General features: G+C 69.8%; 52 protein-coding genes and 2 pseudogenes (2 of these 54 only partly in view). 31 read left to right on the forward strand and 23 right to left on the reverse strand.

Features of this window, described 5'->3' with window-relative positions; genetic code table 11:
• The 4 genes from ACFYRY_RS16500 to ACFYRY_RS16515 all read right to left on the reverse strand — a co-directional run.
• Nucleotides 1-166: the start of an ABC transporter ATP-binding protein gene (locus tag ACFYRY_RS16500; RefSeq protein ID WP_389145173.1), read on the reverse strand. The gene continues 524 nt to the left of window position 1, outside the view; the window shows 166 of its 690 coding nt (coding positions 1-166); its start codon is at nucleotides 164-166; its stop codon lies off the left edge, out of view.
• Entirely contained in the window at nucleotides 163-687 is a 525-nt protein-coding gene (locus tag ACFYRY_RS16505; RefSeq protein WP_389145176.1) for a PadR family transcriptional regulator, read from the reverse strand. Before ACFYRY_RS16505 ends, ACFYRY_RS16500 begins: the two co-directional genes overlap by 4 nt.
• A 94-nt stretch (nucleotides 688-781) precedes the next feature.
• Complete coding sequence (locus ACFYRY_RS16510; protein WP_389145179.1) at nucleotides 782-1036, reverse strand: hypothetical protein; 255 nt, start codon at nucleotides 1034-1036, stop codon at nucleotides 782-784.
• Nucleotides 1033-1968, reverse strand: coding sequence for an SPFH domain-containing protein (locus ACFYRY_RS16515; protein ID WP_389145182.1), 936 nt, complete (start codon nucleotides 1966-1968; stop codon nucleotides 1033-1035). The genes ACFYRY_RS16510 and ACFYRY_RS16515 overlap by 4 nt, the downstream gene beginning before the upstream one ends.
• A 227-nt stretch (nucleotides 1969-2195) precedes the next feature.
• Here ACFYRY_RS16515 and ACFYRY_RS16520 point away from each other — a divergent pair, with 227 nt between their 5' ends.
• Entirely contained in the window at nucleotides 2196-4577 is a 2382-nt protein-coding gene (locus tag ACFYRY_RS16520) for a transglycosylase domain-containing protein (RefSeq protein ID WP_389145185.1), read from the forward strand.
• A gap of 177 nt (nucleotides 4578-4754) precedes the next feature.
• Here ACFYRY_RS16520 and ACFYRY_RS16525 read toward each other — a convergent pair whose 3' ends face one another.
• The 3 genes from ACFYRY_RS16525 to ACFYRY_RS16535 all read right to left on the reverse strand — a co-directional run bounded on the left by ACFYRY_RS16525 (nucleotide 4755) and on the right by ACFYRY_RS16535 (nucleotide 9332).
• The gene (locus tag ACFYRY_RS16525) at nucleotides 4755-6872 is read right to left on the reverse strand and encodes a SpoIIE family protein phosphatase (RefSeq protein WP_389145188.1); all 2118 of its coding nucleotides are present in this window, start codon (nucleotides 6870-6872) and stop codon (nucleotides 4755-4757) included.
• A gap of 295 nt (nucleotides 6873-7167) precedes the next feature.
• Nucleotides 7168-7863, reverse strand: a complete 696-nt coding sequence (locus tag ACFYRY_RS16530; RefSeq protein WP_389145191.1) for a DUF402 domain-containing protein — start codon at nucleotides 7861-7863, stop codon at nucleotides 7168-7170.
• An 83-nt stretch (nucleotides 7864-7946) separates the two neighbouring features.
• Nucleotides 7947-9332 (reverse strand): class II fumarate hydratase, encoded by a 1386-nt coding sequence (locus ACFYRY_RS16535; protein WP_389145193.1) that lies wholly within the window; start codon nucleotides 9330-9332, stop codon nucleotides 7947-7949.
• A 148-nt stretch (nucleotides 9333-9480) separates the two neighbouring features.
• Here ACFYRY_RS16535 and ACFYRY_RS16540 point away from each other — a divergent pair, with 148 nt between their 5' ends.
• Complete coding sequence (locus ACFYRY_RS16540; protein WP_389145195.1) at nucleotides 9481-9996, forward strand: SigE family RNA polymerase sigma factor; 516 nt, start codon at nucleotides 9481-9483, stop codon at nucleotides 9994-9996.
• Nucleotides 9997-10058: 62 nt separating this feature from the next.
• On the forward strand, nucleotides 10059-10490 hold the full coding sequence (locus tag ACFYRY_RS16545; RefSeq protein ID WP_389145197.1) for a hypothetical protein: 432 nt from the start codon (nucleotides 10059-10061) through the stop codon (nucleotides 10488-10490).
• A 73-nt stretch (nucleotides 10491-10563) separates the two neighbouring features.
• Here the strand turns inward: ACFYRY_RS16545 and ACFYRY_RS16550 are convergent, their stop codons facing one another.
• The gene (locus tag ACFYRY_RS16550) at nucleotides 10564-12228 is read right to left on the reverse strand and encodes a fumarate hydratase (protein WP_389145200.1); all 1665 of its coding nucleotides are present in this window, start codon (nucleotides 12226-12228) and stop codon (nucleotides 10564-10566) included.
• 166 nt (nucleotides 12229-12394) lie between these two features.
• On the opposite strand from ACFYRY_RS16550, the gene ACFYRY_RS16555 reads away from it, so the two are divergent.
• A complete protein-coding gene (locus ACFYRY_RS16555; protein ID WP_389145203.1) occupies nucleotides 12395-13102 on the forward strand; it encodes a DUF1707 domain-containing protein in 708 nt (235 codons plus the stop codon).
• Between the two features lie 185 nt (nucleotides 13103-13287).
• Nucleotides 13288-13665: a WhiB family transcriptional regulator gene (locus tag ACFYRY_RS16560; RefSeq protein WP_389145206.1), complete on the forward strand. Its 378-nt coding sequence runs from the start codon at nucleotides 13288-13290 to the stop codon at nucleotides 13663-13665.
• A gap of 152 nt (nucleotides 13666-13817) precedes the next feature.
• Here ACFYRY_RS16560 and glpX read toward each other — a convergent pair whose 3' ends face one another.
• Complete coding sequence (gene glpX, locus ACFYRY_RS16565; protein WP_389145209.1) at nucleotides 13818-14852, reverse strand: class II fructose-bisphosphatase; 1035 nt, start codon at nucleotides 14850-14852, stop codon at nucleotides 13818-13820.
• 125 nt (nucleotides 14853-14977) lie between these two features.
• On the opposite strand from glpX, the gene ACFYRY_RS16570 reads away from it, so the two are divergent.
• The gene (locus tag ACFYRY_RS16570; RefSeq protein ID WP_389145212.1) at nucleotides 14978-15499 is read left to right on the forward strand and encodes a DUF4245 domain-containing protein; all 522 of its coding nucleotides are present in this window, start codon (nucleotides 14978-14980) and stop codon (nucleotides 15497-15499) included.
• A 65-nt stretch (nucleotides 15500-15564) separates the two neighbouring features.
• On the opposite strand, the gene ACFYRY_RS16575 is transcribed toward ACFYRY_RS16570, so the two are convergent.
• From ACFYRY_RS16575 to xseA, 3 genes are all read right to left on the reverse strand, one after another.
• Nucleotides 15565-16155 carry a malonic semialdehyde reductase gene (locus ACFYRY_RS16575; protein WP_389145215.1) on the reverse strand — a complete coding sequence of 197 codons (591 nt, stop codon included), beginning with the start codon at nucleotides 16153-16155 and terminating at the stop codon, nucleotides 15565-15567.
• Nucleotides 16156-16297: 142 nt separating this feature from the next.
• Entirely contained in the window at nucleotides 16298-16552 is a 255-nt protein-coding gene (locus ACFYRY_RS16580; RefSeq protein ID WP_389145218.1) for an exodeoxyribonuclease VII small subunit, read from the reverse strand.
• Nucleotides 16553-16561: 9 nt separating this feature from the next.
• On the reverse strand, nucleotides 16562-17782 hold the full coding sequence (gene xseA, locus ACFYRY_RS16585) for an exodeoxyribonuclease VII large subunit (RefSeq protein WP_389145221.1): 1221 nt from the start codon (nucleotides 17780-17782) through the stop codon (nucleotides 16562-16564).
• Between the two features lie 105 nt (nucleotides 17783-17887).
• Here xseA and ACFYRY_RS16590 point away from each other — a divergent pair, with 105 nt between their 5' ends.
• Complete coding sequence (locus tag ACFYRY_RS16590) at nucleotides 17888-18913, forward strand: 4-hydroxy-3-methylbut-2-enyl diphosphate reductase (RefSeq protein WP_389145223.1); 1026 nt, start codon at nucleotides 17888-17890, stop codon at nucleotides 18911-18913.
• Between the two features lie 29 nt (nucleotides 18914-18942).
• Nucleotides 18943-19698 (forward strand): polyphosphate--glucose phosphotransferase, encoded by a 756-nt coding sequence (ppgK, locus tag ACFYRY_RS16595; RefSeq protein ID WP_389145225.1) that lies wholly within the window; start codon nucleotides 18943-18945, stop codon nucleotides 19696-19698.
• Between the two features lie 43 nt (nucleotides 19699-19741).
• On the opposite strand, the gene ACFYRY_RS16600 is transcribed toward ppgK, so the two are convergent.
• Nucleotides 19742-20341 carry a DUF6542 domain-containing protein gene (locus ACFYRY_RS16600; RefSeq protein ID WP_389145228.1) on the reverse strand — a complete coding sequence of 200 codons (600 nt, stop codon included), beginning with the start codon at nucleotides 20339-20341 and terminating at the stop codon, nucleotides 19742-19744.
• 191 nt (nucleotides 20342-20532) lie between these two features.
• On the opposite strand from ACFYRY_RS16600, the gene ychF reads away from it, so the two are divergent.
• The 3 genes and pseudogenes from ychF (at nucleotide 20533) to ACFYRY_RS16615 (ending at nucleotide 22961) form a co-directional block, all read left to right on the forward strand.
• Nucleotides 20533-21621, forward strand: coding sequence for a redox-regulated ATPase YchF (ychF, locus tag ACFYRY_RS16605; protein ID WP_389145231.1), 1089 nt, complete (start codon nucleotides 20533-20535; stop codon nucleotides 21619-21621).
• Nucleotides 21622-21814: 193 nt separating this feature from the next.
• Nucleotides 21815-22036, forward strand: a pseudogene (locus ACFYRY_RS16610) (IS481 family transposase); the annotation flags it as partial.
• A gap of 535 nt (nucleotides 22037-22571) precedes the next feature.
• On the forward strand, nucleotides 22572-22961 hold the full coding sequence (locus tag ACFYRY_RS16615; protein WP_389145234.1) for a hypothetical protein: 390 nt from the start codon (nucleotides 22572-22574) through the stop codon (nucleotides 22959-22961).
• On the opposite strand, the gene ACFYRY_RS16620 is transcribed toward ACFYRY_RS16615, so the two are convergent.
• Entirely contained in the window at nucleotides 22962-23396 is a 435-nt protein-coding gene (locus ACFYRY_RS16620; protein ID WP_389145236.1) for a hypothetical protein, read from the reverse strand.
• A gap of 596 nt (nucleotides 23397-23992) precedes the next feature.
• On the opposite strand from ACFYRY_RS16620, the gene ACFYRY_RS16625 reads away from it, so the two are divergent.
• From ACFYRY_RS16625 to ACFYRY_RS16635, 3 genes are all read left to right on the forward strand, one after another.
• Entirely contained in the window at nucleotides 23993-24880 is an 888-nt protein-coding gene (locus tag ACFYRY_RS16625) for a helix-turn-helix transcriptional regulator (RefSeq protein WP_389145239.1), read from the forward strand.
• 270 nt (nucleotides 24881-25150) lie between these two features.
• On the forward strand, nucleotides 25151-26131 hold the full coding sequence (locus ACFYRY_RS16630; protein WP_389145242.1) for an aldo/keto reductase: 981 nt from the start codon (nucleotides 25151-25153) through the stop codon (nucleotides 26129-26131).
• Nucleotides 26132-26159: 28 nt separating this feature from the next.
• Nucleotides 26160-27236 (forward strand): SMP-30/gluconolactonase/LRE family protein, encoded by a 1077-nt coding sequence (locus ACFYRY_RS16635; protein WP_389145245.1) that lies wholly within the window; start codon nucleotides 26160-26162, stop codon nucleotides 27234-27236.
• Between the two features lie 93 nt (nucleotides 27237-27329).
• On the opposite strand, the gene ACFYRY_RS16640 is transcribed toward ACFYRY_RS16635, so the two are convergent.
• Nucleotides 27330-28412, reverse strand: a complete 1083-nt coding sequence (locus ACFYRY_RS16640; protein WP_389145248.1) for a DUF5937 family protein — start codon at nucleotides 28410-28412, stop codon at nucleotides 27330-27332.
• A 179-nt stretch (nucleotides 28413-28591) separates the two neighbouring features.
• Between ACFYRY_RS16640 and ACFYRY_RS16645 the strand changes: the two genes are divergently transcribed.
• From ACFYRY_RS16645 to ACFYRY_RS16695, 11 genes are all read left to right on the forward strand, one after another.
• Nucleotides 28592-29353 (forward strand): amino acid ABC transporter permease, encoded by a 762-nt coding sequence (locus tag ACFYRY_RS16645; protein WP_389145251.1) that lies wholly within the window; start codon nucleotides 28592-28594, stop codon nucleotides 29351-29353.
• A 3-nt stretch (nucleotides 29354-29356) separates the two neighbouring features.
• Nucleotides 29357-30142, forward strand: a complete 786-nt coding sequence (locus ACFYRY_RS16650; protein ID WP_389145253.1) for an amino acid ABC transporter ATP-binding protein — start codon at nucleotides 29357-29359, stop codon at nucleotides 30140-30142.
• A 61-nt stretch (nucleotides 30143-30203) separates the two neighbouring features.
• Nucleotides 30204-31082 (forward strand): substrate-binding periplasmic protein, encoded by an 879-nt coding sequence (locus ACFYRY_RS16655; protein WP_389145256.1) that lies wholly within the window; start codon nucleotides 30204-30206, stop codon nucleotides 31080-31082.
• Nucleotides 31082-33052: a CocE/NonD family hydrolase gene (locus tag ACFYRY_RS16660; RefSeq protein ID WP_389145259.1), complete on the forward strand. Its 1971-nt coding sequence runs from the start codon at nucleotides 31082-31084 to the stop codon at nucleotides 33050-33052. The genes ACFYRY_RS16655 and ACFYRY_RS16660 overlap by 1 nt, the downstream gene beginning before the upstream one ends.
• A complete protein-coding gene (locus ACFYRY_RS16665; RefSeq protein WP_389145262.1) occupies nucleotides 33045-34406 on the forward strand; it encodes a CapA family protein in 1362 nt (453 codons plus the stop codon). The genes ACFYRY_RS16660 and ACFYRY_RS16665 overlap by 8 nt, the downstream gene beginning before the upstream one ends.
• Nucleotides 34407-34547: 141 nt before the next feature.
• The gene (locus ACFYRY_RS16670; RefSeq protein WP_389145264.1) at nucleotides 34548-35774 is read left to right on the forward strand and encodes a DUF4190 domain-containing protein; all 1227 of its coding nucleotides are present in this window, start codon (nucleotides 34548-34550) and stop codon (nucleotides 35772-35774) included.
• A 147-nt stretch (nucleotides 35775-35921) separates the two neighbouring features.
• On the forward strand, nucleotides 35922-36674 hold the full coding sequence (locus tag ACFYRY_RS16675; protein ID WP_389145267.1) for a GntR family transcriptional regulator: 753 nt from the start codon (nucleotides 35922-35924) through the stop codon (nucleotides 36672-36674).
• Between the two features lie 407 nt (nucleotides 36675-37081).
• A complete protein-coding gene (locus ACFYRY_RS16680) occupies nucleotides 37082-37273 on the forward strand; it encodes an SPOR domain-containing protein (protein WP_389145270.1) in 192 nt (63 codons plus the stop codon).
• 45 nt (nucleotides 37274-37318) lie between these two features.
• The gene (locus tag ACFYRY_RS16685) at nucleotides 37319-37729 is read left to right on the forward strand and encodes a (deoxy)nucleoside triphosphate pyrophosphohydrolase (RefSeq protein WP_389145272.1); all 411 of its coding nucleotides are present in this window, start codon (nucleotides 37319-37321) and stop codon (nucleotides 37727-37729) included.
• A 120-nt stretch (nucleotides 37730-37849) separates the two neighbouring features.
• Nucleotides 37850-38257 (forward strand): ATP-binding protein, encoded by a 408-nt coding sequence (locus ACFYRY_RS16690; protein WP_389145275.1) that lies wholly within the window; start codon nucleotides 37850-37852, stop codon nucleotides 38255-38257.
• Between the two features lie 251 nt (nucleotides 38258-38508).
• Nucleotides 38509-41133, forward strand: a complete 2625-nt coding sequence (locus ACFYRY_RS16695) for a SpoIIE family protein phosphatase (protein WP_389145278.1) — start codon at nucleotides 38509-38511, stop codon at nucleotides 41131-41133.
• Nucleotides 41134-41543: 410 nt separating this feature from the next.
• Here the strand turns inward: ACFYRY_RS16695 and ACFYRY_RS16700 are convergent, their stop codons facing one another.
• A complete protein-coding gene (locus ACFYRY_RS16700; protein ID WP_389145280.1) occupies nucleotides 41544-42506 on the reverse strand; it encodes a zinc-binding dehydrogenase in 963 nt (320 codons plus the stop codon).
• A 166-nt stretch (nucleotides 42507-42672) separates the two neighbouring features.
• Here ACFYRY_RS16700 and ACFYRY_RS16705 point away from each other — a divergent pair, with 166 nt between their 5' ends.
• The gene (locus tag ACFYRY_RS16705) at nucleotides 42673-43317 is read left to right on the forward strand and encodes a TetR/AcrR family transcriptional regulator (RefSeq protein WP_389145283.1); all 645 of its coding nucleotides are present in this window, start codon (nucleotides 42673-42675) and stop codon (nucleotides 43315-43317) included.
• Nucleotides 43318-43653: 336 nt separating this feature from the next.
• Here the strand turns inward: ACFYRY_RS16705 and ACFYRY_RS16710 are convergent.
• A pseudogene (locus ACFYRY_RS16710) lies at nucleotides 43654-43836 on the reverse strand (DUF397 domain-containing protein); the annotation flags it as partial.
• A gap of 8 nt (nucleotides 43837-43844) precedes the next feature.
• A complete protein-coding gene (locus tag ACFYRY_RS16715; RefSeq protein ID WP_389145286.1) occupies nucleotides 43845-44663 on the reverse strand; it encodes a helix-turn-helix domain-containing protein in 819 nt (272 codons plus the stop codon).
• A gap of 61 nt (nucleotides 44664-44724) precedes the next feature.
• Between ACFYRY_RS16715 and ACFYRY_RS16720 the strand changes: the two genes are divergently transcribed.
• The gene (locus tag ACFYRY_RS16720) at nucleotides 44725-45138 is read left to right on the forward strand and encodes an ATP-binding protein (RefSeq protein ID WP_389145289.1); all 414 of its coding nucleotides are present in this window, start codon (nucleotides 44725-44727) and stop codon (nucleotides 45136-45138) included.
• A 246-nt stretch (nucleotides 45139-45384) separates the two neighbouring features.
• On the forward strand, nucleotides 45385-46581 hold the full coding sequence (locus ACFYRY_RS16725; RefSeq protein WP_389145291.1) for a M20 family metallopeptidase: 1197 nt from the start codon (nucleotides 45385-45387) through the stop codon (nucleotides 46579-46581).
• Between the two features lie 18 nt (nucleotides 46582-46599).
• Here the strand turns inward: ACFYRY_RS16725 and ACFYRY_RS16730 are convergent, their stop codons facing one another.
• Nucleotides 46600-48186 (reverse strand): hypothetical protein, encoded by a 1587-nt coding sequence (locus ACFYRY_RS16730; RefSeq protein WP_389145294.1) that lies wholly within the window; start codon nucleotides 48184-48186, stop codon nucleotides 46600-46602.
• 89 nt (nucleotides 48187-48275) lie between these two features.
• Between ACFYRY_RS16730 and ACFYRY_RS16735 the strand changes: the two genes are divergently transcribed.
• The gene (locus ACFYRY_RS16735; RefSeq protein WP_389145297.1) at nucleotides 48276-49391 is read left to right on the forward strand and encodes a hypothetical protein; all 1116 of its coding nucleotides are present in this window, start codon (nucleotides 48276-48278) and stop codon (nucleotides 49389-49391) included.
• Nucleotides 49392-49500: 109 nt separating this feature from the next.
• On the forward strand, nucleotides 49501-50475 hold the full coding sequence (locus ACFYRY_RS16740; RefSeq protein ID WP_389145300.1) for a class I SAM-dependent methyltransferase: 975 nt from the start codon (nucleotides 49501-49503) through the stop codon (nucleotides 50473-50475).
• Here ACFYRY_RS16740 and ACFYRY_RS16745 read toward each other — a convergent pair.
• From ACFYRY_RS16745 to ACFYRY_RS16760, 4 genes are all read right to left on the reverse strand, one after another.
• Entirely contained in the window at nucleotides 50467-51243 is a 777-nt protein-coding gene (locus ACFYRY_RS16745; protein ID WP_389145303.1) for a succinate dehydrogenase/fumarate reductase iron-sulfur subunit, read from the reverse strand. The genes ACFYRY_RS16740 and ACFYRY_RS16745 overlap by 9 nt on opposite strands.
• Nucleotides 51240-53183: a fumarate reductase/succinate dehydrogenase flavoprotein subunit gene (locus ACFYRY_RS16750; protein WP_389145305.1), complete on the reverse strand. Its 1944-nt coding sequence runs from the start codon at nucleotides 53181-53183 to the stop codon at nucleotides 51240-51242. The genes ACFYRY_RS16745 and ACFYRY_RS16750 overlap by 4 nt, the downstream gene beginning before the upstream one ends.
• A gap of 17 nt (nucleotides 53184-53200) precedes the next feature.
• Entirely contained in the window at nucleotides 53201-54040 is an 840-nt protein-coding gene (locus ACFYRY_RS16755) for a hypothetical protein (RefSeq protein WP_389145308.1), read from the reverse strand.
• Between the two features lie 68 nt (nucleotides 54041-54108).
• Entirely contained in the window at nucleotides 54109-54399 is a 291-nt protein-coding gene (locus ACFYRY_RS16760) for a hypothetical protein (RefSeq protein ID WP_389145310.1), read from the reverse strand.
• A 290-nt stretch (nucleotides 54400-54689) separates the two neighbouring features.
• On the opposite strand from ACFYRY_RS16760, the gene ACFYRY_RS16765 reads away from it, so the two are divergent.
• A protein-coding gene (locus tag ACFYRY_RS16765) for an ABC transporter family substrate-binding protein (protein WP_389145313.1) crosses the window boundary here: on the forward strand, nucleotides 54690-56126 show its 5' portion. The gene runs 783 nt beyond the window's last position; the window shows 1437 of its 2220 coding nt (coding positions 1-1437); its start codon is at nucleotides 54690-54692; its stop codon lies beyond the right edge, outside the window.

Genomic DNA, 56126 nt, shown 5'->3' on the forward strand with positions numbered 1-56126 from the left:
CGGCGAGACAGTGCAGCAGCGTCGACTTCCCGGACCCGGAAGGGCCCATCACGGCGACGACCTCACCGGGGTGGATGGAGAACTCGGCGCCGTCCAGCGCGAGGGTCGGACCGTAGGCCTTGCGCAGCCCGTCGGCCGTGAGCAGGGAACCGGCGGGATGAGTCACTTGGCCACCACCTCGGCGAGTTTGTCGAGCCGTGCCGCCGTCAGTTCGAGCCAGCGCAGGTCGGCTTCCAGATGGAACAGGGCGTGGTCGCAGATGAGCTGGTCGGCCAGATCGCCCTTGCGCTTGCGGTCGGTGAGGATCCGCATCATGCGCAGATGCTCGGCACGCTGCGTGTCGAGGATGTCGGCCGCGTCGCGCCGCGTCAGCAGCGCGAGGACGACCTTGGTGTACAGCGTCGACTGAAGATACGGCTCGGGCTTCTCCGGCGTCGCGAGCCACTGCCGCACGTCGGTGATCCCGGCCTCGGTGATCGCGTACCGCTTCCGCTCCGGCCCGTCGCCGGGTTCGATGCCTTCGACCTCGACGAGACCGTTCTTGAGCAGGCGGGACATCGTCGAGTAGACCTGGCCGTAGTGCAGGGGCCGGTCGTGACCGAACTTCTCGTCGAAGGTCCGCTTCAGGTCGTAACCGTGGCGCGGGCCGGACTCCAGGAGTCCCAGGAGAGTGTGACCGATGGACATGCGGATGACTCTACATAGCGTGTATACCCCGCATGTATACGTCGCGTGCGCGAGCAGTGGCGGGGGGTGCGGCCGCGCAGGTGGGAGCCGATTGTCACGGTTCTGCGACAGGCCCCGCCTCGCCGGGCGGACGGCCCCGGCGAGGCAGCGGCCCGGTCTCCTTGGGGAGCCGGCCCGCGTCGGCGAGGGCCTTGCGCAACAGGAACTCGATCTGGGCGTTGGCGGAGCGGAGTTCGTCCCCGGCCCACCGGGCCAGTGCCTCGTACACCAGCGGGTCCAGCCGCAGCAGCACCTGCTTGCGCTGCTGCGGCCGCCGCTTGGGCGAGGGGCCCTCGGACGGGGCCGTCACTGGTAGAGGGTTCCCGTGTTCAGCACCGGCTGCGGTGCGCGGTCGCCGCACAGCACCACCATCAGATTGGACACCATCGCCGCCTTCCGTTCCTCGTCCAGCTGGACGATGTCCTGCTCGGTGATCCGGGCCAGCGCCGCCTCGACCATCCCCACCGCGCCGTCGACGATCTCCCGCCGGGCCGCGACGACCGCCCCGGCCTGCTGTCGCTGGAGCATGGCCGAGGCTATCTCCGGCGCGTAGGCGAGGTGCGTGAAGCGCGACTCGATGATCTGCACGCCGGCCGCCTCCACCCGCAGGCGCAGTTCGGCGGCGAGCTTCTCGGTGATCTCCTCGGCGTTGCCGCGCAGCGAGAGGCCGCCCTCCTCGTGGGCGTCGTACGGGTACTCGATGGCGATGTGGCGCACGGCGGCCTCGGTCTGGGTGGAGACGAACTCCAGGAAGTCGTCCACCTCGAAGCTGGCCTGGGCGGTGTCCTCGACCTTCCACACCACGACCGCGGCGAGCTCGATCGGGTTGCCGTAGGCGTCGTTGACCTTGAGGACCGGCGTCTCGTGGTTGCGGACCCGGGTCGAGATCTTGGCGCGGGAGGTGAGGGGGTTCACCCAACGCAGCCCGTCCTGGCGGACGGTCCCCCGGTAACGCCCGAAGAGCTGGACGACCCGGGCCTCACCCGGCGCCACCGTGTTCAGGCCGCACAGGGTGATGAAGGAGGCGAGGCCGAGCAGGACGCCGACGGTGATCAGGGCGGCCTTGGCGCCGGTCGCGGACACCGTGCCGGCGCCCATCAGCGTGCCGACACAGAGCAGCATTCCGACCAGGCTCAGCAGCAGCGCGAGGCCGCCGCCGACGCTGTGCGCGGTGAACTCCCGCACGCGTGGCGCGGGCATCGCGGGCACGTCGGCGCTCGGAGCGGAGTGGTTCGTGGTCATGGAGTCCCCCCAGTAAGCTTGTTTCTATCTAAGTGATATCACTTTACCCCTTCGTCGCAACCCTTACTCCCTTTCGCACGTCGGTTCCAGTGGGACGGGTGCTGATTGTCACGTCAGCAAAAGACAGGATCGAAAGCCCTTTGTCACACCAAGCGGTGTTAGCTTGCTGAGCTGACCTGAGCCAGGACCTGTGTGACAACAGCGAAAGAAGCGGAGCGAGCGGACTCATGGGACGAGCCGAAGAGAGACGGGCGCGACAGCGTGGTGGCCACCGCGTTGCCTCCACCAGCTCGTCCTCGTCGCCGACTACGGGTGTCGAAGGCGGCGGCCGGGCCGCCGCCCGCAAGGCGGCCAAGGGCCGCGGCGGCGGCAGGTCGGCGAAAGCGGGCAAGCCGAAGAAGAGCGGCATACGCAGGCTCTTCACCTGGAAAAAGGTCCTCGGTACCTTCTTCGGCTTCTGCCTCCTCGGCATCGGCGCCTTCATCGTGCTGTACATCATCGTGCCCGTCCCCGACGGCAACGCGGCGGCACAGGCCGCGGAACAGCAGAGCAACGTCTACAAGTACAGCGACGGCTCGGTCCTGGCCCGTTTCGGCAAGGTCAACCGCGAGATCGTGAGCCTGTCCAAGGTGCCCAAGGACGTCCAGCACACCTTCGTCGCCGCTGAGAACAAGTCCTTCTACACCGACTCCGGCATCGACCTGAAGGGCACGGCCCGAGGTCTGTACAACACGCTCATGGGCCGGGGCGCGCAGGGCGGTTCGACGATCACCCAGCAGTACGTCAAGAACTACTACCTCAGCCAGGAGCAGACGGTCACCCGCAAGCTCAAGGAGATGGTCATCTCCCTGAAGGTGGACCGCCAGAAGTCCAAGGACGAAATCCTCGCCGGCTACATCAACACCAGCTACTACGGCCGCAACGCCTACGGCATCCAGGCCGCGGCCCAGGCCTACTACCGGGTCGACGCCGAGGACCTCTCGGTCGAGCAGGGCGCCTATCTCGCCGCCCTCCTCCAGGCGCCGAGCCAGTACGACTGGGAGGTCGCCAGCGAGACCGGCAAGAAGCTGGTCAAGAACCGCTGGAACTACGTCCTGGACAACATGGTCGAGGAGGGCTGGCTGAAGAAGGCCGATCGCGACGCCATGGTGTTCGAGCCGCCGGAGAAGCCGAAGGCCGCCGCCGGCCTGGAGGGCCAGAAGGGCTATCTGGTCGACCTCGCCAACACGCAGGTCGAGAATCAGCTGATGAAGCAGGAGGGCATCACACGCTCCCAGGCTGAGGCCCAGGTGGTCGGCAAGGGGTGGACCATCACCCTGAACATCGACAAGAAGAAGCAGGCCAAGCTGGAGAAGGCCGTCAAGGCGCAGCTCACCAGCAAGTTGGACCCGAAGAAGCGCAAGGTCGACAAGGACATCCAGGCCGGCGCGGTCTCCGTCGACCCGAAGACGGGCGAGATCGTCGCTCTGTACGGCGGTGTGGACTACTTCAAGCACTTCCGGAGCAACGCGACCCGCGCGGACTACCAGCCCGCGTCGACCTTCAAGCCGGTGATCCTCGCCGCCGCCCTGGAGGACGAGGCGGTGACGCAGTCCGACAAGCCGATCACCCCGAACACCATCTACGACGGCACCAGCAAGCGCCCGGTCGTGGGCAGTGACATCGCGTTCGCACCGCAGAACGAGGACGACCGCGACTACGGCGACGTCACCGTGCAGAAGGCGATGGACGAATCCATCAACTCCGTCTTCGCGCAGATGGGCGTGGACGTCGGCATGGACAACGTGCTCGAGATGGCCGAGAAGCTCGGCATGGACACCACCGACCTCCCGGCGGTGCCCGCGCAGACCCTCGGAAGCATGGGCGCGAGCCCGCTGCAGATGGCCGGGGTCTACGCCACGATCGACAACCACGGCAAGCAGGTCACGCCGACCCTCGTCAAGTCGGCCGAGCACCGCACCGGCAAGGTGGAGATGCCCGACCCGATCGGCGAGCAGGTCCTCACCCCGGAGACCGCCGACACGGTCACGTCGGTGCTGACCGGCGTGGTCGACGACGGTACGGCCCGCACGTCGGTGCGGGAGAACCCGGCGCGCGACGGTCGGCAGATCGCCGGCAAGACCGGTACCTCCGACGACAACAAGTCGGCCTGGTTCACCGGCTACACGCCCGACCTGGTCACCTCGGTGGGCCTGTTCGGTGAGGACGAGAAGACCAGCGCGCAGACCAAGATGTACGGCGCGGGCGGCGAGGACCGCGTCAACGGAGGTGGGTTCCCGGCGAAGATCTGGGCCACGTACACCTTCGGCGTCTCGTCCAAGGACTCCAAGTTCGACCTGGACACCGACCTGGGCGCGGCGGTCAAGCCGACCAAGTCGCCGACGGTCACCGCACCGCCGTCCCGGACTCCGTCGGACACTCCGACCACGAAGCCGCCGACGACGGCGCCCCCGAGCACGTCCACCTCGACGTCCCCGCCGCCCAGCGAGAAACCGACGACCACACCGCCGAGCACGGCGCCGGTGACCCCGCCGGCCACGACGACGACCCCACCGGTCGGGGGCGGCGGCACCCCCGACCTCCCGCCCGATCCGGGTGCGGACGACTAGCGACAAGAAGGGCGCCCGGCAGTCGCCGGGCGCCCCACGTACGAAACGGGCCACTCCGCCCCCTAGGCGAGGACCACCGCGGGAAGAGGATCGGCGCCGCCGATCTGCTCCGCCTCCACACTGGGCTCGAAGACGGAGGCGGTCCCTGTCGCGGGTGCCGTCACCCGCGCCTCGCTGTCAGGTCTGGTTCAGCTCGAACCAGACCACCTTCCCGGTGCTCAACCGGGTCGCCCCCCACCGCCGAGCCAGCCGGTTCACGAGATACAGTCCGCGCCCGCCCTCGTCGGTGGCCCGAGCCTGCCGCAGCCGCGGCAACTGGGGTACGTCGTCGCCCACTTCGCAGCGCAGGACGTCCGTACGCAGCAGTCGTAGGGTGATCGGCCGGGAGGCGTACCGCACCGCGTTCGTCACGACCTCGCTGACCAGCAGCTCCACCGAGTCGCTGATCTCCTCCATGCCCCAGCGGGACAGCGCGCGGCGGGCCAGCCGGCGGGCCCGGCCGGGAGCCATCTCCTCCGGCTCCAGGAACCAGTACGCCACATCGCTGGGTGCGATCCCGTCGAAGCGGGCGGCGAGCAGCGCGATGTCGTCGTCCCGGTCGCCCGGCCCGAGCATGTCGAGCACCTCGTCGCACAGGGCTTCGAGCGGCGGCGGATGGTCCGGCCCGGTCAGCTGCGCGGTCGCGGCGAGCTTCTCGCGCAGCTGCTCTATGCCGGTCCACACGTCCCGCAGGCGCGACTCGACCAGCCCGTCGGTGTACAGCAGCAGGGTCGCCCCGGCGGGCGCGTCCAGCTCCACGGCCTCGAAGTCGACGCCGCCGACACCGATCGGCGCACCCGGCGGCACCCGCAGCACCTCGGCCCGGCCGCCCAGGTGCAGCAGGACCGGCGGGGGATGGCCGGCGTTGGCGATGGTGATCCGGTGCGCGACCGGGTCGTAGACGGCGTAGAGGCAGGTCGCCATGCGGTCGGTGCCCAGACGCTGCGCCTGCTCGTCGAGATGGTGCAGGACCTCCTGCGGGGGCAGGTCGAGTCCGGCCAGTGTCTGGGCCGTCGTCCGCAGCTGGCCCATGATCGCCGCACTGGTCATGGAGTGGCCCATGACGTCACCGACGACCAGCGCGACCCGGCTGCCGGGCAACGGGATCGCGTCGTACCAGTCGCCGCCCACCCGCGCGGTCTCGGCGGCCGGCAGATAGCGGGACGCCAACCGCACACCGGTCGGGCGCGGCAGGGTCTCCGGCAGCATGGTGCGCTGCAACTCGTCGGCGATGTACGCCTCACGGCCGTACAGCACCGCCTTGTCGATGCCGAGCGCGCTGTGCGTGGCGAGCTGGGCGGCGACCAGCAGATCGTCCGGCTCGAAGGCGATCCGGTCCGGGCGGCGCAGGAACAGCGCAGCACCGATCACCCGGCGACGTCCGCGCAGCGGGGCCAGGATCGCGCGCCTGCCGGTCGGTACGGCGAACTCGCCGCCCTCACCCAGCAGCTCGGGCAGCGCGGCGCGCGCGGCGGGCGGGTCCGTGAAGACGGGACGCACCCCGCGCAGCACCTCGGCCAGCGCGCTGCCGGGCCGCACCTCGCACAGTTCGGTGCCAATCGTGCCCAGCTCGGACGGGTCCGGCACCGGCACCGGCAGTATCCCGTCCTCCAGGTCCCGCTCCTGCGGGATCCGGTCGGTGCGGCGCAGCCGCAGCACCAGCGGACCGACGGGCCGTTCGTCGCCGACCGGCAGCGGGTCGCGCAGATAGACGAGGATGGCGTCCGAGAACGTCGGCACGGTGGCCCGGCACAGCCCCATCACGATCTCGTCGAGGTCGAGGCCCCGCGCGATCCGCCGGGTCGCGGCGCCCACGAAGCGCAGCCGGTCCCCGTCCCGCCGCATCGGCGTGGGGCCACCCGGCGACAGACTCTGTCCGGTCCGGCGCTCCGTGCCGTCCACGGTGTCGGAGGCCTCGGCGCCCGGCTGGAGCGGGATGCTCTCCGGGACGGGCCGAGGGCGGTGGGTGTCGGGCTCGGCTGCGGCCGGCTGGGAGTGCTCGGGGCCGGTGCCCGCGGGGTTGTTGTCCATGCCGCTCGATGTCGTCGTACCGGACGCGGACGTCGTACCGGGGGCGGCCGGCGGTGTGTCACCGGCGCGCGCCTGTACCGGTAAGACGCCGGCGCCGGGCGTGCACGACGGCGTGTCCGCGCCGTGGGGGTGGGACGCCGCCGCGGAGGCACGCAGAAGCGCCCCACGGCCGTCCGCGGGGTCGACGCCCGCCTGGGGGCGTTCGAAGGTCGGCTGCTCCGTCACGCGTGTCGAATCCGTCCGTCCGGGGCTGCGCGCCGCGCGCGCAGATGGTCCCGCCGAAAACCCGATACCCGGAATGCATGTCCCTGGAACGGATTTCCCGCGTGGTCAGAGGCTGTTCCTGTGTCACCGGCGGCCCGACTTCGTCCTGTACCGGTGTTGTCCTCGTACCCCTCGCTCACGTCCTGCCGCCCCTCGGTGACGATCGGTCAAGCCCAGCGCGTGCTCCGGTGTTTGCCACTGCGCGCCCTTGCGGAGGACGATCCTACGTTTCTCGCCCGGGGGCGCATCAAGGGTCTCATGAGGACAGATGCGCGGGCGTACGATCCCAGTCCGAGGGCAATGACGGGACGGACCAGGATGGATCGGGCCTCCAGTGCTGCCAGCCGTCCGAGAAGGGCGGCCCCCAGGAGCGGATCACCTCCACCGCCGACCGCCCGGCCTCCCCGACCTTCCGTGCCAGCCGGGCGTCCATCAGCCCGTCCCGCTGGGCCTGGGCGAACTCGTCCTCGTCGCGCCAGTGCCAACTGCGGTCCGGGTGGACGGAGATGTCGAGGAAGTGGTCCTCGGAGTCGACCCCGCCGGACCAACGCGCCAGCGGCTCCTCCAGGTTCACGTACCAGTTCTTGAACTGCCAGCCCGGTTCCCAGAACAGCCACACCGACCACGGCTCGCCCGGCCGGGCCAGCTTCAGCACGCCGGTCCCGAACCACCGGTCGCGGATCACGCTCCGCGGCTTGGTGTAGCGGGTCTCCAGCGGCTCGACGTGCACGGCCGTACCGTCGGCGAGCACCGGCTTCACACACTCGGTCCCCGGTGCCAGCCACACCGCGAGCAGCTCGCTGTCGTCCCGTACGACGGTGACGGGACGCGCGATGTGGAAGCGCGTGCCGCCGTTCTCCCGGTAACGCCACAGGATCTGACTCCCGGGTGCCCAGAACACCGCCGACCCGCCCGCTGCCATGTCGGCTCTCGCCGCTCCACCGTCTGCCATGCACAGATATTAGGTGCCATAGGCATCCGATGCTGCGGTGCGCGTCACGGTTCACACCCTCGGCGTGAATGGTTCGCCGGCGGTTACGGGTGTGTCATCCGCAGGACATCCAGCGCCTCGTCGAGTTGCCGCTCGGTGAGGTCGCCGCGCTCCACGTACCCGCTCTCGACGACGACCTGACGGATCGTCTTCCGCTCGGCCATCGCCTTCTTGGCGACCTTGGCGGCCTCCTCGTACCCGATGTACTTGTTGAGCGGCGTCACCACCGACGGCGAGGACTCGGCGTACTCCCGGGCCCGCTCCCGGTGGGCCACGATCCCCTCCACGGTCCGGTCGGCGAGCAGCCGCGAGACGTTGGAGAGCAGCCGGATCGACTCCAGCACGTTCTTGGCGATGACCGGCAGCATCACGTTGAGCTCGAAGTTGCCGGCCGCTCCGGCGGTCGCGACGGTGGCGTCGTTGCCGATCACCTGGGCGGCGACCATGAGCACGGCCTCCGGGATCACCGGGTTGACCTTGCCCGGCATGATCGACGAGCCCGGCTGCAGGTCGGGCAGGGAGATCTCGGCGAGCCCGGTGCGGGGGCCGGAGGACATCCAGCGCAGATCGTTCGCGATCTTGGTCAGTCCGACGGCGATGGTCCGCAGCTGCCCGCTGGTCTCCACGATCCCGTCCCGCGCGCCCTGCGCCTCGAAGTGGTCGCGGGCCTCGGTGAGCGGCAGCCCGGTCGCGCGGGCGACCTCCTCGATGACGGCGGCGGAGAAGCCGATGGGCGTGTTGATGCCGGTGCCGACGGCGGTGCCGCCGAGGGGCAGTTCGGCGAGCCGAGGGAGGGAGGCGGTGAGGCGTTCCACGCCGTAGCGGATCTGCGCCGCGTATCCGCCGAACTCCTGGCCCAGCGTCACGGGGGTGGCGTCCATGAGGTGGGTGCGCCCCGACTTCACGACGTCGGCGAACTCCTCGGACTTGCGCTCCAGGGCCGCCGCCAGGTGCTCCAGGGCGGGGATCAGGTCCCGGGTGACGGCGGCGGTGGCCGCGATGTGGATGGACGAGGGGAAGACGTCGTTGGACGACTGCGAGGCGTTGACGTGGTCGTTGGGGTGGACGTCCCGGCCCAGGCGCTCGGTGGCGAGGGTGGCGAGGACCTCGTTGGTGTTCATGTTGGACGAGGTCCCGGACCCGGTCTGGAACACGTCGACGGGGAACTGCTCGTCCCACCGACCCTCGGCGACCTCGCCCGCCGCCTCCTGGATCGCCTCGGCGATGTCCTTGTCGAGCACACCGAGACGCGCGTTCACCTTGGCCGCGGCGCCCTTGATCCGGGCGAGTGCCTCGATGTGGGCGCGTTCGATGTGCTGCCCGGAGATCGGGAAGTTCTCCACGGCGCGCTGCGTCTGGGCCCGCCACTTGGCGTCGGCCGGTACGCGTACCTCGCCCATGGAGTCGTGCTCGATGCGGTAGTCGCTCATGTTCTGTACAGCGAACGGGACGCCGGGGATGTTCCGGACCTTCGGCCGTCCGGGCGGCGTTTCCCATGTGACCCAGCTCTCATGGCGGCCGTGCAGCAGACCTAGGCGTGTTCGCGTCGAGGAGGGGTGACAGGAAGGGAGGGAGCGTGTGGAGAGGGACTTCGACGGTTTCGTCGCCGCCCGGTCGGCCGCGCTGTTCCGGGGCGCCCTGGTTCTGACGGGCAGTCGTGACGCCGCTGAGGACCTGGTCCAGGAGACCCTGGAGCGGGCCTGCCGCAAGTGGCGCACGATCTCCGACAAGGACGCCCCGGACGCCTATGTGCGGCGGATCATGGTCAACCTGGCCAACGACCGCTGGCGCCGCTTCCGCCGTACGGTTCCGCAGGCGGACGGCCCCGACCGGGCCGCTCCCGGCGACGAGTACGGACAGGTCGACAGCAGGGACCAGTTGGTGCGCGCGCTGCAGCGACTGCCCATGCGGATGCGGACGGTCGTGGTGCTGCGGTACTTCCACGACCTCTCCGACGCCGAGATCGCGGCCGACCTGGACATCTCGGCGAGCACCGTGCGCTCCCAGCTCGCCCGGGGGATCGAGAAGCTCAGAAGCCAGTTCCCCGCGCTCTCCGCCCCTTCACCACGGCAGCACACGGAAGGAATCCGATGACCTCGTACGGCGAAGCGCGGCCTTCCGGCTGCACACCCTTCGAAGAGGAACTGATGAACGCCATGAACCGATTCGCGGACTCCGCCGACGCTCCCGAGTTCGACGCGCCCCAGATCGTGCGCCGCACCCGGCGCAGGCGGACCCTCGGCATCGCCGCCGTCGCCGCCGCCCTGATCGCGGCGGGCGGGGGGACCGCCCTGGCCACCTCGGTCGCGAGCGACAGCAGCCCGACGCCGGCGGCGACCAGCACGGCCACCAAGAGCGACGCCACCACCATGCTCTACAGCGAAAACCCGACCATCCCGATCGACTTCGCGGGCTGGAGCCTGGACGGGGCCAAGACGTACCTCGACAAGACGCAGACGAAGCTGGGCACCGTCACCAAGAAGGCCGTCAAGGGCTGCAAGCCGAACTCGGTGCTCGGGGTGTCCCCGCACGCCCCGAAGATCGTCCACAACGGCGACACGGTCAGCTTCATCGTCTGCGCCGGCTGATCGGGCCCTGACCTGAAACGACGCCCGCCCCTGCGTCAATCAGGGGCGGGCGTCCGTCACAGGATCACACGGATCACACCAGTCCCGGCCCCCGCACCGGAATCGACGTGAACGTCGGCGCGGGCGCCGGGTCCTGGAAGAAGTCGTTGCCCTTGTCGTCGACGACGATGAACGCCGGGAAGTCCTCGACCTCGATCTTCCAGACGGCCTCCATGCCGAGCTCCTCGTACTCGACGACCTCGACCTTCTTGATGCAGTCCTGCGCGAGCCGGGCCGCCGGGCCGCCGATCGAGCCCAGGTAGAAGCCGCCGTGCGTGTCGCACGCGTCGGTGACCTGCTTGCTGCGGTTGCCCTTGGCCAGCATCACCTTGGAGCCGCCCGCCGCCTGGAACTGCTCGACGTAGGAGTCCATACGGCCGGCCGTCGTCGGACCGAAGGAGCCGGACGCGTAGCCCTCGGGCGTCTTCGCCGGGCCCGCGTAGTACACCGGGTGGTCCTTCAGGTACTGCGGCATTCCCTCGCCCGCGTCCAGCCGCTCCTTGATCTTGGCGTGCGCGATGTCACGGGCCACGACCAGCGGGCCGGTCAGGGACAGGCGGGTCTTCACCGGGTACTTGGTCAGCTCGGCGAGGATGTCGTCCATCGGCTGGTTCAGGTCGATCTTGACGACGTCGCCCTCTTCGAGGTGCTCGTCCGTGGTCTCCGGCAGGAACCGCGCCGGGTCCCTCTCCAGCTGCTCCAGGAAGACGCCCTCGGCGGTGATCTTCGCGACGGCCTGGCGGTCCGCCGAGCAGGAGACGGCGATGGCGACGGGGCAGGAGGCGCCGTGCCGGGGCAGCCGCACGACCCGCACGTCGTGGCAGAAGTACTTGCCGCCGAACTGGGCCCCGATCCCGATCTTCTGGGTCAGCTCGAAGACCTTCTCCTCCAGCTCCTTGTCCCGGAAGCCGTGGCCGAGCGGCGAGCCCTCGGCGGGGACCTCGTCCAGGTAGTGCGCGGAGGCGTACTTGGCCGTCTTCAGCGCGTACTCGGCGGACGTGCCGCCGACGACGATCGCCAGGTGGTACGGCGGGCAGGCGGCCGTACCGAGCGAGCGGATCTTCTCCTCCAGGAACTTCATCATGGAGGCCTCGTTCAGGACGGCCTTCGTCTCCTGGTAGAGGAAGGACTTGTTGGCGCTGCCGCCGCCCTTCGCCATGAACAGGAACTTGTAGGCGCCGCCGTCCGTGGCGTACAGCTCGATCTGCGCGGGGAGGTTGGAGCCGGTGTTCTTCTCCTCCCACATGGTGAGAGGCGCCATCTGCGAGTAGCGCAGGTTCAGGTTCAGGTACGCGTCGTAGATGCCGCGGCTGAGGGCCTCCTCGTCGCCGCCCCGGGTCAGCACGTTCTGTCCGCGCTTGCCCATGACGATGGCGGTGCCGGTGTCCTGGCACATCGGCAGCACACCCGCGGCCGCGATGTTCGCGTTCTTCAGGAGGTCCAGCGCCACGAACTTGTCGTTGCCCGACGCCTCGGGGTCGTCGATGATCCGGCGCAGCTGGGCCAGGTGGGCCGGGCGCAGATAGTGCTGGATGTCGTGGATCGCCTCTTCGGCGAGCTTGCGCAGGGCCTCCGGCTCCACCTTGAGGAACGTCCGCCCGTCGGCCTCGAAGGTGGAGACACCCTCGGAGGTCACCAGCCGGTAGGGGGTGGTGTCCTCTCCCATGGGGAGCAGATCGGTGTACGCGAACTCAGGCATGTCGCCCATTCCTCACTCGACAGATGGCCGCTGGCCTCCATTGGCAGCGCCCACCAGCGTAGAACCTGCCTCCGACAGCGCTGTGGTGAGGTTGTCCTCAGTCGGCCGGTCCAAGGTTCGTCCACACCCCTGGTCGCGATCTATCGCGTTTGGGTACGCTGCTGCCGTGGACCTTCACAAGCACACCGAACCGCAGGTGCAGGAACCCGCCGCCGCGAGGGTCGCCGACCTGCGCGCCTCGGACGCCGAGCGCGACCGCGTCGCCGACATCCTGCGCGAGGCCCTGGCCGAAGGGCGCCTCACCCCCGACGAGCACGCGGAACGCGTCGAGGGGGTGCTGAACGCCAAGACGGTGGGCGAGTTGGAGGTCTTCATACGGGACCTGCCGGCCGCCCACAGCCGCCGGGCGGCCCCCGGCTACTCCCCGGCCCCCAACCACCCCACCGACCCGCTTCCGCACGACCCCGACGACAACGTGGTCGCGGTGTTCAGCAGCGCGGTCCGCAAGGGCCGTTGGCCCGCGGGCCGCCGGATCCACGCGTACGCGGTCTTCGGCACCGTCGAGATCGACCTGAGCGAGGCGATCTTCGAGTACCAGCAGGTCGTGATCAAGGCGATAGCGGTCTTCGGCAACGTCGAGGTCCGCGTCCCGGAGAACGTGTCGTTGCGCGGCACCGGCGGCGGAGTCCTCGGCAACTTCGAGGTGGACACCGTCGACTCGGGCGACCCGCAGGCCCCCGTGATCTATGTGGACGGCTGGGCTGTGCTGGGCAACGTCGAAGGGCGGCCCAAGCGCGGCAAACTCGTCGCGGACATCCTCGACCGGGTGCAGCGCAAGGTCGACAAGGGTTTGCGCAAACACCTGGATCGTTGACGGTCGTGAATGTGACGGCGTATCCGGTCGTCTTCCAGGCGGTGGGGATCATGGTCCGGCCGGCTTGAGGGCGCGTACCCGTCCTCGTGATCCGGTGGTTCGGAACTCAGTGCATAGGCGCGCGTACAGCGGGTAGGGCTTGCTGCATCGTCTCTCGCTCGCGAAGCCGTCGTCAGGAGTAGACCGTGCTGCAACCGCCGCATTCGTCCCTGCAGCTAGCTGCCGTACCGGCCCAGCGGGTGCCAGTGCGGGACAGGGACCAAGACGCACCCTGGCACACCGAGGCGGTGTGCCGGCGTGACGAGGCCGGCCTGTTCTTCGCGCCATCCAAGGAACCCACCGCCGCCCGGCTCTCCCGGGAGCAGGCAGCGAAGCGCGTCTGTGGCGGCTGCCCCGTCATGGTCGAGTGTCGCGAGCACGCGCTCCTGCAACCGGAGCCCTACGGCGTCTGGGGCGGCCTGACCGCCGCCGAGCGCCGCGTCGTCCTGGCCCGGCGCCGCCGCCGCGACCTGGAACTGAAGAAGGCGGCCAGGGCGGGTGACCGCATAGCCGCGGTCGGCTGACACGCGCACGGAGAACCGCCGACCCGCGCCACAGCCGGAGAGCTGACACCGGCACGGAGAAGCATCGGGCAAAGAAGAGAGGCGCCCCGCCGCACCAGGGACGCCTCACTTCTTTGGTCCTTCTGGGGAATTGCTTCGCCCGGTTCGGGGAGCTACTTCGCCCGGTCGAAGTCGATCGCGCTGTAGGCCCGCAGCTTGCTGAGCCGGTGCTCGGAGTTGATCCTGCGCACCGTCCCCGACTTCGACCGCATCACGATCGAGTCGGTCGTCGCGGTCTCCGACCGGTACCGCACGCCCCGCAGCAGCTCACCGTCCGTGATGCCGGTCGCCACGAAGAAGACGTTCTCCCCGGACACCAGGTCGTCGGTGGTCAGGACGCGGTCCAGGTCGTGCCCCGCCTCGATCGCCCGCTGCCGCTCCTCGTCGTCCTTCGGCCACAGCTTGCCCTGGATGGTGCCGCCCAGGCATTTCACCGCGCAGGCCGAGATGATGCCTTCCGGCGTGCCGCCGACGCCGAGCAGCAGGTCGACACCGGTGCCCTCGCGCAGCGCCAGGATCGAGCCGGCCACGTCGCCGTCGGAGATCAGCCTGATGCGCGCGCCGGTCTCGCGGACCTCCTCGATGAGACCCTCGTGGCGCGGCCGGTCGAGGATGACGACGGTGACGTCCTCGGGCGTGGACCGCTTGGCCTTGGCGACCCGGCGGATGTTCACGGACACGGGAGCGTTGATGTCGACGAAGTCGGCGGCCTCGGGCCCGGTCACCAGCTTGTCCATGTAGAAGACGGCGGACGGGTCGAACATCGACCCGCGGTCGGCGGCGGCCAGCACCGCGATCGCGTTGGTCATGCCCTTCGCGGTCAGCGTGGTGCCGTCGATCGGGTCCACGGCGATGTCGCACTCGGGCCCCGTCCCGTCGCCGACGCGCTCTCCGTTGAAGAGCATCGGGGCCTCGTCCTTCTCGCCCTCGCCGATGACGACGACGCCGTTCATCGAGACGGTGGAGACGAGGGTCCGCATGGCCCGTACCGCGGCGCCGTCGGCGCCGTTCTTGTCGCCGCGCCCGACCCAGCGGCCCGCGGCCATGGCCGCGGCCTCGGTGACCCGGACGAGCTCCAGGGCGAGGTTGCGGTCGGGAGCCTCGGACGGAACTTCGAGTTCGGACGGCAGATGATGATTCTCGGTCATCGGAGCGCACCTTTCTGATACGACGACGGCCGGATGAGGGTGTGGACCGACTCTATCGTCAGGCAGACAAAATGAGCAGGGGGCCCCACGGATGAGCGGACCAGGGCACCTGCGACGATAGGGACGTGGCAGGTTCGAACGGTAAGCAGAAGACGGTCCGGGACATGGTCCTCTCACTGGGCCTGATCGGGATCGCGGTGGCGGTCATCTACGTCTTCATCCCGCACGACGACTCCCCTCCGGACGTCAAGAAGGTCGACTACCGCGTCGAGCTGCTCACGGCTCGCCGCGCCGCGGCCTACCCGGTGGCGGCGCCCGAGGGCCTGTCCGGCAGCTGGAAGGCGACGTCGGTCCGCTTCCGCGGCGACCAGTTCGACGCCTGGCACCTGGGCTTCCAGGCCCCCGACGGGGGATACGTGCAGATCGAGCAGTCCGCTCAGAAGCCGTCCACCTTCATCGACGAGGCCAGTCAGGGCGGCGAGGCGACGAAGACCACCCAGGTGATCGACGGCCGTACGTGGACGCGCTACACCGGCGGCCGCTACGACGCCCTGGTACTCCCGGGGAAGGGCTCGACCACGGTGGTGGCCGGCACGGGCTCGTTCGCCCAGCTGACGCAGATGGCCGGGGCGCTCGAGATGGCGTGAGCCACCAGGACGCGCGAAAGGCCCCCGGCGTCGTCGCCGGGGGCCTTTCGCTGTGCACGCACCGCTCAGACGGTGGTGACGACGTCGTCGTAGGCCAGACGCGGGGAGCGCGGGAACCAGGCGTCCTCGCCGGGCTTGCCGATGTTGACGACCATCAGCGGGGTGTGGTCGCCGTCCAGGAACTCCTTCTGGACGCCCGCGAAGTCGAGACCGGTCATCGGGCCGGCGGCGAGACCGGCGGCACGGACACCGATGATGAAGTACGCGGCCTGCAGGGCGGCGTTCAGGCCTGCGGCACCCTCGCGGGCCGGGCGCTCGGAGAAGAAGACGTCCTTGGCGGCCGGGAAGTGCGGGAAGAGGGCCGGCAGCTCCTCGTGGAACTCGTTGTCCGCGGAGAGGATCGCCACCAGCGGGGCGGTGGCCGTCTTCGGCTGGTTGCCCTCGGCCATGTGCTTCACCAGGCGCTCGCGGGCCTCGGGGGAGCGGACCAGGGTGATGCGCAGCGGCGACTGGTTGAAGGCGGTCGGGCCGTACTTGACCAGGTCGTAGATCGCCTGCACCTGCTCATCGGTCACCGGCTCGTCGGTGAAGGTGTTCGCGGTGCGGGCCTCGCGAAACAGCAGGTCCTGGGCGGCGGGGTCAAGGACGAGAGACATGCGTGAACCTTCCCGAAGTGTGTCGGACCCGGAAACGGACCGGGGACCGCTTACGTCCTCGACGGTACGCCAGTGAAATTCAACCTTCAACTAAAACCCGGGCGTGGTGATCCGCTTCACACTCCCGGCAGCCCCCCAGGCCCTAGTCGGCGTCCTCGGAACCTGCTTCCCGGCCCTCTTCCCCGGCGAGGGCTGCGTCCAGCCGCGCCCGTGCCCCCTCGAGCCAACGGCGGCACACCTTGGCCAGCTCCTCACCGCGCTCCCACAGGGCGAGGGACTCCTCCAGCGTCGTACCGCCCGCCTCCAGCCGCCGTACGACGTCGATCAGCTCGTCCCGTGCCTGCTCGTACCCGAGCCCTTCGGCCACCGCCGCCGTCTCCTCCGCCTCGCTGGTCATCCGCCCACCCTACGCATCGGCCCGCGCATCGACTCGCACCACGAACTCACCCTCGGACACCCGCGCCCGCAGGACCTCGTCCCCGGTCACCTCGGCCGGGTCGCGGACGACATGGCCGTCCGTCTTCTGCAGCACCGCGTACCCCCGCTTCAGGGTCGCGGCGGGGGAGAGGGCCACCACGCGCGCGTGCGTGTGCGTGAGCTCAGAGTCGGCGCGGTCGAGCAGGTGGCCCAGGGTGCGCCGGCCCCGGTCGAGGAGCGAGGCGACCTGGTCGGCCCGCTCGTCGATCATCCGGTGCGGATCCTCTATCGACGGCCGCGCCAGCGCCTGCGCCAGCCCCCGTTCCTCCCGTTCCACGAACGCCTCGACGCACCGCCGCGCCCGGTCCCGCAGCATCCGCACCCGCTCGTACTCCTCCCCCACATCCGGTACGACCTTCTTGGCCGCGTCGGTCGGGGTGGAGGCGCGCAGATCGGCGACGAAATCCAGGAGCGGATTGTCCGGCTCGTGCCCGATGGCGGACACGACCGGCGTACGGCATCCCGCGACCGTCCGGATGAGCTGCTCGTCGGAGAACGGCAGCAGGTCCTCCACACTGCCGCCGCCACGGGCGACGACGATGACGTCGACCTCGTCGATCGCGTCCAGCTCCTTCACCGCCTGGACCACCTGCGGCACCGCGTGCACGCCCTGCACCGCGACGTTGCGCACCTCGAACCGGACCGCGGGCCAGCGGTGCCGGGCGTTCTCCAGGACGTCCCGCTCGGCGGCCGAGGCACGCCCGCAGACCAGCCCGACGAGTTGGGGCAGGAAGGGCAGCGCCTTCTTCCGCTCCGGCGCGAACAGCCCCTCGGCGGCGAGCGACTTCTTCAGCTGCTCGAGCCGCGCGAGCAACTCGCCCACCCCGACCGGCCTTATCTCGGCGGCCCGCAGCGACAGCTGCCCCCGCGGCGCGTACCACTCGGGCTTCGCCAGCACCACGACCCGGGCGCCCTCGCTCACCACGTCGGCCACGGCGTCGAACACCTGCCGATAACAGGTGACGCTCACGGAGATGTCGTACGAGGGGTCACGCAAGGTCAGAAACACCACTCCCGCGCCGGGCCGCCGCGACAACTGGGTGATCTGCCCCTCCACCCACACGGCACCGAGCCGGTCGATCCACCCCCCGATGAGCCGCGACACCTCGCCGACGGGCAGGGGCGCTTCCGGGGACGTGTTCGCAGCCATGCGCCGAGACTAACGGCCCGGTCCGACAACGCCCGATCACCAGGGACGGCGCTCGCACACAGAGGCGAACTCTGCCGTGCCGAACACGGCCTTACGATGGGACGCATGACTGCTTCGCCTGGCCGCCGTGTCCTGCTCGCCGCCCCCCGTGGCTACTGCGCGGGAGTGGACCGCGCCGTGATCGCCGTCGAGAAGGCCCTGGAGCAGTACGGCGCTCCGGTCTACGTCCGGCACGAGATCGTCCACAACAAGTACGTCGTGCAGACCCTGGAGAAGAAGGGCGCCATCTTCGTCGAACAGACCGAGGAGGTGCCCCCGGGGAACATCGTCATGTTCTCGGCGCACGGCGTCGCACCCACCGTCCACGACGAGGCCAGGCAGGGCCGCCTCGCCACCATCGACGCGACCTGCCCGCTGGTCACCAAGGTCCACAAGGAAGCCGTCCGCTTCGCGGACGAGGACTACGACATCCTCCTGATCGGGCACGAGGGCCACGAGGAGGTCATCGGCACCTCCGGCGAGGCGCCCGACCACATCACCCTGGTCGACGGCCCCGAGGACGTGGCGAAGGTCGAGGTCCGCGACCCCTCCAAGGTCGTCTGGCTCTCCCAGACCACGCTCTCCGTCGACGAGACCATGGAGACCGTCGACGCCCTCAAGACGAAGTTCCCGGGGCTCATCTCGCCGCCCAGCGACGACATCTGCTACGCCACCCAGAACCGTCAGCTCGCGGTCAAGCAGATGGGCGCCGAGGCCGAGCTGGTGATCGTCGTCGGCTCCCGCAACTCCTCGAACTCCAAGCGGCTCGTCGAGGTCGCCAAGCTCGCCGGCTCCCGCGAGGCCTACCTCGTGGACTTCGCCAACGAGATCGACGAGGCCTGGCTGGCGGGTGTGACCACGGTGGGCGTCACCTCCGGCGCCTCCGTGCCGGAAGTGCTCGTCGAGGAGGTCCTGGAGTTTCTCTCGCAGCGCGGCTACGGCGACGTCGAGCTGGTCAGGGCCGCCGAGGAGTCCATCACCTTCTCGCTGCCGAAGGAGCTGCGCCGCGATCTGCGCGAGGAGGCGGCGGCGCTGGTCGCGGAGCGTGGCGGCTTTGTGAAGGACCTCGCGGAGGACCCCTCGGCGGAGTGACTGTCAGTCGTTCAACGTAACGTAGAGGCATGCAGATCTTCGGCGTGGACATCGGCGGATCCGGGATCAAGGGTGCCCCGGTGGACCTGGACAGGGGCGATCTCGCCCAGGAGCGCTTCAAGGTGCTGACCCCGCACCCGGCGACACCGGACGGGGTGGCCGACGGCGTACGACAGGTCGTCGAGAACTACGGCTGGACCGGCCCCGTCGGCCTCACCTTCCCCGGCGTGGTCACCGGCGGATCCACGATCCGTACGGCGGCCAACGTCGACAAGGCGTGGATCGACACGGACGCGCGTGCCCTGTTCAGCGACCGCCTGGGCGGCCTGCCGGTGACCGTGGTCAACGACGCGGACGCGGCGGGCGTCGCGGAGATGGCCTTCGGCGCCGGCCGGGGCCGTGGCGGCACGGTCTTCCTCCTCACCTTCGGCACGGGCATCGGCAGCGCCCTGTTCGTCGACGGCGCCCTCGTCCCCAACACCGAGCTGGGGCACCTGGAACTGCACGGCCACGACGCGGAGAAGCGCGCGTCCAGCAAGGCCAGGGAGGACGAGGAGCTGACCTGGGAGCACTGGGCGCACCGGGTCCAGAAGTACCTCGCCCATGTCGAGATGCTCTTCTCGCCCGAGCTGTTCATCATCGGCGGCGGCGTCAGCCGCAAGTCCCAGAAGTTCCTGCCCCACATCGAGGGCATCAAGGCGGAGATCGTCCCGGCGCAGCTGCAGAACAACGCCGGGATCGTGGGCGCGGCGATGCACGCGGCCACGCACGCGGCGAAGGAGTAGCCGGAACGGCACGCGGCGAAGGAGGGGCCGGGGCGCCGACGCATCACACCGGCGGACGGTCCCGCGCCGGCCGACGGCTCAGCAGACGGATCTTCCGCACGGCGGCGATCACGCCCGCGACCAGCGCGCCCGTGTAGAGCCATCCCGCCTGCGTGGCGAGTGCCGTGAACAGTCCCATCAGGTGGCCGCCGAGCCCGGTACCGCTGTCGATCACGGGCAGCAGCCCCACGGTGAAGGCGATCGGCACGATGACGGGGGCGGTCAGCAGATCGCCCTGGCGGATCCAGAACGCGGTCAGCGCGGACGCCAGGACGAACAGCACGCTGTACGCCGTCAGCGACGAGCCGAACAGCAGCGCGTCGACCCAGCCGAGCAGGAACATCAGCGTCCCGCAGAACAGCCCGCCGCCGAGTCCGGTGAGCCGGGGGTTGGGCATCCGCCGCAGGGCCCGGACCAGCGGAGGACCGGACGGCCGTACCGCCGGGGGACGCCGGGGCACCGCACCGCCCCGGCCCGCCGGAGCGGCGGTTCTGCCGGGTCGCACCGGGCGGCCGTCCGCATCCCGTCCCGCCTGCGGGGGGAGGGGCGGGGTGGTGCCGCGTCGCGGTCCGTGCTGGCGGGGTCGGGTCCTGTGTTGCTCCACTGGACCAACTTAGGTCGGTTAATGTGCAGAATCGCTCCTCAGACACGCCGTCGGCCGGACCTTGGCCATGCGTTCGATACGTCGCCGGGGCGGGGTGCGGTACGCCGTAGACTGGTGGATCGGCCCCCAGGGGCCTGTCCCCTCGGCCCTCTCACGCCAGCCGTCTCACTCTCACTCCGGGAAGTCGCACCGTGTCGCTCACGATCGGAATCGTCGGTCTGCCGAATGTCGGCAAGTCGACCCTGTTCAACGCCCTGACCAAGAACGACGTGCTGGCGGCCAACTACCCGTTCGCCACGATCGAGCCGAACGTCGGAGTCGTGGGCGTCCCCGACCCCCGGCTCGCCAAGCTGGCCGAGATCTTCAAGTCGGAGCGGATCCTGCCGGCCACCGTCGACTTCGTCGACATCGCGGGCATCGTGCGCGGCGCCTCTGAGGGCGAGGGCCTGGGCAACAAGTTCCTGGCCAACATCCGTGAGTCCGACGCGATCTGTCAGGTCATCCGGGCCTTCGAGGACGAGAACGTCGTGCACGTCGACGGCAAGGTCTCGCCGAAGGACGACATCGAGACGATCAACACCGAGCTGATCCTGGCCGACCTGCAGACCATCGAGAAGGTCCTTCCCCGGCTCCAGAAGGAGTCGCGGATCAAGAAGGACATCGGGCCGAAGGTGAAGGCCGTCGAGGAGGCCAAGGAGATCCTGGAGAAGGGCGACACGCTGTTCTCCCAGGGCATCCTCCAGGGCAGTGAGCGCGCGGAACTCCTGCACGACCTGCACCTGCTGACCACCAAGCCCTTCCTCTACGTCTTCAACGTCGACGAGGACGAACTGACCGACGACTCCTTCAAGGACGCGCAGCGCGCCCTGGTCGCCCCGGCCGAGGCGATCTTCCTCAACGCCAAGCTGGAGGCGGACCTCGCCGAGCTCGACGAGGAGGACGCCATGGAGCTCCTGGAATCGGTCGGAGCCGAGGAGCCCGGCCTCGCCACCCTCGCGCACGTCGGCTTCAACACCCTCGGCCTGCAGACCTACCTGACGGCCGGCCCCAAGGAATCGCGCGCCTGGACCATCAAGAAGGGCGCCACCGCCCCCGAGGCCGCCGGTGTCATCCACACCGACTTCCAGAAGGGCTTCATCAAGGCCGAGGTCATCTCCTTCGAGGACCTGGTCGAGACCGGCTCGGTCGCCGAGGCCCGCGCCAAGGGCAAGGCCCGCATGGAGGGCAAGGACTATGTGATGCGGGACGGGGATGTGGTGGAGTTCCGGTTCAACGTGTAGCCGCTGACCTGACACCACTTCGCCGATCTGGCAAACATACAGGTCGATAGCGGTCGCCACGCGATACGACAAACTCGCTGTCCGCTACGAAGCAACCGTGCTGGTTGCAGCCATCAACGAGTGGCTGTGACCAGCACTTTCATAACACGCCCTAGTTGTATGGATCACGAGCGTTGTTAACGCTGGCTGGGCTTGGCTCGTCGACCGATCCGGCAGGCCGCGCACGACCCCGCACCGTACGGCGGCGGCGATCGAGGCCCGGGTGCGCCGACTGCGGCAGAGCCGCAAACTCGGCCCCGCCCGTCTGGGGCCGATCCTGGGCCTGCCCGCCTCGACCGTGCACCGCGTCCTGGCCCGCCACAGCCTGAACCGCCTGGCCTTCCTGGACCGGCCCACCGGTCAGGTCATCGAACGCGTGCTGACCGACAACGCCTTGCCCTACGGGCAAACTCCGCTACGTCGTCGAGCAAACCTTCGCCCTGCTCCACCAGTTCGAACGCCTCGCCATCCGATGGGAACGGCGCCTCGAACTTCACGACACCTTCCTCTCGTTGGCCTCCAGTCTGATCTGAAGGAAAGATCGTGACGCGCATCACATTCCATACGGAGCGTGAGCGGAATCACTCACTCCGTCACCCGCCTTGCCCCCTTGATCCCATTCTTAGATAACCGCGAATACATCAGAGAGTCGCTGGCAGTAAGCGAGGCTTGACCGGCGAAGTGCCATAAACACTGGTCGAGCATGAACTCCCGGTATACAGTTCTGATCACCGCCGGGAATTGTCCATCGCATTGCATGTCTGTGTGACCGGCAGGATTCGCGCGCCGTGAATAGGGGGTTCCTGCGCATAGCGAGATCCAACGGTTTGGTGTTCCGTGAGACCCAATGACTTAATGACCCAACGGGGAGAAAAATGTTTCGCAAGCTGCGCATGCGCCATCTTGTAACTATGGCAATTGCCATGCCCACCGCAATGATACTCGCCTCCGGTAGTGCGCAAGCCGACGGAAACACGACCGTTGTCTACACGGCCGATGGGGGCAGCATTATGGGAGGAAAGGCGATCCTATTTGGCCTGGCGAGCCCGGAAAGACTTCAGGCCTGCGATACAGAGACGGATGGCCACAGCGTCATTGCCATCGTAACGTGGAACGATAACGGTCCTCGGGGTGCGGAAATCGTAGACTCCGATGGATCGTCGGATTTCTGCGACAACAAGCCCGGGAACATAAAGGAGGTTAATATACCGGAGGGGAAGGCGGTCCAAGTTACGGCGTGCCTTTATGAGTCGGCATCCAAGAAACAGTGGGCCTGCGACCACAAGACAGGCAAGGCGTGATCAGAAGCCTATCCGCTGGCGCTCACTCAGATCCGTCCAACTGAAGCACTGCTTCGCCACTGAAACGAAAAAGGAACGGCTATGGTTAAATCGTTCACCCGGATTGCAGTTGCCGGCGCGTCCCTCGCTTTGGTCTGCGCTGGATCTACGCCAGCCTGGGCTGCGGATGATGTGGAAGTTCAGTGGGAAAATAAGGTGATATCCCTTTCCGGTGGGCGAGGCGACATGGCCTTCCATGACGATGGTGACGTTTTCGAGGTCTGTGACACCAAAGCGGATGGCGCGGGTGTCACTGGCTATGTGTACGAGAGGAACCCCGTAACGCTGAATGTCAGGATGGTCCGGTCCGTCAGTGATGGTGGAGACGCCGGCTGCGGCAAGATCAGCGACTACGACGTCGGCAGATGGCAGATTTACATGCTCCTTGAGAGCCATGCTGCTGGTGTACCCTCCGTAAAATCAGAGTGGTTCACCGAGTAAGCCACAGAGCCAAGGCTATCTTCACGGGGAACGTCGATCCTGTTGTGGCGCTGCTGCGGCGAACCTTGCGCGGCCAGTCGCCGTTCCGGGCGGACAAGGGCCACCTACGAGGGCGCCCTACTGGGCCACCCTTTTCGTGCCGCCTCGCTACCGGTGAGGGGGCTCAGCCGTTTCAAGTAGTGGACCGTGTCGCCTGCGAGCGAGCCGGTCAGAACGGCTCCCCAGGTCAGAAGGGTCCGACTCTTCGGGGTCGGGCCCTTATTTCTTTCCCGTGCTGGGTTTCGGACCGTGTGCGCTTCTGCGTGAGGGCTGGGCGGCACGGCGCCCGGGCGGGCGAGTGAGCACAGGACGCTCTCGGAGACGCGGCGCAGGTTCCCGCGTTGCATCCGGGCGTAGTACACGGTGCTCACGCCGGCGAGCTGAGGGACCTCCTCGTGGCGCAGCCCGGGGACGCGGCGCTCACCGCCGAAGACGTTGGCGTCGGGTGTTACTGCTGTGAGGGGTAATGACAGGGTCTCTCAGTCCATGTGCGGCGAACCTACCCTCGCCTCATGGACAACCGCGCCGAAATCCGTGCGTTTCTGAAGTCTCGCCGTGACAAGATCACGCCTGAGCAGGCCGGTCTGCCCGTGTACGGCCAACGCCGGGTGGCCGGGCTGCGCAGGAACGAGGTCGCGACGCTCGCGGGCGTCAGCGTCGAGTACTACACGCGTCTGGAGCGCGGCAATCTCAGCGGTGTCTCCAACAGTGTCCTGGAGGCGCTGGCCCAGGCTCTGCGGCTCGACGACACGGAGCGCACGCACTTGTACGACCTGGCCCGAGCGGCGAACACGACGCCCGCCCGGGTGCGGCGCCGGACTGCCCGGCCGGCTGTGCGGCCCAGCGTGCAGCGCATCGTTGACGGGATGCCAGGCATGCCGGCGTTCGTGAAGAACCACCGGTTCGACATGCTGGTCGCCAACCCGCTCGGTCGGGCACTGTTCTCGGAGATGTACGCCGATCCGGTCTGCGGGGCGAACACCTTGCGGTTCGCGTTCCTCAGCCCCGCGGCCCGGCGGTTCTACGTCGACTGGGAACGCATCGCCAAGGGCGCGGTGGGCGCGCTGCGGATCGAGGCGGGCAAGAACCCGTACGACCGCGAGTTGTCGAACCTGATCGGTGAGCTGTCGACCCGCAGCGACGCCTTCCGTGTGATGTGGGGCGCCCACGATGTACACGTCTTCCATGACGGGACGAAGCGCCTTAGGCATCCGGTCGTCGGCGAGCTGGAGCTCAACTTCGAATCGATGAACCTGCCGGACGGCTCGGGGCTGGTCGTGGCGTTGTACAACGCGGCCCCCGGCTCCGCGGCCGAGGACGCGCTGAACCTGTTGGCGAGCTGGTCCGCCACGGCTGAGGCCGCGGATGCGCAGGCCGCCGAGGCGGACTCCGAGAACTGAACCGACGTCCACAGCCCAGCCTTCTCCGGCTGCCGCCGACAGTAAGGGCGGGGCTTTGGCCTGCGCATATGCCGCTGGGGGTCCCTGCTGTTACCCCTCACAGCGGAGGCTCCCTCATCGTGTCCGTTCCCGGTTGCATGGTCAGTGCCCCGCTTTGGGGCCGACCGGTATCGAACCTCGTATCGGTCCGTCCCCGCTCAGGCAAGGAACCACCACGACTGGCAAGAGCACGATGCGTCGTCGCTCGTGGCCACTCGAAAGGAGAACGAGATGAAGAAGCGTCAACTGGGAAACAGCGGGCTCGAAGTGTCGTCGATCGGGCTCGGCTGCATGGGAATGACCTACGGCTACGGCCCGGCCGCGGACACGGGTGAGGCCATCAAGCTGATCCGGGCGGCCGCCGAGCGCGGCGTGACGCTCTTCGACACCGCGGAGGGGTACGGAGAGGCGAACGAAAGGCTGGTGGGGGAGGCCCTGGCGCCGGTGCGCGACCAGGTGTCCATCGCCACGAAGTTCGGGTTCAAGGACGGCAACCCCGCGGCGGGGCTGGACAGCCGGCCGGAGCGGATCCGGCTGGTCGCCGAGCAGTCCCTGCAGCGTCTGGGGACCGACCGCATCGATCTGTTCTACCAGCACCGGGTGGACCCCGACGTGCCGATCGAAGAGGTCGCCGGCACGGTCCGGGATCTCATCCAGGAAGGCAAGGTCAAGCACTTCGGCCTGTCCGAAGCGGGTCAGGACGTCATCCGCAGGGCCCACGCGGTCCAGCCGGTGACGGCCCTGCAGAGCGAGTACTCGCTGTGGTGGCGCGAGCCCGAGGAGATCATCCTGCCGACCCTGGAAGAACTGGGCATCGGCTTCGTGCCGTTCAGCCCGCTCGGCAAGGGCTTCCTGACCGGCGCGATCAGTCAGGACACGAAGTTCGAGGCCAACGACATCCGTAACGTGCTGCCGCGCTTCGAGGAAGAGGCGCGTGAGGCCAACCTCGCACTGATCGCGCTGCTGGGCGAGATCGCGGACGCCAAGCAGGCGACCCGGGCTCAGACCGCCATCGCGTGGCTGCTGGCGCAGAAGCCGTGGATCGCACCGATCCCGGGCACGACGAAGCTGCACCGCCTCGAAGAGAACATCGGCGCCGACACCGTGGAACTGACCTCCGAGGACCTCAAGCGCATCGAAGAGGCCGTTGCCCAGGTGCAGATCAAGGGCGAGCGGTACACCGCAGCGCAGCAGAAGACCATCAACCGGTAAGTCGGTCCGAACCCTTCAGGACGTACTCATGGCTCGCGTCCTCATCACCGGTCCCACCGACGGCCTCGGCCTGATGGCCGCCCAACTGCAACCCGCTCGCGCAATGATCACGAAAGGCACATGTATGAAGAAGCCGTTCAAGCTCGCGGCGATCTCCGCGACCGCAGCCGTCATCGTCTCGGCGCCGTACGCGTCCGCCGCGACCGGACACGCGGACGCGCAGCCCGCCGTCACCCACGTGAAGACCGTGGCCGCCTTCGACTTCGCCACCGGCGACGTGCCCGAGAACATCACCGTCGGCCCGGACAATTCACTGACCGTCTCGATGGTGGGCACGCCCGCGGGCGAACGGCCGGCGCTGGTACGGATCGCACCGTCCGGGCACCGCACGGTGCTGGTCACCGGGCAGAAGGGCGACGGGATCACCGGCAACACTCGCGGCCACGACGGCACCGTCTACTACAACGTGTGGTCCTCCGACGCCTCCCGGAACGGGGTGTGGAAGCTGCCGCCCGGCGGCACCCCTCACCGCATCGCGGCATTGCCCGCGGGCGGAGTCCCCAACGGTCTGGCCATCGATCCGGCCGGGCGCACCTTGTACGTCGCCGACAGTCAGATGGGCACCGTCTGGGCCGTACCGGTCTCCGGCGGTCCCGCGACCGCGTGGCTGGTCGACCCCGCCCTCGCGATCGAGCCGTCCGCACCCGTGCCGTACGGCGCGAACGGACTCCGTTTCCACAACGGCGCCGTATGGGTCTCCAACCTCAGCAAGGGCACCCTGCTGCGGATCCCCGTCACCGCCACCGGAGCTCCGGGCCAGGTTCACACCGTCACCAACGGCCTCACTGGCATCGATGACTTCAACTTCCTCAGCGACCACTCCAACGTCGTGTTCGCCGCGCTGAACACACAGAACCAGATCGCGGTCGTCCACCCGAACGGCACCACCAGGACGGTGCTGACCGCCTCGGACGGCCTCGCCTCGCCCACCGCCACCGCGGTGCGCGGGAAACGGCTGTACATCACCGACGGCGGACTCAACGAGCCCCACGACGCGAAAGTGCAGAGCGGGAAGATCGACCTCGGCGCGCTGCTCTCCCACTGAGCGCCCGGCAGCTCCCGGTAATCCAGAGGGCGTGGCCTGCGGGGATGCAACGATTACGCGAGGAGAACACCAGCATGTCCGTCGGCGCCCCCGTCAGCGGATGATCGAGGTCAGCACGTCCACGCCCAGGTGCATGAGGCACTCCGTGTCCAACCGGTGGTGGATCTGCCGGCCGTCCCGGCGGGAGGTCAGCAGGCCCGCCTCGCGCAGCCGGGCGAGATGGCGGGAGACCTGGGGCAGGGTCATCCCCGTCCGCATCGCCAGGTCGGATGTGGTGATCGGTTCGTTCACCAGGTGCCGGCACAGGGACAGCCGTGCGGGATCGGACAGGATCGACAGCCTGAGTCGTACCTGTGCCAGCGTGGCCCGTTCCACCTGGGCGGTGTCCTCGACGGGGAAGTGCACCACGAGCGGGTAGGGCGGATCGTCCTTGACGATCAGATGCGGCCGGGCGTGCGCGGACGGCACGAGCAGACAGCGACGCCCGCGCAGGTCGGCCCTGAGCGACTGCAGCTTGTCGAAGACGACCGCCGGCGGGTTGTCCCGGACGACGGAGTTCGGGCTGAGGGAGGCCAGGGCCTCGGGGAGCGGCAGGGCCTGTACCCGGGCTCGTACCCGAGTGCACTCGCTCTCCAGCCGATGCCGTACCCGCGCCCATTCGGCGTCGAAGAACTCGGTGGCACAGCGCCGCAGCAGCTCCAGCAGCCCGGTCCGGGTCCGCTCCGGGGCCTGGAGCAGGCTGCGGGCCAGCTCGCCCCGGCTATAGGAGCGTCGTTCGCTGGACAGCACATAGGCGTCGCGGACCGCCTGGTCGGTGAGCAGGTCCCGGGTGTCGAAGAACCCGCCGTGCACGCTCGGCGCGACGCCCGTCACGAAGTCGTCCAGCGGCAGCGCCTCCAGGCGGGCGAGCTCCTGCTCCAGCGTTCTGTCCAGAGGTGGCTCCAGAGGCATCAGCAGCCGGCAGCGCCGCCGGTTCCACAGGGGCGCGTAGAGCGCGAGCAGGCTCTGCGACTCGGGCGACAGGTCGGCTCGTACGCGTTGCAGCCACGGGCGTACGGCGAGGTGGTGCTCGGGCTCGGCGATCGAGTGCAGGCAGGCCATCAACTCGGCCAGCGGGGAGAGACCGACGGCCACATCCGCCGGGACGGCGCCCTGCAGGGCGATGACGACGGCCATGCGGCGCAGGCTAGCAGGGCACAGCGGGACACAGCAGGACACAGCGGATGCTTACCGCGTCCGCGGTAAGCATCGCGGTCGCCGCCGGCCGGCCGACCTAGGCTGCCTCACATTCCGCCGCTCCGAGCAGTCGTCTCCTTCCGCTCCGAGCAGTCCGAGCAGCGAGAGGCTCCGGCCCGATGCACCTGTTTCTGCAGACGTTCTTCAACCCCGACGAACTCCTCAAAGCGTTTCCCGTCCTGCTGACCGAGGGCCTGCGCAACACCCTGCTGATCGCCGGGCTGGCGATCGTCTTCGGTGTCGTGCTCGGTGTGCTGCTCGCGATGCTGCTGCTGTCGCAGCGCCGGTGGGTGCGGCTGCCCGCGCGGATCTACGTCGACGTGTTCCGCGGTCTGCCCGCGATCGTGACCGTCAGCCTGGTGGGCCTCGGCCTCCCGTCGGCCGGGATCCGGCCCTTCGGCAGGGATCCGCTCGGCTACGCGGTCCTCGCCATCGGCCTCATATCGGCGGCGTACCTGGCGGAGATCTTCCGGTCCGGCATCCAGGCCGTCCCGACCGGACAGCTGAGCGCGGCCCGCAGTCTCGGCATGTCCTATCTGACCGCGATGCGGGTGATCGTCGTCCCCCAGGGCGTACGGAACGTGCTGCCGGCGCTGGCCGGCCAGTTCATCATCGACATCAAGGAGAGCGCGCTGGTGTATCTGCTCGGGCTCGGTCTCGGGCAGCGCGAGCTGTACTTCATCGCCCAGGAGCGGCAGGCGGCGACGTACAACTCCTCCGCGCTGGTGGCCGCCGGTGCCTGCTACCTGCTGCTCACGATCCCGCTCACCTTCCTGGTCAACCGGCTCGACCTGCGCCTGCGCGACGGCGGACGAAAGCCGGACAGAGCGTCGGCCGCACCGCCCGCTGTCCCGCCCGCCGCGTCCGCGCTGGAGGTCTGAGTCATGACCGGAACCCTGTCCGAGAACAACCCCCGCGCCGACCGGCCCCCGACGGCCGCCGCGACCGCGATCAGCGTCCGCGACCTGCACAAACGCTACGGCGAGGTGGAGGTTCTGCGTGGTGTGGATCTCGATGTCGCGCCGGGTGAGACCGTCTGTGTGATCGGCAGGTCCGGTTCGGGCAAGTCCACGCTGCTGAAGTGCATGAACCTGCTGGAGCCGCCGACGGCCGGCGAGATCCACCTGGGCGGTGACCTGATCACCGGCTCCGGCGTGGACGTGGACGCCATCCGCACCCGGGTCGGCATGGTCTTCCAGCACTTCAACCTGTTCCCGCACCTGAGCGTCCTGCACAACGTGACCGTGGCCCTGCGCAAGGTCCGCGGGATGGGCCGGGTGGCGGCCGACGCCGCCGCCATGACCCAGCTGGAACGGCTCGGCCTCGCCGGGCTGGCGCACTCCCGGCCGAGTCAGTTGTCGGGCGGCCAGCAGCAGCGGGTGGCGATCGCCCGGGCGCTGGCGATGGAGCCCGAGGTGATGCTGTTCGACGAGGCCACGTCGGCGCTGGACCCCGAACTCGTCAAGGACGTACTGGACGTCATGCGGCTGCTCGCCGACTCCGGCATGACGATGATCGCCGTCACGCACGAGATCGGCTTCGCCCGCGAGGTCGCGGACCGGGTGATCTTCATGGACGAGGGCCGCATCGCCGAGTCCGGGCCGGCCCGCCGGACGCTGGAACACCCCGAGACACAACGCCTGCGCGAGTTCCTCGCCCGCGTTCTCTGACGCGCCGCCTCTTCCTCTCCCGCTCTCCCCGCCCTCAGCTCCCTCCCAAGGAGGACCCCTCATGTCCGTAACATCCAGAAATCTCCCCGGTCGGCGTCCGCTGCTGACCCTCCTCGTCCTCTCCGGCCTCGTGCTCCCTCTCACCGCCTGTGGCGGCAGCGGCAGCGCGGACACCGCCAGCGCGAAGAAGACCAATCCCTACGGTCTGATCCAGGCCGGAACGATCAGATCCGCCACCCAGACCGGCCAGCCCCCCTTCGCCTACGCCGAGGACTCGGGCAAGCCGACCGGCTTCATCGTCGACGTGACCGACGAAGCCGCGAGGCGCCTCGGGCTCAAGGTCGACTACAAGTCGACGTCGGTCACCGGATCGCTGGCCGGGCTGACCGCGGGCCAGTACGACCTGGCCTCGTCGGGGCTCGGGGTCACCGCGGAACGGGCGAAGAGCGTCGACTTCACCAAGCCGCTGTTCTGGAGCACCGTCGCCGTCCTGACGTCCTCGAAGAGCAAGATCTCCACCTTCGACGGGTTCAACGGCAAGCGGGTCGGAGTCGTGACCGGCTCCTCGCAGGAGGCCATGCTGCCCACCCGGATACCGAAGGCGCAGCCGGTCCGCTTCCAGAACCAGAACGCGGCGGTGAGCCAGCTGCTCAACGGCAGTATCGACGCCTTCCTGGTGGGCGGCCCGGACGCCCAGGAGTTCCTGAAGCAGTACTCCGGTCTGCGGCAGGCGGTGTCCGGGCCGATCGACCACCCGACCTCGATGGCGGTGCCCAAGGACCACACGGCCTTCCTCAAGGCCCTCGACAAGCAGATCGCCGCCATGGTCGCGGACGGCACCTACGCCAAGCTGTACCGCACGTACTTCACCACCCGGCCGGAGGCCGAGCTCATCGCGGCCTGGCCCGCGCTGAAGTCCCAGTTCCCCGGGGCCAAGTGATGGCGGTGGGCGAGGACGAGTGGCAGCGGGTGCCGGTGCCCGGAGGGCGGTCGTGCTGGCGGCGGGTGCTGCGCACGCCGGTCAGGGACGGCGTACAGCTCGTCGCCGATGTCTACGCCGACCGTCCCGACCCGGGGCCGGGGCCGGTCGTCCTGGAGCGCACGCCGTACGGGCGACGGGACGCGCGTACCTCCGACGGCGCCCTCGGCGGCGAACACCCGCCCGCGCCGGAGACCGTGGCCGAGGTGTTCACCCGGGGCGGGTACCGGATCGTGCGGCAGGACTGCCGCGGCCGGGGCGACTCCGAGGGCACCTTCGTCAAGTACCTGAACGAGGCCACCGACGGCTACGACACCGTCGAGTGGATCGCCGACCAGCCCTGGTGCGACGGCCGGGTCGCGACCATGGGCGTCTCCTACTCCGCGCACGCCCAGGCCGCACTCGCCTCGCTGGGCGCTCCGCACCTCGCCGCGATGTTCCTCGACTCCGGCGGCTTCGCCAGCGCCTACGAGGCGGGCACCAGGATGGGCGGGGCGTTCGAACTCAAGCAGGCCACCTGGGCGTTCCACCGGGCCAAGGTGAGCGAGGCGGTGCGGACCGATCCGACCCTGCGCGCCTCGCTGGAGGCGGAGGACCTGGGCGCGTGGTTCACCCGCATGCCGTGGCGGCGCGGGGCGAGCCCGCTGCGGTTCGTGCCGGAGTACGAGGACTACCTGCTCGAACAGTGGGAGAACGGCGCCTTCGGCCCGTACTGGGAACAGCCCGGAATCTACGCCCGCGGTTTCTACGACGCCTTCCCGGACGTTCCGAGCCTGCACATGTCCAGCTGGTACGACCCCTACGTCCGCACCGCCACGGAGAACTTCCGCGAGCTGGGGCGGAAGAAGCGCAGCCCCGCCTACCTGGTGCTCGGCCCGTGGACCCACGGCGCGCGCAGCCGGAGCTTCGCCGGGGACGTCGACTTCGGCCCGGACGGCCGCCTGGAGGGCAGCCTCGCCGAGCACTACGCGGCGATGCGGCTGAGCTGGTTCGACGCGCACCTCGGCCCGGAAGGGATGGCGGGCCCGCCCCCTGCCGTGCGGTACTTCCTCATGGGCGGCGGCTCCGGCCGGCGCACCGCCGGCGGACGGCTCGACCACGGCGGCCGCTGGCACACCGCGACCTCCTGGCCACCCGAGGAGAGCGTGAACCTCACCCTCGTGCTGGGCGGCGCGGGAACGCTCACGACCACGTCCGGCACCCGCGACACCCCGGGCTCCTGCGACGCCCAAGCCTCCTTCCTGGAATACGACTTCGACCCCCGCGACCCCGTGCCCACCCTCGGCGGCCAGGTCACCTCCGGTGAACCCGTGATGAGCGGCGGCGCCTTCCACCAGCACCCCGACAGCCGGTTCTTCGGTGTGCGGGAGCCGTATCTACCGCTCGACAGCAGGCCCGACGTGCTGGTCTTCCAGACACCGCCGCTCACCGAGGACCTCGCGGTCGCAGGGCCGGTCAGCGTGCACCTCACCGTGTCGTCGACCGCCCTCGACACCGACTTCACGGTCAAGCTCATCGACGTCCACCCGCCGAGCGAGGACTATCCGCAGGGTTTCGCGATGAATCTCACCGACGGCATCCTGCGCTGCCGTTACCGCGACTCCTTCACTGATCCGGAACTGATGACGCCGGGGGAGACGTACGAGATCACGGTGGAGGCGCCGGACACGGCGAACCTGTTCCTGGCCGGCCACCGGCTTCGGCTCGACGTCAGTTCGAGCAACTTCCCCCGCTTCGACGTCAACTCCAACACCGGGGGCCCGGTCGTCGGCGACCGGCGCAAGGTCGTCGCCACCAACCGCGTCCACACGGACGGCCGTTCGTGGCTGACGCTGTCGGTCCTCGACCCGAAGACGACCCCGGAGAGCACCCGGGAGCACACCTCGAAGAACACCCCGACGGGCACCGTGAACGGGACCGCGCATGACTGACGGACAGCTGTCCCCCACCTGGCGACAGGCCAACGTACGCGACGGTTTCACCCTCGCCTCGGTGGGCGACCTGGTCCTCGACGACGCGCTCGCCCCGCTCCTCGAAACGCGCTCGCCCGGACTGCTGGAACTGCTGCGCTCGGCCGACGTGACCTTCGGCAACTTCGAGAGCACGGCCGTGGACCTCACCGAGTTCGACGGCTGGCCGGAGGCCGAGTCCGGCGGATCCTGGCTGATCAGCACCCCGCGGGTGGCGGCCGACCTCCGCCGGATCGGGTTCGACCTGATGGCCAGGGCCAACAACCACACCACCGACTGGGGCGTGGCCGGCATGCGGGCCACCGACCGACTGCTCGCCGAAGCGGGCATCGTCCACGCCGGCACCGGCGACACCCTTGCCGAGGCGCGTTCCCCGCGCTTCCTCACCACTCCCGCGGGCCGCGTCTCCCTGGTCTCCGCCGCCTCCCGGTTCGAGACCATGTCCCGGGCTGCCGACCCTCTAGGCCGGGTTCCCGGCCGCCCCGGCGTCAACGCCCTGCGCACCACCCGTCAGGTGCTCGTGCCCGCCCGGCGCCTGCGCGAACTCGCCCTGATCCGCGACGCGTTGCCGCCCGGCTCGGTACGCGCCTCCGTCCTCGAAACCGACCGCGGTCAGGGCACCGTCACGCTCTTCGGCACCCGTTACGCGGCGAAGCCCGGCCCCGAACCCCACACCGACGACGTCGAGTTCCGCTTCCTCGTGCACGAGTCGGACCGCCGTGCGGTGCTGCACGCCGTACGGCAGGCAAAACAGACCTCCGACTTCACGATCGCGACGATGCACACCCATGAGCCGGGCAACTACAGCCAGGAGCCGCCCGACTTCCTCCCGCTGATCGCCCGCGAGGCGATCGACAACGGCGCCGACGCGTTCCTCGGCCACGGCCCCCACCAGCTCCGCGGCATCGAGGTGTACCAGGGCCGGCCGATCTTCTACTCCCTCGGGAACTTCTTCTTCATGGAGAACACCCAACAGCCGCTCACCCGGGGCGCCTACGACAAGGACGGCGGCCGGGAGGGTGAGACCGAGGCGGAATTTCTGGAACGCAAACGGGTCCACGGGGTCTTCGGGGAGCAGATCTGGTACGAGTCCGTGGTCGCGATCAGCCGCTTCGACGGCCGCGGCACCCTCCGGGCCGTGGAGCTGCATCCGATCGAACTGCACTGGAACGGCCCCCGCGACGCCGACCGCGGCATCCCCCGCCCGGCCGATGCGCCCACCGCGGACCGGATCCTGACGAGGCTGCGACGCCTCTCCGAACCGTTCGGCACGAAGATCGTGACCAGGGAGGGCGTCGGCCACCTCAGCCTCTGATCCGCAGCACGCGCGAGCCGCCGTCCCGCGCGGTCCGCCCGGCCGTCCCCGCGTCTACCATGCGCTCTGTCGTACGTCAGTTCCGTACGCCCGTTCCGAACGGTCGCCGTCCCGGCACCCCGTCCGAACCAGGAGCGCGGTATGTCCATACCCCCGCCCCCTGGGGCCCCGCAGCCACAGGAACCCCAAGGGCCGTACCCGCAGGGCCAGTACCCGCCGGCGCCCGGGCCGGTGCCGGGGCCGTACGGACCCTATGGGCCGCCGCCCTACCAGACCTGGGGCCAGGGTTACAGCCCGTACGCGCGGCCGGCGCCCGTCAACGCCCTCGCCGTCGCCTCGCTGGTGCTCGGCATCCTGTGCTGTGTGCCGGCGGTCGGGCTGGTGCTGGGGCTGGTGGCGCTCGGTCAGATCCGGCGGAAGGGGGAGCGCGGGCGGAGCATGGCCATCACCGGATCCGTGCTGTCCTCCCTCGGGCTCGCGCTGTGGGTGGTGGCGCTGGCCACCGGAGGGCTCTCGGAGGCCTGGGACGGCTTCAAGGAGGGTGCGCGGGGCAATGGTTCGCTCTCGCGCGGCGAGTGCTTCGACGCGCCCGACGGTTTGCAGGGCTCGTTCTACGACCTCGACGAGGTGCCTTGCGCCGACCGTCACGACGGGGAGGTGTTCGCCGTGGTCAAGGTTCCTGGCGGCCGGTTCCCCGGCGACGACGAGGTCAGCGACATGGCAGGGGAGAAGTGCTACCCGCTCCGGTCGTCGTACGCCATGGACACCTGGGCCCTGCCGGACGACGTGGACGTGTACTTCGTCGTCCCCTCCGCCGACAGCTGGCGTACCGGCGACCGTGACATCACCTGCGCGTTCGGAAACACCGACGAGCGGGGCAGCCTGGCGGGCGGCTCGCTGCGCAACGACGGAGCGTCCCTCGACGCCGACCAGACCGCCTACCTGAAGGCGGCCAACCTCCTGGACGCCGCCCTGGACTCGGCGCCCGTGGACACCCCCGAGGACGACCTGGCCGCCCACACCGAGTGGGCCGGCGAGGTGTCGGACGCGCTCACCGAGGAGGTCGGCCTGCTGCGTGACCGCACGTGGCCCGCCGACGTGCGGGAGCCGGTCGACACCCTGGTGAGGGAACTGGAGGCCCTGGAGAAGCCGTGGGCCGAGGCGGCCGACGCCCAGGACGTGGACGCGTTCTACCAGCACTACGACGACGCGATCCGCCTCGACGACCCCGACAGGTCCGTCAGCACGCGCAAGGCTCTCGGACTCGCCACCACCCCGCCCGCGTCCGACGGAGACGGCGTCGGCAAGGGGGACGGCAGAGGGGTCGGCGAGGGAGGCGGAGGAGGCGACTCCGGTCTCGATGTGTGACGGCGCCCATAGCGGGGAGAAAGTGCCTGCGTAAAGCCCGTCACGGGAACATGTCATCACATCGAGTGATTCTCTGGCCTTTGCTTGCATCGGGGAACCTACGGTTGCCACGCTGTTGCTGTCTGTACAACCTGATGGGAGCGGCCAGTGACATTCGGTGAGCAGCCCGCGTATCTGCGCGTCGCGGGGGATCTCCGCCAGAAGATCGTCGACGGTTCGCTGCCACCGCACACCCGCCTCCCGTCCCAGGCCAGAATCCGCGAGGAGTACGGCGTCTCGGACACCGTCGCGCTCGAAGCGCGCAAGGTGCTGATGGCCGAGGGGCTGGTCGAGGGCCGCTCAGGTTCCGGGACCTATGTGCGCGAGCACCTCGTTCCCCGCCGCATCGTCCGCTCCGGATACCGCCCGGCCGACAGCGCCACCCCTTTCCGGCAGGAGCAGGCCGACGGTGAGGCGCACGGCACCTGGGAGTCCAGCAGTGAGCAGGCCGAGGCGAGCGATGCCGTCGCCGAGCGGCTCGACCTCGCGCCCGGAGACCGCGTGATGCGCACGCACTACGTCTTCCGGGAGGCCGGCGAGGCGATGATGCTCTCCACCTCCTGGGAGCCCCTCGCGCTCACCGGCCGCACACCCGTGATGCTGCCCGAGGAGGGGCCCCTCGGCGGCATGGGCGTGGTCGAACGCATGGCCGCCATCGACGTCGTCGTGGACAACGTCACCGAGGAGGTCGGCGCCCGCCCCGGTCTCGCGGAGGAACTGCTCGCCCTCGGCGGCGTTCCCGGCCATGTCGTCCTGGTCGTCCAGCGCACGTACTACGCCTCGGGCCGCCCGGTGGAGACGGCCGATCTGGTCATCCCCGCCGACCGCTACCAGGTCGCGTACCACCTGCCGGTGAAGTAGCGCGCCCCGCACGCCCGAACGCGCCCGCACGCCGAGCGCGCCCCGCACACCGTCCGGAAGTGATGTCGCGCACGTTTCCGCGTGAACGGCGCACGCCCTCCGGGCAGTTGCCTCGGGCGAGTACCCAACCGACGCCGCTGTGCGGGAGGTTGGTATCCAGCCGTTCTCGCAGGTCGGCGCGGGCGCGTCGGTCATGCCGCCGCCCGAAGACAGCGGGAGGGACCAGGGGCGCGTTCGGTGGAGTGCGCCCCTGGCACGGCCGGTCCGTCATGGCTGGTTGCGTACCTCTTTGTGAAAAGCCATGTTCGCTGCGTAAAGGTTGGGCGTAGGCTCGGGCATATGCGGAATGCGGTTTCCTTATCGGGTGGGGCGCGGCGCAGGCAGCGGACGGGAAGCGGAGGGGCGCGATGAACGACAGCACGATCACTCTTCCCTGGCTCGTCATACGGCAGGACGACAGCGGCAATCGCTATCGCGTGGGCAGGTACGCGACCCGGGTCGAGGCCCAGAAGATCGCGGACAGTCTCGACGGGCGCGGCCACAAACAGCTCTACTGGGTCGAGCGCATCGGCCCGAACGGAACGAGTTCGGCGGACTGATCCCGCCCCGCGCCGGCCCGCCCGCCCTCCCGTAGGCTCCGGCGCATGACGGAACGGATCGTGGTGGTGGGGGCCGCCCTCTTCGACGGCGGCCGCCTCCTCGCCGCGCGTCGCAGCGCACCCCCCGAACTGGCCGGTCGCTGGGAGCTGCCCGGCGGCAAGGTGGAACGGGGCGAGACACCCGAGGCGGCCCTCGTACGCGAACTGCGCGAGGAACTCGGCATCGCCGCCGAGCATGTCGAGCGGGTGCCGGGGGAGTGGCCCCTGAAAGCGCCGTACGTCCTCCAGGTGTGGACCGCCCGACTGCTCCCCGGCTCCGACGCGCCCCGGCCCCTCCAGGACCACGACGAACTGCGCTGGCTCACACCCGACGAGCTGTGGGACGTGAACTGGCTGGAGCAGGACGTGCCCGCCGTACGCGCGACGGTCGCGCTGCTCGACAGCCGCGCGCGCTGATCCCCCGTACGCCGTTCGTGCCACAGTGCGCCGCCGAGTGCGGTACTGCCCTCTAGATATCGGGTATGTGCCCATTAACCCCATGAAACCGGACATGGGTGAGCTGGTCGGCCTTGGGATGTGATCGGCGTGATCGACACCGAAGGCGACTGTGCCGAGTGGACCTTCCCCGCGCGACCGGACGCCGTTCGAGCGGCCCGCTCCGCCGTCCGCGACCTCCTGCGCGAGTGGGGCCTCGACACCCTCACCGACCTGGCCGCACTGCTCGTCAGCGAACTGGTCACCAACTCCCTGCGGCACGCCACCGGCCCCATCGGGGTACGGCTGGTGCGGCCCGCCCACTTGGGTGGTGTCCTGCTGGTGGAGGTCTCCGACCCGCTCCCGGACCCGCCCCGCGAGCGGATCGCGCGCCCCGATGACGAGAGCGGCCGGGGCCTGCTCCTGCTCGCGCGCTCCTCCAGCCGCTGGGGTACCCGGCCCGGCGAATCGGGTAAGACGGTGTGGTTCGAACTCGCCGTTCCGGGGTGATCCCGGGTGTACGTCCGGGCCCGCGTTGTCCATGGGCGGGTTCAGGCCGGTGACGGTTGTTGACGGGAGTGATTCGACGAGGTGTCCGCTGGTTAGAAGACTGTTGGTGTGGGCGCGGTCCGGACTGAAAACCATCGGGACCGTGCTGTGATCGTGAACACCGTGTTGTGCGGAGACGTAGTGCTGGATACTGCGGGCAGCCGCTGCCGGTGACCGGTGCCGGACACGGTGAGCTGGAGGGGACGGTTCGCGTGAGCGAGATACCAGCGAAGGCCACGGGGTCCGAGGACCCGGCGGACCGCGCGGGGGTCGGGGCTGCGGCTGACGCCGCGGCGGAGACCGTGCCGGGCGAGGTGCTGCCCGGTGACGCCATGTGGCAGAGCAGCCCACCCGGCTCGATCTACGACTACATCAAGGTCGCCTCGTTCTCCATCGGCCCCGGCGGGCTGGTCGACCAGTGGAGCCTGCGCGCCGAGCAGCTCTTCGGCATCCCGGCCGGGCGGGCCGTGGGCATGGATCCCATCGAGGTGTTCATCGACCCCGATCTGCGCGAGCGGGGCCAGCGCAAGATGGCGGAGATCCTCGACGGCCGGGAGTGGACCGGAGTGGTCCCCTTCCGGGCGCCGGACACGGCCGCCGGGGAGCCCGGGCGGCAGGGCCTCGCCGAGGTCTACGTCATGCCGACGCGCACCGAGGACGGTGAGAAGGCCGCCGTCTGCATCGTCGTGGACGTGCGCACGTTGCGCAGCATTGAGACCGACCTTGCCGCCTCGCAGTCAATATTCGGCCAATCTCCTTTCGGTTTCCTGCTCATCGACACCGATCTGCGGGTACGCCGCGCCAACCAGCAGTTCGCCAACACCTTCGGCGGCAGCCCCGACGACCACCGCGGCCGCGGAGTTCACGACTACCTCCAGCGCTCCGAGGGCGAGCGGGTCGCCGCGACCCTGCGCCGGGTGCTGGAAACCGGCAACTCCATCACGGACATGCACGTCACGGGCTTCGTGCCGGGCTCCGACGAGCGCCGCCACTGGTCCATCAACCTGTACCGCGTGCACAGCGGCTCCGGCCGGCCCATCGGTATCGCCTGGCTCGGACTCGACATCACCGCCCGCCGGGCCGCGGCGCGGGAGGCCGCCGCCGCCCGACGCAACCTCGCCCTGCTGAACGAGGCGGGCGCCCGCATAGGGAACTCCCTCGACCTGGAGACCACCGCCCGCGAACTCCTCGACGTCGTCGTCCCCGGCTTCTGCGACCTCGCCACCGTCGACCTGTACCAAGGGCTGCTGGCCGGCGACGAGACCCCGCCCGGTCTCGCCGACGGCAGCGCCGAACTGCGCCGGGTCGCCTTCGCCAGCGCCGTCTCCGACGCGCCCTTCGTCGGCTCCGGCGAGCCCGTCGAGCTCGGCGCGGTCCACCACTTCCCCTTCAACTCGCCCTGCGCGGACGCCCTGCGCACGGCCAAGCCGCAGTACATCCCCGCCGAGGAGGGCGGCCTGGTCCAGTCGACGCTCGCCGTGCCGATGGTCGCCCACGACACGGTGGTGGGCCTGGCGCAGTTCTCGCGGACCAAGGGCAGCGAACCGTTCGGTGACCGGGACCGTGACCTGGCGGTGGAGCTGGCGGCCCGCGCGGCCGTCTGCATCGACAACGCGCGCCTGTACCGGCGCGAGCACGAACGGGCGTTGATGCTGCAGCGGTCGTTGCTGCCCCCCGGCGACCCGGTCGCCTCCGGTCTCGACATCGCCTGCCGCTATCTGCCCGGCAACTCCTCCTCCGACCGGCCGAGCGAGGTCGGCGGCGACTGGTTCGACGTCATCGAACTGCCGGGCCACCGTACGGCCCTGGTGGTGGGCGACGTGATGGGCCGCGGGCTGCGGGCGGCGGTCGCGATGGGCGAACTGCGCTCCGCCGTCCGGACGCTGGCCCTGCTGGACCTGGAACCGGCCGAGGTGCTCTCCGCGTTGGACGAGATCGCGCGCGGCCTCGGGGCGCCCGGTGGCGTCCAGCAGGCCACCCGCGCAGCCCGCCGCCCCCGCGAGGCCGACCTGTCCGAGGTGTACCTCGCGACCTGCGTGTACGCGGTCTACGACTCGGTGACCCGCCGGTGCACCTTCGCCAACGCGGGCCATCTGCCTCCCGTACTGGTCGAGCCCGGCGAGGCGGCCCTCATGCTCGACGTGCCGCCGGGCATGCCGCTCGGTGTCGGCGGCGAGCCCTTCGAGGAGGTCGAGGTCGACCTCCCCGAGGGCGCCCTTCTCGCGCTCTACACGGATGGACTGGTCGAGAGCCGCGACCATCCCCTCGACGAGGGCCTCCAGGCGTTCGTCGGCACCCTCACCGATCCCTCCGCCCCGCTGGAGGACGTCTGCGACCACGTCCTCAACACCCTCGACACCCACCATGGCGAGGACGACATCGCCCTGCTGATGGCCCGCGTCCAGGGCCTGCCCGCCGACTCGGTCGGCGACTGGACCCTGCCGCGCGAGCCGCGCAGCGTGGGCAAGGCCCGTGAGTACGCCCGCAACCAGTTGATCAGCTGGGACATGGAACCCCTGGTCGACACGACGGAGTTGCTGGTCAGCGAGCTGGTGACGAATGCCCTGCGGTACGGCGAGGGCGAGATCCGACTGCGCCTCCTGCTGGACCGCACCCTGGTCTGCGAGGTCTGGGACTCCGGCCTGGTCCAGCCGCGCCGCCGCCGCGCCCGCGACACCGACGAGGGCGGCCGAGGCCTCCAACTCGTCGGCCTCCTCAGCGCGGCATGGGGTTCCCGACGCACACCCCGCGGGAAGACGGTGTGGTTCGAACTCCCGCTGCCGGACGGGGAGCACGCGCTGGCGGACCCGGCGGAGGCGTTGTTGAGTCTGTTCTGAGCGCGATGGGCGGGGCGCGTGGTGGAGACCGCAGTGGTTTCCACCATGAGCCCGATCGGCAGGCCACTGGGGAGCGCGGAACACGCTGGCACCGGCCGACCCGCAGCCGACAGGTCATGCTTGTCCTGGCCACCTGCGGTGCGGCCACACCTACAGCCAACGGGCCGTGTACGTCTCCCATGCCAAGATCCGCGCCCTCGGCGAGCGGAAAGTGGCTCACGGCCATACTGGGCATCATCACGCGGCCCCCGCACGGCGGCACACCCTGATGCCGGACGAGACAGCGGTAACGGGGCGCGCCACGTACGTGCCCGGCGTCGACGATGGCGACCGTCAGCGCCGGGCATCAGCCACGACCTGAGCGGGTCTCATTTCGTCACCCGGGGCCGCGAACGCCGTCCCTGCCCGACTCAGGGCGCCAGCACGACCCTGCCGAACACCTTCCCCGCGTCCATCTCGCGGTGGGCCAGCACCGCCTGGTCCAGCGGCAACACTTCGTGCACGACCGTGCGCAGGTCCCCGTGCGCAGCATCGGCGAACTGGGACGACCGCACGGCCTGCCGGTCGGGGCCGGGCACGGTGTCAGAGCTGAACGTGGCGAATGACAACGACCTGCGGAAGGCGTCCATCAGCCGCATGCCGAAGTCCGCCGGCGGCTGCCCACCCATTACACCGACAGCCACATACCGCCCGTTGGAGTTCAACTTGTCCAGGAAAAGGGGAAGCTGGGGACCCCCCACGACATCGATCACCACGTCGAAGCCCGCCGGTGCGTCCGGGCCGTCCTCGCCGGAGCGGTCAAGGACATGGGTCGCGCCCAGGTCCCGCAGGCGGGCACCGCGCTCCGCCGACGAGGTGGTGACCGCCACCGCGCTCGCGCCGTCCCTGGCTGCGAGTTGGACCGCCGTGATCCCGATGCTGCCCGCCGCACCGCGCACGAGCACCGTCTCGCCAGGCGTGAAACGGGCCCGGGCCAGGGCGAAGTGGGCGACCACGCCCGAGCCGCCGAGGGTCACCGCGTCGGCGCCGGTCAGGCCGTCGGGCAGCGCAAGGACGTCCTCGACCGAGGCGACGGCGTGCTCGGCGTACCCCCCGGACAGGCCGGTGAACGCCCACACCCGCCGCCCGATCCACGAGGCGTCCACGCCCTCTCCCACCGCGGTGACCCTTCCCGCGACCTCGCTGCCGAGGAGATGGCCCTCCCGGAAGCCGTAGGCGGCAAGCGTTCCCCGGCGGATCACGGCGTCCACGCCGCCTACCCCGATCGCCTCCGTGGCGATCTGCACCTGCCCCGGGGCAGGAACGGGGACGGGGACATCGACGACCTCCATGCCATCGGGGTCTCCGAACGTCCTGATCACGACGGCTTTCATCTCTGCTCCTCGGGTTGGTGGAGGGACGGATCGCAGCTGCTGCGCGCCATGGGCGTCAAGCCGGCTCCCAGAGCGGGGCATCACCGGCGAAGTGCCGGGACGGGGCGGCAGCACCGCCATCGGACCGTAACGGACGCCCCCGTCCGTTTGGCTAAAGTGAGAAGCGATGACCAACCATTTGCCTCAGACTGTGCGCTCCGACGCCCGCGACAACCGGGCCCGCATCCTGGACGCCGCCCGCGCGGTGTTCGGCGAAGAGGGCCTGAGTGCGCCCATGCGCGAGGTCGCCCGGCATGCAGGTGTCGGCCCCGCCACGCTGTACCGGCATTTCCCGACCAAGCAGGCACTGTTCGCGGAGACCTTCGCCGAGCAGCGGCGAGCCTGCCATGCCGCCGTCCGCGACGCCCTTACAAACTCGGACCCGTGGCACGGATTCCGGAGCCTGATCGAGCGGATCTGCGAACTCCACGCCCACAGCAGGGGATTCGCCGACGCCTTCATGACAGCCTTCCCCGAGGCCATGGACTTCGCCGCAGACTGGGAGCGGACTCTGCACGCGGTCGGCGAACTGGCCCGCCGTGCCCAGAAGACCGGCCAGCTGCGCCCCGGCTTCGTCGTCGACGACCTGGTCCTCATGCTCATGGCCCACCGGGGCCTCCAAGACACGCCGCGTGCCGCCCGGGTCACGGCCTCCCGCCGCTTCGCCGCCTACATGATCGAAGCGTTCCGCGCCGCACCAGAGACGGGAGCGCCTACGCCGCTGCCGCCAGTACCACGCCTGCAGCTCACGTACTCGCCCAGCACGCCATAAATCCGTCACCTGGAGGTCCGTCAATCCTTGCAGCCCGATATCCTTGTCGGGCCCCTGCCGCAGGCAGGTTGGCAAGGGCTCACTGGCCTCATTCGCGCAGAAGACTTTTGACTGTCGTGGCATCCACCTCGCTGAGCAAGATGCCGATGTCCCCCTCACCGGGAACGCTGTAGCGCAGAGTCACGAGGCCGGAACGCCAACTGTTCTCCAGGTGCACCGACTCACTCCGAGGAAGGGCCACCGCGCTGCCCCGTCGCCGGGAGAAGACCAACTTTCCGTCCGTACGTCGATGAGGGCTCGGTCCCGGAACCCGGCGGAGTCGGGTCCAGTGGGGTGAGGTGTCTTGAGTGCGGCTACGAAGGTGGTGAAGGCGGCGGTTGGGATGGTGAGGGGTGCGTTGGTCGGGGCCTTTGAGTCGCGGATTGCTACGTGGGTGGGGCTGGTCGCTATCTCCACGCAGTTGTTGCCGTCCCCGCCCCCGGAGTAGGACGACTTCCGCCAGTTGTCGAGGATCGTCATGGTGCGCCTCACAGCTCCTTGGCCAGGCGGTGAATGAAGTCACGTGAGCGTGTCGGGTCGAGCGACGCGCCTTCTACTCTACGGAGGAGTGTTCGAAAAACATCGAGTTGGGCCTCGGAATCGATGAACGCCGTGCCGTGAGGTGCGTCCCGAACTGCAGTGTCCAGCCTCGGTACGGCTCCCTCCGCCAGCATCACGGTGCTCCACGTCCCGCCGAAGTTGTCCAGGTCGAAGGGGATGACACGCACGGTGATGTGGTCGGCGTCGGAGACCTCAAGTACGCGGGCCAACTGGGCTCGTGAGGCAGGGCGGTCGCTCACCCGGACGCGCAGGGCCGCCTCATGGATGACCGCCTCGTAGGGGGTGGGGACGGGGCCTTCCAGGATCACCTTGCGTTGCATTCGGTGACGTACGCGCAGTTCGAGTTCTTCGTGCGGGAGTTCCGGGATTCGCGAGGAGAAGGTGGCGCGGGCGTATTCGTCCGTCTGTAGCAGGCCGGGAATGAACAGGAACTCCACATCGCGCCGGTACGTGGAGTGGTGTTCCAGTTCGGCGATATCGAGAAACGGGGTGGGAAGCAGGCCCCGGTACTCCTCCCACCAGCCCCGGGTTCGGTCCTTTGCCATGGCCACCAGCGCGTCGATCAACTCGTTGTCTGAGCAGGCGTAGTTGGCGGCAAGGCGGCGCAGTCGTTTCTCGCTCACTCCCGCGAGGCCCGCCTCGATCTGGCTGATCTGCGCGGCACTTACCCCCAAGAGTGCGGCCGCCTCGCGGGAGGTGAGGCCGGCCGCGTCCCGGAGTCGGCGCAGCTCGACCGCCAAGCGCATCTGACGTGCTGTTGGTTCACGCCGACCGCGTCAACCCCCACCACCCGAACGGAGTTCACGCATGCCCGAAAACGAAGCCGAGCCGTGGGAGTACTCCCTCTACATCCCGAACGACCTCAGAGCCGTCACCGTCAGTCGCCGTACCCTCCGTCTGATTCTCACGATGCACGGACTGATCGGCCTGGTGGACGTCGCGGAGCTGCTCGCGGCGGAGTTGGTCTCCAATGTCGTACGCCATACCAAGGGGCCCGCCGCCCTCAGGGTGCGCTGGGCGGCAGGGGTGCTACGGATCGGGGCGTGGGACGCCGACCCGGAGCCGCCGGAGCCGCCAAGGGCATGGGAGCAGGGGGTCGATCTGGAGGAGGGGCGGGGGCTGGCGTTGGTGCGGGCCTGTTCCGATCTGTGGGGGTGGCATCCGCTGGCCAGGCAGGGGAATCGGGGGAAGTTCGTGTGGTGCGAGTTGGCCGCGGTGTGAGTCCGCTTCCGTTCCGCGGTGTGGCTGTCCCCACCGCCGAGGGGTGGCCCACCGGATGGGCAAGGACAGCGGTGTGCGGCGATCGTGTGTCCCAGAAGACGACGTGAGCCAAAGGGGAAACAAGTGGAGCGTCACACGGAGCGTGCTCTCGCCCGTCGCACGTTATTGGCCGGTACGGCGGCAGCCGGTGCGGGACTGGTGTGGGGAGGCGGGGGAACGGCCATCGCGGGTGCGTGGCGAGGACCGGTGACGCAGGCGGCGGTGGCCGCCGAGGCGGAGCGTCTGGACCGCGTGCTGATTCAGCTGCGACGGGACATCCACCAGCACCCCGAGGCCCCGGGGCAGGAACAGCGCACCGCCGCCGTGGTGGCCCGCGAGCTGCGGGCGGCGGGGCTGACCGTCACCACCGCGGTGGGCGGCAACGGAGTCGTCGCGGTCCTCAAGGGCTCGCGTCCGGGCCGGACCGTCGCCTACCGGGCGGACATGGACGCGGTTCCGCCCAAAGACATCGTCGGAGGAGGTCCCGCGCCGGCTCATCTCTGCGGGCACGACATCCACACCACGGTGAGTATCGGCGTCGCGCGGGTCCTGGCGCGGCTGCGGCGGCAGTTGAGCGGAACGGTGGTCTTCCTGTTCCAGCCCGCCGAGGAGAGCTTGTCCGGTGCCCGCGCACTGATCGACTCAGGTGTGCTGGAGCGTGAGCACGTGGCGGAAATCCATGCGCTGCACTGCGGGCCCTTCCCCGTCGGGCAGTTCGCCGTGACTCCGGGCTATGGGATGCCGGGCCAGGACAAGGCGGAGGTGACCCTCTCCGGGCCGGACGCACAAGACGCCGCGCGGCGCCTGGCCGTCGACATCGGCGCGCTCGCAACCGTCGCTCTGCCACAGACCCCGGCGGACCTGGAGCGGATCGTCGCCGAGGCGCAGACTCCCGACGGGCCACTGACCCGGTTCGTGGCCCTCCGGGCAACAGCGCAGGACGCCAAGGTGAGCGTGTCCTACCGCTGCTGGCCGCAGGAACGGTACGTGGAGGTGCGCGAGAACATCCGTCGGCTGGCCATGCCGTATGCGGGGGCCGGGGTGCGCTTTCCCGCTGAGCCGTTCCCGGCCCTGGTCTGCCCGGAACCCGACGGGCGCCGGCTCGGCCACCACCTGCGCCGCACCGTCGGCCAGGACAAGGTCACCGAACTCCGTGCCGCCTTCCCGCCCTTCAGCGGTGAGGACTTCGCCCTCTACTTGAACCGGATCCCCGGCACGTACACGTTCCTCGGTGTCCGTTCACCGGGCGCCCCCATCACAAGGAGCTATCCGCATTACCCCGACTTCTCCCCGGACGAGCGTGCCATCGGCGTGGGTGTGCGGGCGATGGCGGGCTGGATCGCAAAGCGCACCCACAGCAGCGGGGGCCCTGCCGGGCGGGCTCGGCCGGCGCGGACTGCCTGACCTGGTGCCGTTGCCCTTCTACAAGGAGGGGAGGGCGCGGCGCTCTCGGGTGCGTGGGCCGCCGAAGCTCGGGGGCGGGCCGCCCGGAGCGCCGTCGAGCAGGACCCCGCCGAGGACGGCCCCACTGACTCGGCTCGTATGCTCCGCACCGGCGACCGGATTACCGTGCAGGCGTACGTCCCGCTCGGCGAGTTCGCGGGACTCCCGGGCCAGAGCGTCGGCCGTGAGGTGATCCGGAGGGGCGACGGTGAGTGCCCGGCGGGCCTCCGCCAGCCGGAGCCGGGCCCCGCTGCCCACGGCACTCCAGTGCGTCTCGATGAACCCGTCCGCCAGAGCGGTCGCACTCCGGGCAACGAGCAGCCCGGCCGCCGACAGCACCCCGGTCCGCCCCGACGCGAGTGGCGCGGTCGCCTCGACGATCTGCCGCAGGGCGTCGAGGGGGTCGTACGGTCCACCGGTGGCGACGTTCCGTACGTGGGCCAGAACGGCGTCGGCGTGCCGGACGCGTGCGGACAGCTCGCCCACCGGTGCGCCGTCGCCGGTGGTCTGCCCCCGTATCCCTGACAGCTCGGCCTCCGCTCCGGTCAGCGTCGCTGGGAGCAGAGCTGTCGCCGTGCCGAGTTCGGCGGCGAGTCGGTCCGCCGCGGTGAGCAGCACGTCGGCCTGGGCCACGGCGCCCTCGGCGGCCCGCAGATGGTGGGCCACGTGCCCCGGGTCGGTCCAGTCGGCCGCCTGACGGGCCTGGTTGAGGCGAGTGGTGGCGAACACCAGGCGGTCCTTGGCCTGTTCGACGTACCCGGTGACCGGGACGGTCGCGGAGGACGAGTACCGCTCGGCGAGATCCCTGAGGGCGGCCTCCGTGGTCCCGGTGCGTGCCGCGAGTTCCCGGAACCGGGTCTCCGCGACCGCCAGGGCCTCTTCGAACTCCCCTTCCAGTGCGCGAAGTTGGTCGAACCCGGCCGCCTCCGCGTCCAGCAGGCGCCCGGCCTCCTGGCAGCGGCCCATGATCCCCGCGAGCACATGCCGCCGCGAGGCCTCGTCCGCCGGGACGCCCTCGTCGTACCGCCCGCGTATCCGGAAAGCGGCGGACAGTTCGGTCTCGGCGTCCCGCACGGCCCGCGCGAAGGGGGCGACGGCCTCGGACCCGAACCTCGCCTCGGCGAAGCCGAGTTCCTCGCGGCTGGTGCGGACCCAGTCGTCGGCCTCGGTGAGCAGGGCCCGGGACTGCTGGTCCAGGTCGGTGAGGGGAGATGAGACGGGGAGTGCGGTGTGAGCGCCGGCGCGGTCACCGCTGCCGCCGCCGGGCGTCGTACGGGTGCGGGCTCGTCGGGTCCGTCGTACGTACGCGTATCCGGCCAGCGCGCCCACCGTGCCCGCCGCCACCAGCGGCACGACCAGGTCTGCGGCCGAGCTCTTCTCGTCCTGTGGCGCGGCGGCGACCGCCGGAGCGTCGGTACTGATCGCAACCGGACCGTCCGTGTTGATCGTCATGGCTGGCAACACCAGCCACCCGACGCCGACCGCACCGCCCACCACGGCATAGGCCACCCGCGCGGATATGTGGGCGCGGGCGCACCGTGGGCGGCCCCGGAACGATGACGTCACATTTCGGAGCGTATGGGGAGGAATACGGGAACGCGACCCGAGGTGGGGTGGGTGGGGTACACCGAGACGGCCGAGGGGAGAGGGAACGCATGCCGGAAGGTTCTTCGGAAGGTTCTGGGGGGACGGGGACGGAGACGGAGGCCGAGAAGCGGCACGAGCCTGAGAAGCGGCTCGAGCCCGAGAAGCGGCGCAGACCCTGGGCCCGCTGGGCCCGTCGTACCGCCCTCGGGCTCGTGCTGGTGATCCTCCTGCCGCTGCTCGGCGCCGAGATCGCCCTCCGCGTGAACTACACCGGAGACCCCGCCGACGGGACGTACACCCGGAACAAGGACGCGATCTGGCTCGGTCACGCCTGGGTCGACGGGCGGAAGAAGGACGCCGACGTCACCGCGCTGGCCCGCAGTCTGGAGAGCACCGGCATCCGGGACCTGTACGTCCACTCGGGTCCCCTGGAGCACGACGGCACGCTGCCGAAGTCGCTGTACCCCAAGGCACGCTGGTTCGTCGACGCCATGCACCGCGCGGCGCCGGACATCCGTGTCCAGGCCTGGCTCGGTGACGTCCTCGCGACCGAGAGCCCCGACGGCATGCGACTGGAGCGCCCGGCGACCAGGGCGGCCGTGGTCGCCTCCACCCGCCAGATCCTGACCGTCGGTTTCGACGGCGTCCACTTCGACCTGGAGCCGCTGCACTCGGACGACGGCGACTACCTCACCCTCCTCGACTCCCTGCGCCGCGTCACCCGCGCCCAGGACGCCCAGCTGTCCGTCGCCGCCCACCAGATCGACCCGGTCCCCGGCTTCCACTCCTTCTGGGGCACGGTCGCCGGGCACCCCAAGTGGTGGTCGCAGAAGTTCTTCGGGCAGGTCGCGCGCCGGGTCGACCAGATTGCGGTGATGTCGTACGACACGATGCAGCCGCTGGAGAGCACCTACGGCGGCTATGTCGCCCAGCAGACCTCGCTGGCCCTGGAGGTCACCCCGGCCTCCACCGACCTGCTCATGGGCCTGCCCTTCTACCACGAGAACCGGTTCGGCCACTGGAATCACGCGGAGACCGTCCCGGGCGCGGTCCGTGGCGTCCGCCTCGGGCTGTCCCGCACGGACGCGGACCGCGCCGACTTCGGCGTCGCGCTGTACGTGGACTTCGCCGCGGAGGAGAAGGACTGGGCGGCGTACCGGGACGACTGGGTGCGGCGGCCGTAGGGGGTGCGCGGGGGTGTAAACCTCCCGTGGCCCAGACGTCATGTGCGCTTCGCCCGCGCGGGTCCTTCCGTTAGTTGTGAGGGGGCTGTGGGCGCCCTACCGTCCACGGATGAGTCCGTTTCTCACCAGCAAGGCCGCCCGGCGTGCTCTGCGTCCGGTAGCCGACCTCATCGATCAGCGCATCGAGCGCCATGTCCGTCGTGCCGTCGGGAACACCCCGTCGGCCACCGGGAGCACCTCGGCCGCCGGCAGTCCTTCGGATGCCGCGCTGCGGGAGGAACTGAAGAAGCTGCGCAGTCGGCAGCGTCCCCTGGAGCTGTTCTTCGACGGCACCGGGCGCGGTGCGTCCCGGCTGCCGTCCGCACCCCACCTCGACCGTACGATCGCCGAGCTGGCGCAGGTCACCGGGGACAAGGACGGCGCCGAGCGCAACGTCGCCCAGGCGTTTAGGCTGCTCATCGCGATGGAGGCGCTCGGGGTCGGCCGGATCGCCGGCGGCACCATGAACATCGTCGGCAAGCTGTCGGCCGTACCGCTGCTCGACCCGCCGAACGACGACATGCTGGAGATCGGCACCCTGTACGGGATGTTCGGCGCGTCCCTGATCCGGATGATGGAGCGGGCCGGGCGTGAGCCCAGGCTGACGATCGTGGACCCGCTCGCGGGCACGCAGTTGCAGCCCGGCGCCAGCATGGGCGACGACGCGTCCGGCACCCCGGTGAACGGAGCCGCGGTGCGCGTCAACCTGGCGCTGGCGGGCGCGGCCGGTACCGCGACCCGGATCCAGCAGGGCTTCTCCGAGGACCCGGAGGTGCGGGTGCTGGTCTCCGACCGCTCCTACGGCGTGGTCATCGTGGACGGCGACCACTCCGCCGCCGGGGTCGCGGCGGACCTGGAGTGGGCCGAGCAGATCGTCGCGCCCGGCGGCATCGTCGTCCTGGACGACTTCGGACACCCCAAGTGGCCGGGTATCAAGGAGGCGTTCGAGAAGCACATGACCACCGACACCCGGTTCACCTTCCTCGGCCAGGTGGCGCACTCGGGATATCTGCGGGCCTCAGAGGTCAAGGACCCCTCAGCCTGACGAAGGCCGCCGCAGGATCTTGTTCCCGAGCCAGACGAGCGGGTCGTACTTGCGGTCGACGGCCCGTTCCTTCAGCGGGATCAGCGCGTTGTCCGTGATCTTGATGCCCTCGGGGCAGACCTCCGTGCAGCACTTGGTGATGTTGCAGTAGCCGAGACCGTGCTCCTCCTGCGCGGTGCGCTTGCGGTCCAGGCCGGACTCGGCGGCCGCGTCCAGGGGGTGCATGTCCAGTTCCGCGACCCGCATCAGGAAACGGGGGCCCGCGAACGCCGGCTTGTTCTCCTCGTGGTCACGGACCACATGGCAGGTGTCCTGGCACAGGAAGCACTCGATGCACTTGCGGAACTCCTGGGAGCGGTCCACGTCCTCCTGCATCATCCGGTACTCGCCGGGAGCGAGTTCGGCGGGCGGCGCGAAGGCCGGGACCTCGCGTGCCTTCGTGTAGTTGAAGCCGACGTCCGTGACGAGATCCCGGACGACCGGGAAGGCCCGCAGGGGAGTGACGGTGATCGTCTCCTCCGGGGTGAACACCGACATCCGGGTCATGCACAGCAGACGGGGCCGCCCGTTGATCTCGGCGGAGCACGAACCGCACTTGCCCGCCTTGCAGTTCCAGCGGACGGCGAGATCGGGGGCCTGGGTGGCCTGGAGGCGGTGGATGATGTCGAGGACGACCTCGCCCTCGTTCACCGCGACCTCGAAGTCCTCCAGGCCGCCGCCCTCGACGTCTCCCCGCCACACCTTGAAATGGGCGTCGTAGCCGCTCATTCGTACAGCTCCTCTTCGGCGAGGTACTTGACCAGCTCCTCCTTGTCGAAGAGGGCGAGCAGGTCGGCGCGGACGGGTTCGGTGGTCTCCCGGCTGAGGTCGATCTGGCCGTGCAGCGGGTCGGTGGCCGCGAGCCCGCCGGTCGGATCCGTGAGCCGGCACAGCAGGTTGACGCGGCGCCAGGCGCGGTCCATCGTCGGGTGGTCCTCGCGGGTGTGGCCGCCGCGAGACTCGGTGCGCTCCAGCGCGGCCCGGGCCACGCACTCGCTGACCAGCAGCATGTTGCGCAGGTCCAGGGCGAGGTGCCAGCCGGGGTTGAACTGCCGGTGCCCCTCGACACCGGCCCGGCGGGCCCGTACCCGCAGCTGGGCCAGTTTCTCCAGGGCCTGCTCCATCTCCGCCTCGCGGCGGATGATGCCCACCAGGTCGTTCATGGTCTGCTGGAGTTCCTGGTGGAGGGTGTACGGGTTCTCCGGCGGCCGTCCGGCCTCCTCGCCCGGCGCGGGCCCCTCGGCGGAGAACGGACGCAGGGCCTCCGCCGCGGCCGTGTCGATCTGGGCCTCGTCCACGGGCGGGCGCTCCGGGCCCCGCCCGGCCGCGTACTCGGCCGCGTGCAGACCCGCCCGCCGCCCGAACACCAGCAGGTCGGACAGCGAGTTGCCGCCGAGCCGGTTCGAGCCGTGCATACCGCCGGCCACCTCACCGGCCGCGAACAGCCCCGGTACCCCGCGCGCGGCGGCCGTGTCGGAGTCGACCGCGATGCCGCCCATCACGTAGTGACAGGTGGGCCCGACCTCCATGGCCTCCGCCGTGATGTCGACGTCCGCCAGCTCCTTGAACTGGTGGTACATGGACGGCAGCCGGCGCCGGATCACCTCGGCGGGCATCCGCGTCGACACGTCCAGGAACACACCGCCGTGCGGGGAGCCGCGGCCCGCCTTCACCTCGGAGTTGATCGCGCGGGCCACCTCGTCGCGGGGCAGCAGCTCCGGCGGACGCCGGTTGTGGTCCGGGTCCTCGTACCAGCGGTCGCCCTCCTCCTCCGACTGGGCGTACTTCTCCTTGAAGACGTCGGGGATGTAGTCGAACATGAACCGCTTGCCCTCGGAGTTCCGCAGCACCCCGCCGTCGCCGCGCACCGACTCGGTGACGAGGATGCCCTTCACCGACGGCGGCCAGACCATGCCCGTCGGGTGGAACTGCACGAACTCCATGTTCAGCAGGGGCGCCCCCGCGAGCAGCGCCAGCGCGTGGCCGTCTCCCGTGTACTCCCACGAGTTCGACGTGACCTTGAAGGACTTGCCGATGCCGCCGGTCGCGATCACCACGGCCGGGGCCTCGAGGACGAAGAAACGGCCTGTTTCGCGCTCGTAGCCGAAGACGCCGCTCACCTTCGGGCCCTCTTTCAGGACCCGGGTGACCGTGCATTCCTGGAACACCTTCAGCCGGGACTCGTAGTCCCCGGTCTCCCGGAAGTCCTCCTGCTGGAGCGCGACGATCTTCTGCTGGAGCGTGCGGATCAGCTCCAGGCCGGTCCGGTCCCCGACGTGTGCGAGGCGCGGGTACTCGTGGCCGCCGAAGTTGCGCTGCGAGATCCGCCCGTCCTTCGTACGGTCGAAGAGCGCGCCCCAGGTCTCCAGCTCCCACACCCGCTGCGGCGCCTCCTGCGCGTGCAGCTCGGCCATCCGCCACTGGTTGAGGAACTTGCCGCCGCGCATGGTGTCGCGGAAGTGGACCTGCCAGTTGTCACCGGAGTTGACGTTGCCCATCGCCGCCGCGATGCCGCCCTCGGCCATCACCGTGTGCGCCTTGCCGAACAGCGACTTGCAGATCACGGCGGTACGGGCGCCCCGCTCACGCGCCTCGATGGCGGCGCGCAGTCCCGCGCCCCCGGCGCCGACCACGACGACATCCCACTCCTGCCGGTCGACCACGGACATCAGAAGTCCTCACCCATCTAGAAGAAGCGCGGATCGTCGAAGACACCGGACGCGACCAGGTACACGTAGAAGTCGGCGACCGCCACGCTCACCAGGGACGCCCAGGCCAGCTGCATGTGCCGGGCGTTCAGCTTCCCCACGACCTGCCACGCCTTGTAGCGCACCGGATGTTTGGAGAAGTGCTTGAGCTTGCCGCCGACGATGTGCCGGCAGGAGTGGCAGGAGATGGTGTACGCCCAGATCAGCGCGATGTTGGCCAGGAAGACCAGGGTGCCGAGTCCCATGTGGCCCCACGCGTAGTGCTCGTCACGGAACGAGAGCACGGTGTCGTAGGTCAGGATCCCGGCGACGATGATCGCGGCGTAGAAGAAGTACCGGTGGATGTTCTGCAGCACCAGCGGGAAGCGGGTCTCGCCGGTGTACTTCTTGTGCGGCTCGGCCACCGCGCAGGCCGGCGGGGACGCCCAGAAACCCCGGTAGTAGGCCTTGCGGTAGTAGTAGCAGGTCAGGCGGAAGCCGAGCGGGAAGATCAGGATGAGGATCGCGGGGGAGATGCCCCACCAGCTGCCGAAGAGGTCGGCGTTGGGGCCGTGCCGCATCGTTTCGCAGTTCTCCGCCAGACAGGGGGAGTAGAAGGGCGAGACGTACGGCGCCGCGTAGTAGTCGGCGTTCGCGAACGCACGCCAGGTCGAGTAGGCGATGAACGCGAGCAGACCCGCGGCCGTGACGGCAGGGGCCAGCCACCAGCGGTCGGTGCGCAGGTGCGGGGCGTCGATCGAGGCGCGCGTACCGGTGCGTACGCCGCCGCTTGGGCGAGGGGAGCCTTCGGTTACCGGGGGTTCCGTGCCAGTGGCCAATTCATGACTCCGGTCGGGTCGGGAGTCGGACGGTAGAGGTCTGTCCTTGCCTGCGGGCGGGACAGGTCTCAGGGGGCGCGGCGGTCGCGGGCGCCGAGTCCCTCGTCGTCCGAGTCCGTCCACAGACTGTTGTCGTAGGGGGCGTCGGACATCGGGACGAGTTCCGGGCGCCGGGTTTTGGCCGGCCCGGGGGAGGCGTCCCGCAGCAGCGCGACACTCTCGCGCAGGCGGTCCGCGTCGGCCCGGACGCGGCGCATCTCCAGACCGCCGCTGCCGAGCTGCTGTTCCAGGCGTTTCACGGACCGGGACAGCTCGTCGAGGCTGCGCTGGACTGACGTCAGTTCGTCGTTCACGGACATGACGTGACCTCACTTCCGTGGGCGGGTGTGCCCTGAGCGGCAACGTTCATGCGCCTGCGAGTGTTGCGCGTCACACCGGTCGGTGGGAAGGGACGTGCACCGATTGGCCGAGGGCGTACGGGTGCATCCCGTGGTGCGCTGCGCCGCCCGGGTGGGTTTCCCGGTTGTCGTCGCCGTGTCGCTCTCCGTTGCTGAACCCTTTCCTCTTCAGTAGCCGCATACATGTGATCAGCTCCATATATCCCGGCAAAAGTGATCATAACGCCCGCGGCTCCCGGAGGTACACAGAGATGTCCCACGATGGCGTCGGTCTGCGCGCGGTGGTGCGCTCGGCCGCCTTCCTCACCGCGGGCGCGCTCGCGGTCTCCGTGCTCACCGGCTGCAGCTCCGAGGATCCGGCGGGCAAACCCCTCGCGGGCCAGGACATCGCGCCGGCCGCCCGCGCCCAGATCGCCGAGGGCGGCACCCTCCGCTGGGCGGTGGACGCCGTACCGGAGACGCTGAACACGTACCAGACGGACGCGGACGCGGCCACGACACGGGTCGCGCAGGCCGTGCTGCCGTCGATGTACCGGATGGACGCGAACGGCCGGCCGCAGCGGGACGCCGACTTCCTGGAGTCCGCGAAGGTCGTCGACACCGAGCCGAAGCAGGTCGTGCTGTACAAGCTCAACCAGCAGGCCGTCTGGAGCGACGGCCGGGAGATCGGCGCCGCCGACTTCGCCGCCCAGTGGCGCGCCCTGTCCGGCAAGGACACCGCGTACTGGACCGCACGCAACGCCGGCTACGACCGCATCGAGAAGATCGAACGCGGGGCGAACGACCTGGAGGTCAAGGTCACCTTCGCGCGGACCTACGCCGACTGGCAGTCGCTGTTCTCGCCGCTGTACCCGAAGGACGTCATGGGCACCCCGGACTCCTTCAACGACGGGGCCCGGCGGAAGCTGAAGGTCACCGCCGGTCCGTTCGATCTGAAGAGCGTGAACCGCAAGGAGGGCGAGGTCACCCTCACCCGTAACGCACGGTGGTGGGGGAGCCGCGCCAAGCTGTCCGAGATCGTGCTGTCGGCCGTACCGCGCTCCGAGCGGGCCGCCGCGCTGGCCGACGGCAGGCTCGACCTGGCCGACATCGACCCCGCCGCGGCCGGACGCATCACTCTCGCCGCCGGCGCCCTGGGCAGGAGCACGGCCGCTCCGCTCCAGGGGCCGGCCGGCAACGCCCGGCACGAGGCGGGCATGAAGTACAAGCGGCAGCAGAAGGCCCTCCGGGGCTACGAGGTCCGCAAGTCCCTGGAGCCCGCCTACACCCAGCTCGCCCTCAACGGTGCCGGTGGCCCGCTCGCCGACGAGCGGGTCCGCCGGGCCGTGGCCCGCGCCCTCGACCGGGGGGACATCGCGAAGGCCGTCCTCAAGCCGCTCGGTCTGCCCGCGGTACCCGTCGGCAGCCACCTCGCGCTCGCCGGGCAGGCCGCGTACGCCGACAACAGCGGCGCGCTCGGCGGCCAGGACAAGGCGCAGGCGCAGGCGCTGCTCGCGGACGCCGGGTGGGTGCCCAGCGGCCCGATCGAGGAGAAGAAGAAGGGCGACAAGGCGGCCGGGTCGGAGGGACACGCGGGGGCGAAGGCCGAGAAGTCGGACAAGGCGGAGAAGAAGTCGAGCGACACCTCCGACCGCACCGAGAAGAGCGAGAAGGGGACGAAGGGCGCGGACGGCGGCACGTACGTCGTC

This window comes from Streptomyces sp. NPDC005263, assembly GCF_042872365.1.
Lineage (GTDB): Bacteria > Actinomycetota > Actinomycetes > Streptomycetales > Streptomycetaceae > Streptomyces.

Excerpts from the sequence above, each read along its gene's own strand:
- ACFYRY_RS16505 (WP_389145176.1), bottom strand. The coding sequence starts at position 687 with ATGTCCATCGGTCACACTCTCCTGGGACTCCTGGAGTCCGGCCCGCGC.
- ACFYRY_RS16515 (WP_389145182.1), bottom strand. The coding sequence starts at position 1,968 with ATGACCACGAACCACTCCGCTCCGAGCGCCGACGTGCCCGCGATGCCC.
- ACFYRY_RS16520 (WP_389145185.1), top strand. The coding sequence starts at position 2,196 with ATGGGACGAGCCGAAGAGAGACGGGCGCGACAGCGTGGTGGCCACCGC.
- ACFYRY_RS16530 (WP_389145191.1), bottom strand. The coding sequence starts at position 7,863 with ATGGCAGACGGTGGAGCGGCGAGAGCCGACATGGCAGCGGGCGGGTCG.
- ACFYRY_RS16535 (WP_389145193.1), bottom strand. The coding sequence starts at position 9,332 with ATGAGCGACTACCGCATCGAGCACGACTCCATGGGCGAGGTACGCGTA.
- ACFYRY_RS16545 (WP_389145197.1), top strand. The coding sequence starts at position 10,059 with ATGAACCGATTCGCGGACTCCGCCGACGCTCCCGAGTTCGACGCGCCC.
- ACFYRY_RS16550 (WP_389145200.1), bottom strand. The coding sequence starts at position 12,228 with ATGCCTGAGTTCGCGTACACCGATCTGCTCCCCATGGGAGAGGACACC.
- glpX (WP_389145209.1), bottom strand. The coding sequence starts at position 14,852 with ATGACCGAGAATCATCATCTGCCGTCCGAACTCGAAGTTCCGTCCGAG.
- ACFYRY_RS16575 (WP_389145215.1), bottom strand. The coding sequence starts at position 16,155 with ATGTCTCTCGTCCTTGACCCCGCCGCCCAGGACCTGCTGTTTCGCGAG.
- ACFYRY_RS16580 (WP_389145218.1), bottom strand. The coding sequence starts at position 16,552 with ATGACCAGCGAGGCGGAGGAGACGGCGGCGGTGGCCGAAGGGCTCGGG.
- xseA (WP_389145221.1), bottom strand. The coding sequence starts at position 17,782 with ATGGCTGCGAACACGTCCCCGGAAGCGCCCCTGCCCGTCGGCGAGGTG.
- ACFYRY_RS16590 (WP_389145223.1), top strand. The coding sequence starts at position 17,888 with ATGACTGCTTCGCCTGGCCGCCGTGTCCTGCTCGCCGCCCCCCGTGGC.
- ppgK (WP_389145225.1), top strand. The coding sequence starts at position 18,943 with ATGCAGATCTTCGGCGTGGACATCGGCGGATCCGGGATCAAGGGTGCC.
- ACFYRY_RS16615 (WP_389145234.1), top strand. The coding sequence starts at position 22,572 with ATGGCAATTGCCATGCCCACCGCAATGATACTCGCCTCCGGTAGTGCG.
- ACFYRY_RS16620 (WP_389145236.1), bottom strand. The coding sequence starts at position 23,396 with ATGGCTCTCAAGGAGCATGTAAATCTGCCATCTGCCGACGTCGTAGTC.
- ACFYRY_RS16625 (WP_389145239.1), top strand. The coding sequence starts at position 23,993 with ATGGACAACCGCGCCGAAATCCGTGCGTTTCTGAAGTCTCGCCGTGAC.
- ACFYRY_RS16630 (WP_389145242.1), top strand. The coding sequence starts at position 25,151 with ATGAAGAAGCGTCAACTGGGAAACAGCGGGCTCGAAGTGTCGTCGATC.
- ACFYRY_RS16635 (WP_389145245.1), top strand. The coding sequence starts at position 26,160 with ATGGCTCGCGTCCTCATCACCGGTCCCACCGACGGCCTCGGCCTGATG.
- ACFYRY_RS16640 (WP_389145248.1), bottom strand. The coding sequence starts at position 28,412 with ATGGCCGTCGTCATCGCCCTGCAGGGCGCCGTCCCGGCGGATGTGGCC.
- ACFYRY_RS16645 (WP_389145251.1), top strand. The coding sequence starts at position 28,592 with ATGCACCTGTTTCTGCAGACGTTCTTCAACCCCGACGAACTCCTCAAA.
- ACFYRY_RS16650 (WP_389145253.1), top strand. The coding sequence starts at position 29,357 with ATGACCGGAACCCTGTCCGAGAACAACCCCCGCGCCGACCGGCCCCCG.
- ACFYRY_RS16655 (WP_389145256.1), top strand. The coding sequence starts at position 30,204 with ATGTCCGTAACATCCAGAAATCTCCCCGGTCGGCGTCCGCTGCTGACC.
- ACFYRY_RS16660 (WP_389145259.1), top strand. The coding sequence starts at position 31,082 with ATGGCGGTGGGCGAGGACGAGTGGCAGCGGGTGCCGGTGCCCGGAGGG.
- ACFYRY_RS16665 (WP_389145262.1), top strand. The coding sequence starts at position 33,045 with ATGACTGACGGACAGCTGTCCCCCACCTGGCGACAGGCCAACGTACGC.
- ACFYRY_RS16670 (WP_389145264.1), top strand. The coding sequence starts at position 34,548 with ATGTCCATACCCCCGCCCCCTGGGGCCCCGCAGCCACAGGAACCCCAA.
- ACFYRY_RS16680 (WP_389145270.1), top strand. The coding sequence starts at position 37,082 with ATGAACGACAGCACGATCACTCTTCCCTGGCTCGTCATACGGCAGGAC.
- ACFYRY_RS16685 (WP_389145272.1), top strand. The coding sequence starts at position 37,319 with ATGACGGAACGGATCGTGGTGGTGGGGGCCGCCCTCTTCGACGGCGGC.
- ACFYRY_RS16700 (WP_389145280.1), bottom strand. The coding sequence starts at position 42,506 with ATGAAAGCCGTCGTGATCAGGACGTTCGGAGACCCCGATGGCATGGAG.
- ACFYRY_RS16705 (WP_389145283.1), top strand. The coding sequence starts at position 42,673 with ATGACCAACCATTTGCCTCAGACTGTGCGCTCCGACGCCCGCGACAAC.
- ACFYRY_RS16715 (WP_389145286.1), bottom strand. The coding sequence starts at position 44,663 with ATGCGCTTGGCGGTCGAGCTGCGCCGACTCCGGGACGCGGCCGGCCTC.
- ACFYRY_RS16720 (WP_389145289.1), top strand. The coding sequence starts at position 44,725 with ATGCCCGAAAACGAAGCCGAGCCGTGGGAGTACTCCCTCTACATCCCG.
- ACFYRY_RS16735 (WP_389145297.1), top strand. The coding sequence starts at position 48,276 with ATGCCGGAAGGTTCTTCGGAAGGTTCTGGGGGGACGGGGACGGAGACG.
- ACFYRY_RS16740 (WP_389145300.1), top strand. The coding sequence starts at position 49,501 with ATGAGTCCGTTTCTCACCAGCAAGGCCGCCCGGCGTGCTCTGCGTCCG.
- ACFYRY_RS16745 (WP_389145303.1), bottom strand. The coding sequence starts at position 51,243 with ATGAGCGGCTACGACGCCCATTTCAAGGTGTGGCGGGGAGACGTCGAG.
- ACFYRY_RS16750 (WP_389145305.1), bottom strand. The coding sequence starts at position 53,183 with ATGTCCGTGGTCGACCGGCAGGAGTGGGATGTCGTCGTGGTCGGCGCC.
- ACFYRY_RS16760 (WP_389145310.1), bottom strand. The coding sequence starts at position 54,399 with ATGTCCGTGAACGACGAACTGACGTCAGTCCAGCGCAGCCTCGACGAG.